This is a genomic window from Streptomyces sp. bgisy130, from assembly GCF_057708345.1.
The window spans coordinates 56,740-114,007 of sequence record NZ_JBYISA010000024.1; the positions used below are offsets into that span (position 1 = coordinate 56,740).

A 57,268-nucleotide genomic window follows, 5' to 3' on the forward strand; every position below is an offset into this window, starting at 1 on the left:
CCGAGGGGACGGCGCTGACGACCACCGGCGTGGTCCTCGGCACGCCCGCCTACATGTCCCCCGAGCAGGGAAACGGCGAACCGCTCTCCCCGGCGAGCGATATGTTCTCGCTCGGCGCCACCCTCGTCTTCGCCGCCTCCGGCGCGAGCCCGTTCGGCGAGGGCCGGGTCCCGGACGTCCTGAAACGGGTGGTGTTCGACGAACCCGACCTGTCCACGGTCCCGGACAGCCTGCGCCTGATGGTCGCAGCCTGCCTCGCAAAGAACGCCGCCGACCGCCCAACACCACGTCAGCTCATCGAATTCATCGAACGCGACGCGGAGTTGGCGACCCCCGGCGCCTGGCTGCCCCCGGCCCTGATCGCCGCGATCGAAGAAGCCTCTGCGGTCATGACCCCGACCCGGCCACCCGCGGTGGGCCCGACGCAGCGTATGCCCGCCTTGCCGGATGCTGCTGATGGTGGGGCGACGGCGGGCACTCAACTCCTGCCTCCTCTGGCCGCCTCGTCGGACGCTGCTGATGCCGGAGCGACAGCGGCCACTCAACTCCTGCCTCCTCTGCCTGCCCCACCCAACGCCGCTGACGCTGCTGACGCCGGACCGACAGCAGCCACCCAACTCCTGCCCGGCCCCGCCTCCCCGCTCGCCGGGCAGCCTCCCGCGCCAGGAACCCCGCAACCCCCGTACGGCCCGGTGCCGGACTTCCCGGACGCGCCCCCGGCCCCAACCCCCGGGCTCCCGGCCCCCACCCCCGGACCCTCCACCCCCTCCACCCCGTCCACCCCCCTCCTCGGCCGCCGCAAGCTCCTCCTCGGCCTGGCCGGCGGAACCGTCGCACTGGCCGGCGGCGGCACCACACTCGCCCTCTCCCTCTGGGACCGCACCGGCGGCAAGACCTCAACCTCCCCCTCCCTCAAGAACCCCGCCCGCCCGCTCGGCACCCGCCGCGTCGCCACCCCGCGGTGGACGGCCCCCCTCACCGAACCCCTGACGCACGTAACGGGCGCGGACGGGACGGTCGTCGCGGTCAGCGGCAAGCACCTCTGGGCCTTCGACCGCGCGGGCCGCCCCCGGTGGGGACCACAGTCCAACGCCTCGTCCCAGCCGGCCGTCGCCGGCATGGGCGGCAGCCCCGTCGTCGTCGGCCACGGCATGGCGTTCGCGATCGGCCAGACGAAGATGCCGGGCCGCACGCGCTGGCTGCCGGAACCGGCCACGGTGCTGCGGGCCGTGGACCTCGACACCGGCAAGGTCGCCTGGACCCTCGGCAGCCCGGAGACCGGCGTGGCCACCGCGTGGGTGCCGGGAATGCTCGACGACACCGTCTACGTCACCGGCACGATGTCGAAGAGCCGCCTGTCCGGCGACATGTCGAAGCTGCGCTCCGAACTCTCGAAGCTGGGCTCCGACCCGTCGAGGGGGTCGGCGCTGTTCGCCCAGCAGGGCTTCATCTGGGCCGTGGATCCGGCGACCGGAAAACTCCGCTGGGAGACCACCTTCAAGAACACGACCCTGGGCCAGGCCACGCTCAAGGTCCCGTCGTCCGGTACCCGCCTGCTGTGGATGACCAGCAACCCCGACCGGAGCGCCCCGAAACTCGCCGGACTGGACGTCCACGCCCGCGGCAGGGTCCAGTGGCAACAGCCCGCCCCCGGAGGCGGCCAGACCTCAGGCCACGAGAGCAACATCTTCACCGTCTCCTGGCACGACGGCCCCCACTGCTCCGCCGGCGGCCGCTTCCTCTACCTCTCCGACCGCCTCTACGCCGTCGACGCGACGAACGGCCAGGAGGCATGGCACTCTCCCGACCGTGTGACCATCCACGCCATGGCAGCCTCCCCGGACGGCTCCACCGTCTACGCCGCCGGCCCCGACTACCAGGGCCACGTCATTCTCCACGCCTTCGACGCCAAAACCGGCGCCATCCACTGGGCAGGCTCCCTCCCCATGCTCCGCACCGGAGTCCTGGCCCTCCAGCCCACCACCCACACCACCTACCTCTGGGCCCAATCCCAACTCTGGGCCCTCGACCCCGAAACCGGAAAAGCCCGCTGGACCTACGAATTCGCCGGCAGCACCGCCTCCTGGACCTCCCCCGTAGCCTTCTGGGCCGACAACAACCAGGTCTACGGACCTACGGAGAAGGGGCTGACGGCTATTGGGGCCGGGGGGACGTAAGCAGATCAGCCCGGTGGCCCCGCTCGGGCTTCCCGACGCCGAGCGGTTCCACATCATCTGGCGCATGCCCGAGCCGCCCGCGGCGTAGCCTGCTCGCCCGTTTGTGGTCCTCACGGCGAAGGCCGCCACCCCGGAGCGGGGTGGCGGCCTTCGCGCGGAATCCGCGGCTCAGATGTCGTAGTAGAGGTTGGAGACCCTTCTGACCTGTGCAAACGCCTTCCGGATGGGCGGGCGTGTGCACATCCGGTGCACATGCCGGAGGCGACACCGGGCAAGGGGAACTGTCTGCGGGGCGTGCTGGCGGGAAGCATGTGGTGAGCGTCATTTGCCGATCAGATCCGGCCGCTGTTTCCGAGGTGCCGGAGGACGGACTTAGCCCTCTGCCACACTCCACAGCTGACATGCAGTGCACTTAAATCGGGGGTGTTGGAACAGTGGCGCAGAGCAGGAAGGGTTACTACCGGGCGGGGCACTACGTGAGGCCGTCGAGTGCCTCCAGCCGAGCCAAGAAGCCGGCCCTCTGGATGTTCGCGGTCGGCGCGCTCGTACTGATCGCCGCTTGGAATACTCTCTTCGGCGGCGAAGACAGCAAGTCGACGCCTGGCCCGCAGCGAACGGCGCATTCAGAGACAGCGTCTCCGGCTCGTTAGCCCCGCAGAGTCCTGCGTGCCCGGCTCAAGCGTCGTGGCGACTTTTGCGGCGGCGGACGACTCTTGCCCACACGGATGCACCGCGGCTGCCGCGGGCTCGGTCGCGATCCGCCGCCGGGCCTGTGGACTCGCTGGTGAGCGCCTGCGCCCGAAGGCGCTCCCAGGCGTCTTTCCAGCCGTCGACCTGCTCGTCCGGTACACCGCAGGCGGTCAGATAGATCCCCGTCGTCTTCCACGTCTTGGGCAGGTCCTTGCGATTGAGGAGGCTGCTGACTGTTCCGGCGGCGATTTCTCCGCCGGAGTTGAGGCTGACGGCGGCGTGCGTCAGTCCACTCACTGCGCGCACATGCCCCAATGCGGAGAAGAAGCCTTCAACGGTCCGGACAGCTGCAGGGTCCGGCCGCAATCGGTGCTCAGCCTGGCTGCCTCTCGCCTCACGCGCGAGTGGAGTCCGGCTGAAGGCGGGGTTCCAGCCGAGTGCGAGTCGCCCATTGCTGTTGCGACCTCGTCCTTGTGGAACAGGACGGCCTTTCGCTGTCAGGGCTGTACGCAACTGCCGGAACACGGAGTCCAGATGCAGCTTCTCGGGGCCGCCTGCAATCCCGGTAGCCAAGATGCTGAGCAGCTCTCCCGTGAATGCTGTGTGGGTCTCCCCAGGTGGGGCGAGTGCCTGACGAGTCTCCGAAGCTGCGGCCAGCAGGTAGGTCCCTTCCACGTCGGCCTGGGCAGCCAGATCTGAGGGCCCCATCATTCCGAGGGCAAGGCCGCCGTAGCAGCAGTCGAGTACGACGACAGTGCGCTCCGCTTGCCCCTCTAGAAGCGCCCTACGGAGCCAGTTGTACGGAATCCCCGTCTCCACCCGCTGCTGTCTGGAGCGAGGAAGCCCCAGGTAGAGCTCGCCTTCGGGGTCGACCAGCCCGTGCCCCGCGTAGTACACGAGCAACGTGTCTCGGGCCGTCGCGGTGGCGTTCCGTAGGGCATCCATCGCGGCTTCAGCGCTGACCGGGTTGGCGAGGACGGTGCAATTGTCCTGACGAAGGTGCCAAGACTTGGGTCCGCAGAGCGCTTCCGCAAGGGAGTTGAGGTTGTTGGAAACAGCAGGGAGGTCCTCAAGGAAGTCGTACGTGCTCGTCCCGATCAGTACCGCCTTCGAGGCCCCAGGATCTGGTAGCACGCTCAACGCCCCGCGCCCTCCGTGCCCCCGCCTTGCTCTTCCTGAAGGAGGTGGACGAGGCGTGCGATCTGTTCCTCGCTGCAATCGGTAAGGGCGTCGACAAGGTCATCTCGCCGGACCGTGACACGTGAGGCTCGCGGACGAGTCCGCTTCCAGGCGGCAAGCGCCAGCACGAAGTTCGCAGCGTTCCATCCGTTCTCCGTGACCAGTTGCAAGACGTCGGCCACGGTCCCCATCTGGCCTTCCTGAGGGGGCTGCTCGCGCATCTCCAGTGCAGCTGAACGCCTGGTGTCAGGGTCGTTGCGAAGCCAGTTGAGCAACGAACGGAGTTCGTTGTCTGCTGACTCGACGCGAACCTCAACGCGCATGTCATACCCCTCGTCTCTGCACTCTTGATCACGGTCCCGACCCATCGTCGGGCATGTCCGGCCAGTAGGGGTTACTTTGTCCTAACCGTCTTGCTTGTGGAACGGAATCAGACGGAGAAGAAGCTATGCAGCGGCTCGATATCGCTGGCCGCTCGCCCTGCGTGCCTTCTCGACCGCTCCGTCGCTCGGTGCACATAGCGGCGCAGTGTGAAGGCGGGATCCTCGTGCCCGAGTAGATCGGAAAGGGCGTAGACGTCGACACCCTCGTTGATCGCCGGGGAGGCGAACAGGTGCCGTGTCTGGCCCGCCCTCACCACCACGCTCGCCCGGGCCGAGACCGCCGGCAACAATACCCGTCAACTCCTGAGCGAGGTTGCCGCCGAGCGTGCACTCGATCGCAGCCAACGCCAAGCGCGTGGCGGACCACGCCAAGGTCGCTGACATCGAGCCGTGAGCGGGCCTGCTTCAGCCCTGCCTGTGCCTGACCGAAGACAGCGACACCACGAGTGCGTCCAGGTCTCCGGTGTAGACGATGACCTCTTCATCGTTGGCCGGGAGGTCGAATCGGGCGAAGAAGTCGTCGAGGGCTTCGGGGGTGACGGTGAGAGCGTTGGCGTCCTCGCGCTGGTTGCGCTCGGCGAGGCGTCCAAGCAGCTCTTCCCTGCTGGCAGGGAGGTAGACCACGACCGGGTGGCCGCCCGCTTCGCGGGCGGCCTGCTGCCAGGCGTCGCGCTCGGCGCGCCGCCACAGCCCGTGGTCCAGGACGACGTCGTTCCCGGCCTCCAGCTCCTTGACGAACCGTGCCCGGACCGCCTCGACCACGGGCCGTTCGCGCTCGAAGTAGGTGTGCTCGGGATAGTCCACGCCGTATCGGCCGTGGAGGCGGTGCACCTCCTCGTCCACGGACCGTCGCGTGTAGCCGTGGTCGGTCAGGGCTTGGGCGACGGTGGTCTTCCCGGAGCCGGTAATGCCGGCCAGGAGAACGGCGAGCGGCACGCGGTCATCCCTTCCACGAGGAGCTGTGCGTGGGCGCCTTCATTGTCTCCAATTCTGGCTGGTGCGCGACGTGCGGTCGCCAGGCCGTGACGATGCTGCGGGCCTCGCTGGGCCAGTTGAACGGCATGCGGTCCAGGCTCACCCGCCGGAAGGCGAACCGCGGATCGCTGGTGTTGATCACGCCGCCGTGCCGGCCGACGTGCGACAGGAGGCGGCCGGCCTCGTCGCGCACGGCCGGGGTCTCTTCCTGCCATGTGCCGGTCGAGAAGTGCTTGACCCGGCGGCGGAGGTCGTCCAGGACGCCCGAGCGCCACTTGAAGTGGTGAACCGCGCAGATGCGGTCGGCATCCGGACGCTGCCCGGGGGCCCTGTGGTTGCCGCCCGCCACGGTGACATCGTGGCGGGCGAGCACGATCTTGCGCGGGTCTCCGTGAAGGAGTCGGTGGGTGAGGTGCCCGCCAAGGGGATAGGCGAGGTCCAGTCCGCCTTCGGGCCGCCAGCCGGTCAGGCGCCCGCTTACGGAGATCCGGTCGAGCATCAGGCCGCCCACCACGCGGTGCCCGGACTTCTCGGCCTGGGCGATCACCTCACCCAGTGGGGCGGGGTACTGCTGGAACTCGTCAGCGTCGGCGAGCAGGTGCCAGCCCGGGCCGGCCCGGTGCCGCAGGGCGTCTCTGAGCTGGGTGTTGGTGCGCTCGTGCCACGGGCCGGTGCTGGTGCCGGTGGGGATGATGCCCAGTTCGCGGCTGGCGGCCTGGAGTTCGTGCCGCTGCTGGTCGGGCACGTGCTCGGGGAAGTGGAAGGCGATCAGGTATCGCTCGACACCCAGCCACCGGTAGTGGCGGACCCAGGCGGCCAGCAGCGCGGGTTCTACGGGGCCGACGACGGCGATCAGCGCGGGAGAGGTGCTCAGCATCGGGACTCCTTCGTACACAGTGAGGCGAAGGTTCGGGTGAGGAAGCCGACCTGCTCGGCGGCCGACCGCATCCCCAGCAGGCCGGGAGCTTCGGGGCCGGGCAGCGGAGGTGGCTGGCGGATGACGGTATGCAGGGCTTCGGCGAGGGCGGCCGGGTCGCCGGCGGGGAACGTCAGGGCCCAGGGCCGGCTGCGAAGACGCGCGGTGAGGGCGGGGTCGTGGTCGGAGACGATGAGGGGAACCCCGAGGCGGGCGGCATCCATGACGAGCCCCGACTCCTTGCCGGTCCCGCGGTGGCGGGTGACCAGGGCGGCGTCGGCAGCCGCGTACACAAGCCGCAGTACGGCTTCGCTGACCGGGCCGGGCAGGGTGTGCACCCGCAGGCCGGGTTGGGCCCGCCACCGCTGGAGGAGTGCTTCGTCAAGGGGGAAACCGGTGACCACCAGGTGCAGGGGCTCCTTGAGCCGGGACAGGGCGGCGTCGATGACGGCGATGTCCTTGTAGGGCCACCACCCGCCCACCAGGCACACCACGGCCTCGGAGGAGGGGACGTCGAACGCGGCACGGCCGCCCTCGCGTTCGCCTGCGGTCAGGCGGTGGCCGTCGTCGACCGCGAAACCGCCGAGCACGGCGGGCAGGCGGGGGAAGGCCGCGGCGAACTGGTCAGCCACGGCCTGTGTCGGATACACCGCGATCACTCGCCCTTCGCCCCGGCGGGCGAGTCGGCCGAGCAGCCGCACGACGGCGTCCTCGTCGGTGACCGCCTCGTGGACGAACCGCAGGTGCGGCTGGTCGCCCAGGAGGGCGGCAGCTCCGTGCAGAGCCTCGCTGGCGGTCAGGATCACCACCGCGTCGGCCCGGGGCTCCAGACGACGCGCGGTCCGCAACGCTGCCCCTTCGGTGAGGCAGCGGGCGATGAGGGTGACCTGGTGCGGCAACCGCCGCATCCGGCGGGGCCAGCTGCGCGACCGGAGCAATCGCTGTCCGGCCGCGGAGATGCTGGCTGCCAGCCGGGAGGCGGCCAGCAGCACGCGCGCCTGGTGCCCGGACGGCCCGGTGACCAATCGGGCCCCCGCCTCACGCAGGGCGCCGACCGTCTCGGTGGCAATCCCGTGCGGGGCGATGACCAGGCTGCCGGGTCGGACCCTGGCGAGGGCCACCAGCGTGCGCTGATGATGCCCGCCCAGGCGGTTCGCGTACGGCTCGATGAGCACGAGCGGGCCGGTCATCCGGCCACCGCCTGGTCTCCGTGGGCGGTGGTGAACCTTGCCCGCAGCCAGGCAGGGTCGTTTAGATGGCCGAACCGCTGCGGGGCGCAGGCGGCTTCGCGGGCGAAAGCGACGCCATCTTGGGCTCCGGCGGCCGCGTAGGCGGCGAAGCCGCCACTGTGACTGGTCGTCCACGCCTCCACCCGCCGGCGGGCGTCGTCGTCGGCCATCCCGTACTCGCTGCCGCGGGCGAGCATCGCGCACTCGCGGAAACCGGCCTTCCACGCGTGGAAGGGGCTCTGGTTGAACCTCGTGATCCCCGCGGTCTGCTGGGCGAACTCGATCCGTCCGGGCAGGGCGGCGAGCACGTCCATGGCCTCGCCCATCGCGCGCAGGGCACTGCGGCGGATGAGCTTGAGCCCGCCGTAGCCGTAGGTCAGACCGTTGACCGGGTTGTCCGCCCGCCACACCCGCATCGACGCGCCCTCGTCCAGGGGCTCCACCGTCGCGGGGTCGAAGCCGGTGTCGATGGCGAAGTCTCCGTCGGCGAGGAAGAACTGCTCGCGGTCGACGACCTCGGCACACAGACGGTAGGCCCGGCGCATCCCGTGTACGCCATGCAGGCGCTTGACCGCGCCGCCGAGCGTGCGCTGGAGCCGGGAGTGCAGAGAGGTGGCCATCGGCTCGTCGTACGAGAGGAGAACCGCGTCGTAGCTGTTCACGAGACGGCCTCCAGGTAGCGGGCCGCGATCAGGGCGGGGGTGAAGTCGGCGGTGGAGGCGTGGGCCCGCTTGGCGTGCAGGGCATGGAATTCGGGGTCCGTGGCGAGCCGTTCGGCCAAGGCGACGGCGTCGGCCGTGGTGGTGAAGCACAGCTCGGGGTCGATGTGCTCGGCGAGCCAGCCAAGGCGGGGCGAGATGACCGGAAGGCCCATGCCCTGGCAATCGATCACGCTCATTGACCAGGGGCAGCCCGGCCGGAACGGGGCGATGCCGAAGTGCGCGCCGGCCAGGAGTTCCTTGTAGCGGACGCGATCGCCCCGGTCGGAGACGACCTGCACATGCGGCAGGGCGGCGAGTTGGTCACGCATCTTCTCGGGGCTGTCGTCCAGGCCCTTGCGTTCCGCCCGGCGCTGGCCGAACAGGTCCATGACCCGCAGCCTGACGGTGCCGGACGCGGCCAGGCCGCGGGCCAGGTCCACGAACTGCCCGGTGCCGTAGTGCGCGTACAGCCGGTGGTTGTAGACGCCGATCGCCTCGACGCCGGAAGTGGGCTGCGTGGTGGCGGGGTCGCGTACCAGACGCTCGTCACGCGGGGCGGGCACCACTCGCAGCTTCCCGCCGAGGTCCAGAGTGGTCCGGGCGGCTGCCGCCGACACCCAGGACGCGGCCGTGGAGGAGTGGACCAGCACCCGGTCACAGGCGGCCAGTCCGGCAGCGAACGCCAGCAGTACCGGCCGTCCGAGCGCCGCGTCGTTCAGGGACGGGTCGAGTTGGAGCTGGCCGCCGCCCGTGAAGGAGAACGGCAGGTAGTGGCAGTAGCCGGCCAGTAGGGCGTTGGATCCGGCCTCCAGTAAGGCCGTGCGGATCGCCGGGGCCTCCTCGATCTGGTTGGCCACGACCACGTCGGGCTTCTCCGCCCGGATCAGCGCCACCAGCTCGTCGATGTCCGCGGAGAAGCGGGCCCGGTACTTCGTCCCCGGCACCTTCGTCTGATGGAATCCGCAGCGTGCATCCCCGGCCGGAGCCGGGGCCGCGACCGTCACCTCCGCTCCGGCATCCGCCAGCGCTGGGGCGAGCAGGTCCGCGAAGATCCACCCTGAGTCGGCCGAAAGCCGGTCGGGGTTGGAGATGTTGAGCAAGTACAGCACGCGCATGGTGCTTCGCCTCCTTCATCCGCCCGGGGTCGATCCGGGCCAGTAAGGGAAGGAAAGCGGCGACGCAGACCGTGACGGGATGGTGAACTGGGATCACTCACGGTTCATTCATGCTCACCAACGATGACGTGGGGCTTCGATGGAAGCGCAGGGCGAGGAGATCACCGCCGAGCAGGCGGCCGAGGACTACGCGGCCGAGGTAGCGCGCTGGCGGGAAGTACGCGGCATGTCCAAGAGGGCGTTGGCGCTGGCCATGGGCTTCGACCCGTCCTACGTCAGCCACGTGGAGTCGGGCCGCCACAAGCCCAGCGAGGAGTTCTCACGTCTCGCCGACGAGGCACTGAACGCTGGGAAGGCGATCTGGAGACGCTGGTGCGACTACGAGCAGGCAAAAGCTCGTAACCGGCGGCCGGCGGCACCGCCCGCCCAGCGCGGGCCCGAACAGCCATATGCGACCGGATCGGCCCTCGTCGTCGAACACGACGCGGCACGGCTCCAGTACGACGGCACCTCGTACCGGCTGACCATGCGCCGACGGCTGCGTAACACAGGCGAGGAGCCGGTGACCCGCTACCTGATCCGAATCTCCGTGGACCGCTACCCCGGCGACCCTGAGCAATCGAACGCGCACTACCGAGCCCACCCGCTGACCTGGGAGGAACTCGACCTCACCGCCACCTGCCGCGGCGAGGCGATGCGGTGGCAGGCCAAACACGACCGCGACGCCTTCAAGGAGGTGTGGCTGCTGTTCGACAACGAACACGGCCGCTTCCCCCTCTACCCCGGCGAGTCCGTGTGGATCGAGTACGCCTACACAGTCGGTGACGACAAATGGGGCAACTGGTTCCAGCGAGCCGTCCGCCTGCCCACCGAACAACTCGAAGTCCAGCTCGCCTTCCCTGCCACCCTCGACCCCGTCGTGTGGGGCACCGAGACTTCCATGACCGCCGAAGCCTCCCCGCTGCGAACCCCTCCCGTCCGCAGCGACGACGGTGAAGTACGGCAATTCACGTGGATCACTACTACGCCCGCCCTGCACGCTCGGTACCGTCTGGAGTGGCGGTTTCGGGCACGGACCGAACGCGACTCAGATCAAGGGGAGTTCAGGTGATTGACGTGCGGCCCAGCCAGCAGATGCGAGACCTCGGCGTCGTCCAACACGGTGCCGGTATCCTCACCGAACCGGCCCGCGCCTTCGACCTGCCCGCCGAAGGCGACGAGGCAGAACGCATCACGGACGAGCTCTTCGCCGCGATGGAACGGGTCGGTCAGGTCCACCCCTTCGCCAAGGGCATGGGTATCGCGGCCCCGCAGATCGGTATCGGGCGCGCCGTGGCGGTAGTCCAGCCGCCCGGCGACGTACCTGCCATCACTCTGCTCAACCCCCGAATCACCACCTGCTCCGAGGAGATGGACGAGCAGCACGAGGGCTGTCTGAGCTTCTTCGATGTCCGCGGCCTCGTACCTCGCCCCCTGAAGATCACCGTGGAGACCACGGCCCTGACCGGCAAGGCTGTGACCACCGTGTACGACCGCGGTCTCGCCCGCCTCATCCACCATGAGATTGACCACCTGGCAGGGTTGCTGTACACCGCCCGCATGAGGGCCGGTGTCGAGCCGATCCCGGTGGAGGAGTACAGGCAGACCGGGCGGGCCTGGGCATACGAGCAGTGACTCCGCATCATTGGCCAGTTATCCCGCGAATTTGATCGATCTTTTGAAGTGCCTTTCTCCCGTAGCTGACACCTGCCGTCAGCAGTACGGAGCCGGACACGGCGATGCCCTCCAGGCTAGATGGCAATTTGAAGGCGTCAATCGTGTAAAGCGTAGTGGCGGCAACTGCAATTGCTGTCAGGGCCGTCAAAGTTAGTCGAGCGGATTCACGGTCCGGGACTGCTACGTCCGCAATGAGCTCCTCATTTACGAGGTTCCCGAAATCCCCATCAGCACATTTTTCGGCAACATGCAGGAGTGTTCGCCCAAGCTCCTTCAAATCGGAGTCGGTCATCTCTTCCGTTGACTCTTCAAGCTTTGCCAGATAACCCGAAACTCGAAGGGCATGCATTTTTACGGATTTCCGTCGCCCGCGTCGCGCAAAGCCCTTCGTGAAACGGTGAACCGTGCGTAGGTTGGTGTGGACATAGCGCAGTTCCGAGCCAACCTTCTGCAATGCTTCAATGCGCCTCTCTCCCCGCTTATTGATCGCGACCGCACATGCGACAAGCGCGTCCGAACAGTAGTACGTCAAGAGGGAGCGGCGATAAATCAGGACGTTTTTCCGTCCGGGGGTTGGAAAGCCAGCGAATCCTAATCCGACGCGAACGCCAAGGATTGTGGGGGCAAGGGAAATCGCTCCGTAGAATGCAGCGAGGAAAATTGCGCACAGTATGATTCGCAGGAGCTCAGATACGGTAACGCTCGGATCGGTGGTGTGCGTAATGGTGTGGACTGCCGCGCTTGTTAGTTTCCCCGCCAAGTCCCGCATTGATCCGGGCCTCGTGTCGAGCAAAAGAATGACAGGCATCGGCCACCACGCGCCAGCAACAAAGCCATGAAGCGTCGCTATCAGCGAGCCTCTCCTCTGAGTGCGCTCGTGTGCTCTCAGGGCGAGTCGGACGCGTAGGGGCACTGTGCAATTCAGATCAAGTCGTTGCACGCTTTCCACAAGTTTGTTGATCTCTTTGTCGGCGGCCTCGCGTCGCTTCCGCGCCAGTCTCCCTAGCGTCCCGTTGAGCATGAGGGTCATCCTTCCACGCTGTGCGAGGTGTGGCTGCCGATATCGGTGAAGGGTCCGCGCAGCACAACGCACCAGTAGGACTTGCCCTGTTGAGGTACTGATCGCGGGTGCCATGCCGTTACCTCGGCCTCAGGCTGTGACCCCCGATCCTCCAACGACAGGCTCCAGGGCCGGCCCCTACACACCGGATCTGCCCCCTCGCGCCGGAGAGCGGTGACCAGCTTGCGATCGCTGAAGCTACGCTTTCACGGGGGCGACCGATCATGAACGAGACCGGGGGAAATGTGAGCCGACCACTGCTGTTCCTCGACGTGGACGGGCCACTCAACCCCTATGCGGCCAAGCCGGAGAAGCGTCCCGCCGGCTACACGACACTCAGAGTCCCCCAGGACGGCGAAACCCGAGAGGAACACGGAGGACCCTCGACCCGGCGGCGCCCCTTGCGGGTCTGGCTCAACCCGGAGCACGGGCAGTCCCTGCTCCGGCTCGGCTACGAGCTGTGCTGGGCCACCACATGGATGGCCGATGCCAACCGGTGGATCGCCCCGGTGCTCGGCCTTCCCGAACTCCCTTTCATTGACTTCGGCGACGCCTTGTTCCAAGAACGCCCCGACGGGGTCCACTGGAAGTCCGGTCCCGTGGTGAACTACGCCAACGGCCGCCCTTTCGCCTGGGTGGACGACGAACAGAGCGATCTGGACCAGGCGTACGTGACCACCCACCACCGCGGGGCCGGGCTTCTGCACCACGTCAACCCGCGGATCGGTCTACGCGAGGACGACTTCCACACGCTCGCCGACTTCGCCCGATCCCTGCACACTCCATGAGCCACCGGCTGAGCATGTCGCCAGACCTTCAGACAGCTCCGTGCTCGGAGCCGCGGTCATCGCCGGACAGCGCTTAGGAAGCGAAGAAGGCTGCTGCCGTACAGAGAGCTGGACAAGCCAGCGAGGGCCGCTACCCCTTGTGGGGTAGCGGCCCTCGCTGTCGTTCCTGACATCAAGTCAGCGAATCGGCCGGTCCGGTGCACACTCGGTGCACAAGGGGGCGGAAAGCAAACGGTGACAGTGAGAACTACTGAGAATAGTTTTCACAGGTCACAGCATGTTTCCAGGGCTTCTGCCCAGGTCGGCCGACCATGCTCCTTAGATGTCGTAGTAAAGCTCAAACTCATGCGGGTGCGGACGCAGCTGGATCGGGGCGATTTCGTTGGTGCGCTTGTAGTCGATCCAGGTTTCGATCAGGTCGGAGGTGAAGACGCCGCCCTGCTGGAGGTACTCGTTGTCGGCCTCGAGGGCGTCGAGGACGGCCGGGAGGGAGGTCGGGACCTGGGGGACGCCCGCGTGCTCCTCGGGGGCGAGCTCGTAGAGGTCCTTGTCGATCGGCTCGGCCGGCTCGATCTTGTTCTTGACGCCGTCCAGGCCCGCGAGGAGGAGGGCGGAGAAGGCGAGGTACGGGTTCGAGGACGGGTCCGGGGCGCGGAACTCGACGCGCTTGGCCTTGGGGTTCGAGCCCGTGATCGGGATACGCATGGCCGCGGAGCGGTTGCGCTGGGAGTAGACCAGGTTGACCGGGGCCTCGAAGCCGGGGACCAGGCGGTGGTAGGAGTTCACCGTCGGGTTGGTGAAGGCCAGCAGCGACGGGGCGTGCTTGAGGATGCCGCCGATGTAGTAGCGGGCGGTGTCCGAGAGGCCCGCGTAGCCCTGCTCGTCGTAGAAGAGGGGCGCGCCACCCTGCCACAGGGACTGGTGGACGTGCATGCCGGAGCCGTTGTCACCGAAGATCGGCTTGGGCATGAAGGTCGCGGTCTTGCCGTTGCGCCAGGCGACGTTCTTCACGATGTACTTGAAGAGCATCAGGTCGTCGGCGGCGGCGAGCAGCGTGTTGAACTTGTAGTTGATCTCCGCCTGGCCGGCCGTGCCGACCTCGTGGTGCTGGCGCTCGACCTCCAGGCCGGCCGCCTCCAGCTCCAGGGAGATCTCGGCACGCAGGTCGGCGAAGTGGTCGACCGGCGGGGCCGGGAAGTAGCCGCCCTTGTACCGGACCTTGTAGCCGCGGTTGTTCTCCACCGAGCCGGTGTTCCAGGCACCCGCCTCGGAGTCGATGTGGTAGAAGGACTCGTTCGACTTCGTCTCGAAACGGACGTTGTCGAAGACGTAGAACTCCGCCTCGGGGCCGAAGAAGGCGGTGTCCGCGATGCCGGTGGAGGCGAGGTAGGCCTCGGCCTTCTTGGCGATGTTGCGCGGGTCACGGCTGTACTGCTCGCCCGTGATCGGGTCGTGGATGAAGAAGTTGATGTTGACGGTCTTGTCGCGGCGGAACGGGTCCACACGGGCCGTCGACAGGTCCGCGCGCAGCGCCATGTCCGACTCGTGGATGGCCTGGAAGCCGCGGATCGAGGAGCCGTCGAAGGCGAGTTCCTCGGCCGGGTCGAACGCCTTCGCCGGGATCGTGAAGTGCTGCATCACACCGGGCAGGTCGCAGAACCTGACGTCGATGAACTTCACGTCTTCGTCCGCGATGTACTTCTTGGCCTCGTCGCCGTTCTGGAACATCCAACTCCTCCTAGCCCGGTCACCGGTCGGCGGACGCGGGATTGCTACTCGGAACGCGACCCTGTTGCGGTGGCGCGATGCCCGACCATAGGCAGGCGGGATTTCCCAAGCATGACCCATTTGTTTCGCCGAGGTTAACCGGCGGCGGCCGCACTTACCTCCCAGTGTGCGCCAAAGAGGGATGTTCCGGGCGGCCGCTGCGGCCGCCCCGGCCGGGGGCCCGCCTGGCCGCCCTGCCCCCTTCCCGGCCGCCCGTCGCGCCCGGCCCGTGCGGACCGCGGTCCCCGCGTCCTGGCCGGACCTCCGCGAAGCGAACGTATGCGGTCGCAGTACCGTGGTCGGGTGGACAACAGGCGAGCAATCGGATCGTGGATCTCCGGGCCCCGCTCGGCAGCCGAGGACATGGGTGTCGAGTTCGGATACCGCGGGCAGCAACTGGGGCTGCCGGAGGAGGGGCCGGGCTCGATCGCCCGCCCCGGGCGGCGCTTCGCCGCGCTCTTCATCGACTGGGCGCTGTGCCTGCTCATCGCGTACGGCCTGCTCAGCGGCGGAAAAGCGCAGGCGGCGAGCAACTGGGCGCTGGTGGTCTTCGCGGTGCTCAGCGTGCTGACCGTCGGCACGGTCGGCTTCACGCCGGGCAAGCGGCTGCTGGGCCTGCGGGTGATCTCCGAGGACGGTGGCCGGATCTCGCTGCCGCGGGTCGTGCTGCGCACGGTGCTGCTGGTGGTGGTCATTCCGGCGGTGGTGTGGGACCGGGACGGCCGGGGGCTGCACGATCGCCTCACACGTGCCGTACAGGTCCGTCTGTGACGGTCCGGGAGTCGCGGGTCGGCTGACGACCGCCGGCGCCCCAGGCGCCCCCACCGCATACGAAACGCCCCGGAGCTCAAGGCTCCGGGGCGTCGTCGTGCGGTCTGATGTCGGTCCGGCGGGCGGTCAGCGCATCTTGCCGCCGCCCTTGGGCATCCGCATGCCCTTCGGCATGGGGCCCTTCGGGACCGGCATGTTGCTCATCAGGTCGCCCAGCGCCTTGAGCCGGTCGTTGACGGCCGTCACCTGGGCGCCGGGGAGCACGCGCGGCAGCTTCAGCAGCGTCGTACGGAGCTTCTTCAGCGGCACCTGGCCCTCGTCGTCGCCCACGATGATGTCGTGGACCGGGGCGTCGGCGACGGTGCGCGCCATCCGCTTCTTCTCGGCGGCCAGCAGGCCGCGGAGCCGGTTCGGGTTGCCCTCGCCGACCAGCACGATGCCGGCCTTGCCGACGGCGCGGTGGACCACGTCCTGGCTGCGGTTCATGGCCACCGCGGGGGTGACCGTCCAGCCGCGGCCGACGTTGTCCAGCACGGCGGCCGCCGCACCGGGCTGGCCCTCCATCTGCCCGAAGGCGGCTCGCTCGGCGCGGCGTCCGAAGACGATCGCCATCGCGAGGAAGGCCAGGACGAAGCCCAGGATCCCCGCGTAGATGGGGTGGCCGATCGCGAAGCCGATGGCAAGGAGAACGCCGAATACGACGATGCCTACACCAGCGACGACTAGACCGACCTTGGAGTCGACCCGACGGGTCATCTTGTAGGTCAGGGCGATCTGCTTCAGCCGCCCGGTGTTCTCAGCGCCGGCAGCGCCGTCTGAGTTTGCCTTCCTCGCCATACAGCGAAGTTTACGTGGCGTGCGGACGGCTGGTCGCCGCGGCCTCCAGTACGTACTCGGCCTCGTGGCGGTCCTTGGCGCGGCGGCGGTCCTCCAGGACCGACGTCCAGGCGTTACGACGGGCGGTGCGCTGGCCGCCACGCATCAGCACGGCCTCGACGGCACGCAGGGCGCCGGTGACCGAGGGGAGCGGGAGGGCGGGGGCGGTGGCGGTGGTGGCGCGGAGCGGCGCGGCCTGCATGGTGGTGACTCCCTCTGATCTGTTCGGAGAAGCAGGGGTAGGTGCGGGAGCGGTGCGTGCATCCATCGTCACCGAAAGGTGTTACCAACGGATGACCTGCCGGTCAAACACCAATGAAACGTTGACGCGGCCCCCACGCCCCCCGTCCTGGGGGAGTGCGGGCCGCGTCCTCAGCATGTGCCACGTTTCACAAGAAGGCGCGCCGGGAGCGTCAAACCGCCTGACTGGGCGTCTCGGCCTCGCGCCGGTCCATGGCCTGCTGGTAAAGGCGGCCGGCGCGGTAGGAGGAGCGGACCAGCGGGCCGGACATGACACCCGCGTAGCCGATCTCCTCGGCCTCTTCCTGAAGCTCCACGAACTCGGCCGGCTTGACCCAGCGGTCGATGGGGTGGTGGCGCACGGTCGGGCGCAGGTACTGGGTGATCGTGATCAGCTCGCAGCCCGCGTCGTACAGGTCCTGAAGCGCCTGGCTGATCTCCTCGCGCTCCTCGCCCATGCCCAGGATGAGGTTCGACTTGGTGACCAGACCGGCCTCGCGGGACTTGGAGATGACCTCCAGCGAGCGCTCGTAGCGGAAGCCGGGACGGATCCGCTTGAAGATCCGCGGGACCGTCTCGACGTTGTGGGCCAGCACCTCCGGGCGGGAGGAGAAGACCTCGGCGAGCTGCTCGGGGACCGCGTTGAAGTCGGGGATCAGCAGCTCGACGCCGGTGTCGGGCATCGCGGCGTGGATCTGCCGGACCGTCTCGGCGTAGAGCCAGGCGCCGCCGTCCTCCAGGTCGTCGCGCGCGACGCCGGTGATCGTGGCGTACTTCAGGCCCATGGTCTGCACGGACTCGGCGACCCGGCGGGGCTCGTCGCGGTCCAGCTCCTGCGGCTTGCCGGTGTCGATCTGGCAGAAGTCACAGCGGCGGGTGCACTGGTCACCACCGATGAGGAAGGTCGCCTCGCGGTCCTCCCAGCATTCGAAGATGTTGGGACAGCCCGCCTCCTGGCAGACCGTGTGCAGGCCCTCGCTCTTGACCAGGCCCTGGAGGTGGTTGTACTCGGGACCCATCTTCGCCCGGGTCTTGATCCACTCGGGCTTGCGCTCGATGGGGGTCTGGCTGTTCCGGACCTCCAGGCGCAACATCTTGCGTCCGTCGGGTGCGACTGCGGACACGACCGGCTCCCTACGACTTCGTTTCTTCGGCGTACACCAGGGTACGCCCGTTGATTCGCACGTCTTTACGCGCGGTGCAACCCCGTATGGCGGGGGTGCATTCCCTGCGGTCTCCGGGGTGCATGACCGGTGTCCTGCCGTTCAGACCGCGCGGGGGAGCAGTTCGGCGCCTTCGAGGACGTCCCGCAGATGCTTCTCGGCCACGGGCAGCACATCGGCGATGGTGATCTCGCGGCCGAGCTCGTTGGCCAGCGAGGCGACGCCGGCGTCCCGGATGCCGCAGGGCACGATCTTGTCGAACGAGGTGTTGTCCGGGTTCACGTTCAGCGCGAAACCGTGCATCGTGACGCCCTTGGCGACGCGGATGCCGATCGCGGCGAGCTTGCGGTCCTCACGGCGCTGGCCGGCGTTGGACGGCGCGTACTCCGGGCCGTTCAGCCGCGGGTCGAACAGCTCGTCCGTGACCCGCGGGTCGAAGTCGAGGTTCAGCCCGCCCAGGGCCGCCCGCTCCTCGACCGGGTCGCCCAGCACCCACACCCCGCTGCGGCCCTCGACCCGGGTGCCCTCGACGCCGAACTCGGCGCAGACCCGGATCAGGGCGTCTTCGAGGCGGCGGACATGGGCCACGACGTCAACCGGACGCGGCAATTTCTGGATGGGGTAGCCGACCAGCTGGCCGGGCCCGTGCCAGGTGATCTTCCCGCCGCGGTCCACGTCGACGACCGGGGTCCCGTCCAGCGGCCGCTCGTCGTCGGACGTCCGCCGCCCCGCGGTGTAGACGGCCTGGTGTTCCAGCAGCAGGCAGGTGTCGGGGACCTCGTCGGCGAACCGGGCGGCGTGCACCCGGCGCTGCTCCTGCCAGGCGGATTCGTAGTCCACGGCGTCGGCGCCGAAGCCCAGATGCACAAAGCGCAGCCCCTCGGGTACGGGGGTCTCCCCCCGAGAGATCGCAGTCACGGCAGCTCCTCTTCGAACCTTCGTTGCACTTCGCTGCAACGTTGATGCCACTTCGCGCCCATGCCACTGTACGGCCGCCGGCTCCGGTCCCCGCAGGCGGCCGGGGGTCCCGGCCGGTACGTCCCTGCTCACACGATCGGATGAACGCGGGTCACAGGCCAGGATCGGGCCGCCGAAGGCCGTTACATTCACGCCGTTCCACAAGGGCGATGAGCATGCCGGACAGGGTCCGCCGAACCCGGCAGTGCGGCCCGGAAGGCAGGAGACCGGTAAAGCTGATGACGGAACGACCCCCGCACCACACGCCCAACCGCCAGCTGGCCGCGCTCATCGCCGAGGCCGGATTCTCCAATGCCGGGCTGGCCAGACGCGTCGATCAGCTGGGCATCGAGCACGGCCTCGACCTCCGTTACGACAAGACGTCGGTGACCCGCTGGCTGCGCGGCCAGCAGCCCAGAGGCACCACCCCGGCGCTGATCGCGGAGGTGTTCACCCGCCGGCTGGGGCGCCGGCTGTCCGCCCAGGACCTCGGCCTGGACGCCTGTGCGCCGGTCTACGCCGGGCTGGAGTTCGCCGCGACCCCCAGCGAGGCGGTGGACATCGTCAGCGGCCTGTGGCGCAAGGACTCCGGCAGCCACGCCGAGCTCCGCAAGATCGCGTTCACCCCGGCCGGGCTCGTGGTGCCCAGCCGGGACTGGCTGATCGGCCGGGCCGACGAGCGCGTGGCCCGCGGCGAGAGCGCCCCCGAGGGCGTCGGCCGGGTGCCCGCACAGGGCGGCCGGCCCGCCGGGGTGCCGCGCCAGCGCCGCACCGACCGGGTCGACCGCACCCAGGGCTCCCGGGTCACCTCCGGCGACATCGCGGCGCTGCGCTCGGTGGGCGAACTGTTCCGGGCGCTGGACCACGCCTACGGCGGCGGCCACGCCCGGCAGGCCCTGGTGCGCTATCTGGAGCACGAGGCCGAGCCGATGCTGCGCGGCACCTACGGCGAGGCCACCGGCCGCCGGCTGTTCGCCGCCGCCGCCGATCTGACCCGGCTGGCGGGCTGGACCTCGTACGACATCGCGGCCCACGGGCTGGCGCAGCGGTACTTCGTCCAGGCCCTGCGGCTGGCCCAGGCCGCCGGCGACCGGGCGTACGGGTCCTACGTCCTGGTGACGATGAGCCGGCAGGCCGTCTATCTGGGACACGGCAGGGAGGCCGTCCAGCTGGCGCGCGTCGCCCAGCAGGGCATCGGCAGCAGCGCACCGCCCACGGTGCAGGCGCTGCTGCACTCCGCGGAGGCCCGCGGCCACGGGGTGCTGGGCGAGGTCCGGGCCTGCACCGCGGCGCTGGCCCGTGCCGAGCGGGCGCTGGAGACCGTGCGCCCCGGCGACGACACCCCGTACTGGGCGCGCTTCTTCGACGAAGCACAGCTCGCCGACGAACTGGCGCACTGCCACCGCGATCTCCAGCAGTACCGCGCGGCCTCCCAGCACGCCGAACGCTCCCTCCAGCTGCGGGCGGCCGGCTTCGCCCGCAGCCGGCTCTTCTGCCGGGTGGTGCTGGCGACCGCGCGGCTGGGCCTGGGCGAGCTGGAGCAGGCCTGCACGCTGGGTGCCGAGGCGGCGCTCCAGGCGTCCGAGATGCGGTCCGTACGGGCCCATGAGTACGTCCGGGAATTCGAGCGCCGCCTGGAGCCGTACCGGGACGCGGCGGCGGTCCGGGGGTACCAGGAGCGGGTGGCGGCGCTGGGGTGACCCGGACCCGGCCTCCCGGGGGTCAGGCCGCCGTGGGCAGGGTGTCCGGTTCCGTCGTGAGGCCGGGCAGGCCGAAGTCCTGGAGGACGGCGCGGGCCGCGCGCCGTCCCGAGTTCAGGGCGCCCTGGAGCGTGCTGGTGTCGCGGTGGTCGCCGCACACATAGAGCCCGGCGAGCACCCGCACCGTGCGCTCCGGGTCGTACGGGGCGGGCATCGCGGGCACCGCGTACGGGGTGTGATGGGCGGTCAGCAGCTGCCGGTCCTCGGTGTGCGCACCGTAGATCCGGTCGAGCTGGGGCCGGACCGTCCGGTCCAGGACGGACAGCGGCAGCGCCGCCGCGGCCCCGAGCACGGCCGTGGTGATCAGGGACCGGCCCGGCGGCGTACGGGACGGGTCGATCGCACCGGCCGCGTAGGTGTACGCGACCGGGCCGTCCGTCGGCAGGATCAGCGTCGTGTCGCGGGCCGCCGCGCCGCGGCCCCCGGGGGCCACCGCCACGGAGTGGTGCAGGACGGTCACCGGGTGGAAGGCGGGCACCCGCAGTCCCGGCAGCAGTTCGGCCGCCTCCCGCGCGCCGGTCGCCACCAGCACCGCCCGGCACGGGATATGGCCGTGCTCCGCGGTGCTGACGCCGGTGGTGGAGACGGCGGTGACCTGCACGGACGTACGGACCGTGCCGGGTGGCAGGGCGGCGGCGAGCAGTTCGGGGACGGCCGCGGCGCCGCCGGCCGGCAGCCACAACCGGCCCTCCGCGTAGGCGCGCAGCGCCGCCGCGGCACCCCGGCTGGAGCCGCGCAGCTGCGGATCGCACAGCAGCGCGCCCAGCAGGGGCCGCAGCAGCGCGTCATGGGTGCGGGGCGGGAAGGCGGGGCGGCCCGCCAGGACGTCGCGGATCGGCCGGTCGGCGGGTGGGGCGTGGGGGGCGGAGGCGGGGGGAGCGACGGGGGTGACGGCGGTGCGGTCGGTGCTCCGGTCCGTACGGCGGTCCGTGTCCTGGACGGCCCGCCGGTCGGCGAGACGGCCCGCCTGACGGCCTGTCTGGCGGCCCGCCTGACGGTCCGTCCGGCGCTCCGTACGGCGGTCGGCGCGGGAGAGGGCGCGGGCCGCGGCAAGGGCGCCTCTCGTGCTCCGGGAGGCGCTGATGCGCTGCGTCCGCTGGCCGTTGTGGAGGCTCAGACCGGCGGCGAACGGACGCAGGGTCAGCTCGCCGAGTCCCGGCGTACGGCGCAGCTCGGCGGCGGAGACGGCCAGCGGCCGGCCGCAGCGGTCCAGCCGGAAGCCGTCGAGATGGTCGGTGACGGACCGGCCGCCGATCCGTGGCGCGGCCTCCAGGACGGTGACCGACACCCCTACGCCGGTCAGATGGCGGGCGGCGGCGAGACCGGCCGGGCCGGCTCCCACGATGACGACGTCCACGGCCGATGCGGTGCGCAGCACTTGCCCCTCCCGAGGTCGGTCCCAAATGGCGGCACCGAGTGTCATGCCCGGTACAGCTGCGAGAGATGCCGAGTCGTGGGTGTGAGGTGGCACCAGGGAGGCCCAGGGAGGCTGCTGCCCGGGTGTCAGGGGCGGCCGGGGGCGCACCGGAACGCCCCTGGCCGGGCCCGCCGGGGCGGCCGGGAGGGGCCTGGCCAGGACCGGAAGACGGGCGCCCTACGCGGCGGCCCGGACCGCGTCCATGATGCCGGGATGGCGGAAAGTGAACCCGGAGTCCAGCAGCCGCTTCGGGACGACCCGCTGGCTGCCCAGCACATCACCGGCGAACTCGCCGAGGGCGATCCGCAGCACCGGCGCCGGGACGGGGAACAGCGTCGGCCGGTTCAGCACCTTGCCCATCACGGCGGTGACCTCGCGGTTGGTGACCGGCTCCGGGGCCGTGAGGTTGACCGGCCCGGCCAGGTCCGCGGTGTCGAGGAGATGGCGCAGCGCCGCGATGTGGTCGTCCAGGGAGATGAAGCTCCAGTACTGGCTGCCGTCGCCGAGCCGCCCGCCCAGACCGAGCCGGAAGACCGGGAAGAGCCGGCCCCAGGCGCCGCCGGAGTGCGCCACGACCAGCCCGGTGCGCGCGAAGACGGTCCGGATACCCGCGTCCTGGGCCGACTTCGCGGCGTCCTCCCAGGCCACACAGACCTCCGGCAGGAATCCGTGGCCGGCCGGCGCGCTCTCGTCCGTGCGCCGGTCGCCGGTGTCGCCGTAGTAGCCGATCGCGCTGCCGCACACGAGGACCCGCGGCGGGGTGTCCATGGCGGCCAGGGCCGTGGCGAGCGTGCGGGTGCCCAGCACCCGGCTGTCCCGGATCTCCTGCTTGTAGGCGGCCGTCCAGCGGTGGTCGCCGACCCCGGCGCCGGCCAGATGGACCACCGCCTCGCAGCCGGCCAGCCCGGCCGTGTCGACCTCCTGGCGCCCGGGGTCCCAGCGCACCTCGTCGGCGGCCTTGGGCGCCCGCCGTACGAGCCGGACGACGTCATGGCCGTCCGTGCGCAGGGACCGTACGAGCGCCGTGCCGATGAGTCCGGTCGAGCCGGTGATCGCGATCCGCATGGGCCCATACTGCCCGCAGTGGCGGACCGGTGCCGGCATCCGGGCCCGGATGCCGTGCCCCCCGGCCCGCGCGCCCTATGGCTTGAAGCGGTCCCAGAGGGTGGGGAAGCGCTCCGCCATGGTCCGCTCGTCGTCGAAGTCGAGGTAGGCGCCGAGCGGTTCGCGGGGCGGCGGGGGCAGCTCCAGGTCCGGCATCACCCCGCCGGTCAGCTGCTCGTACGCCTCGTCGGCCGCGTAGCCCAGCTCCTCGGCGTCCCCGTCCACCGACTCGTCGAAGTCGTCCACCAGCTCGGCGAGCTGGTCCGGGTCGTGCAGCGCACCCTCGAAGACCTCCCGGCCCTGGCCGATCAGCCAGCAGCGGAAGTAGTCGAAGGCATCGTCGCTGGCGCCGCCCAGCATCACCGAGGCGGCGGCCCACAGATCCCAGGAGTACGCCCGGTTGTAGCGGGCCTCGAAGTGGCGGGCGAAGTCCACGACGGCGTCCGGGTCGAGCGCGAGCAGCCGCTCGACCAGTGCGTCGGCCTGCTCCTCGGGATCGCCCTCAGCGGCCTCGCGGGAGGCGTCGATCAGCTCCCAGAACTCCGTCTCGTCCATCACCGCTCCAGCATCTGCCCTGCCGGCGCCCGTCGCATGCGGAGTCCCCCGGATGCGACGGGGTCGTTATCCGGAATGATGACGCGCCGACCGGAAGGGTGACGGGGTGTTCGGACCGCGGCTCGCTCACCCCGGTCGGTGATCCGTCTTGTGACCGTCCCAAGAATCACTCGTTGGAAGGCGTGCAACGGACAACGACCGCATATCCCTCATTTCGCGAAGGGCTGTTCCAGGCCATGCCCATGGACGAACGCACCCGGGCCGATGTCGAACGGGCCGAGGCGGCCATCGTCGAGCACTATCCACGGCTCGTCCGCCTCACCTACCTCGTACTGCCCCCGTCGATGGGCCGCCACCGCCGGGTCCTGACCGCACACGGTCTGGTCCAGCGCGCACTGCCCCGGACCCGGCTGCGCCGCCCGGACGGCGGGCTGCCGGCGCAGCGCGGCCCGGCCCCCGAGTCCGGCTACGACCTGGTCCGCCAACGGGCCCTGCGGCTGGCGCTGGCCTACGAGGGACAGCCGGGCCGGGTACTGCCGGCGCTGCCCCTGGTCTGGGGGCTGCGGCTGTTCCCGCGGGCCGGCGGCGCCGATGAACTCGCCCTGGACCAGGCGCTGTCCGCCGTCCCGGCAGCGGTCCGGGCCGCCCTCGGGCTGTGGCATCTGGAAGGTCTCGACGAGGACGCCGCACGCGCGGTGCTGGCGCGGGCCGGGGCCGGGGAACCGGACGCGGCGCAGCGGGCGGCCGCGCAGCTGGACCTGGAGACCGGGGCCGGTGCGGCGGCCCTGCTGGGCTCGGGGGAGTTCGACCCGTGCATGGTGCAGACCCGGCCGACGGATCTGCTGCGCCGCCGGCAGCGGGTGCGGGTGGTGGCCGCGGTGGCGGCCGTCCTCGCGATCGGTGCGGCGGTGGCCGGGTCCTGGCCCGAGCCGGCGGACCGACCGGCCCTGACCGCCGCGCAGCAGGCGCTGGACCCGGACCGGCTGCTGCGCACCCCCAACGAGCAGTGGGCGGACACCTCCCGGGTCGACTTCACCGCCTGGCCCGTCCGCGGCCGGCAGGCCGGCGACCGCAAGCTGCTGGCACGGGCGCTGCGGGTCTGGGCGGCGCAGCCCCCCGACACCCGGATCAGGGCGGCCGCGGGCACCTCCACCCGGCCGCCCGACCACCCGCCGCAGCTGCTGTACGCGGGCCTGATCGACAACGTCATGGTGGTGGTCCTGCACGACGGGGAGCGCCTGGTCCGCTACGCCGAGCCCGAAGACGCCACGCCCACCCTGCACTTCGCCCGGGTCGACGCCGCGGATCTGACGACCGGCGCCGCGCTGGTGATCGGGCGCGGCAACGGCTGGATGCGCTATCTGCTCGCGCCGTGGATCTCCGAGATCACCACCCGGGATCTGCTGACCCCGGCCGCCCCGCCGCACGGGCTGCATGTCGCCCCCGACGGCGTCACCGACCGGATCCCGCTCCCGCCCGCGACCGGCGCCGGCTGCGGGCGCTGGCCGGTGGCCCAGTTGCGGCCCTCGACGCGGATCGTGGCGGCCGGCCCGGACACCGCCTTCCTCGTCGCCGACCTCGACGATCTCGTCCCCGCCCACCTCACCTCCGGGCCCCCGCCGGCCGCCGGCGCCCCGGCCGGGGGGCCGACCGGGGCGACCGGTGCGCCCGCGCTGCGGAACTGGGCCCGTACGGCCTGCTCGCTCGGGTCGCTGCGGGGCGCCGGCGTACGGTCCGTCAACACCTGGGAGTTCGCCCGGCAGCAGCTTCCGGAGGACGGCGGCAGCGCGGCCTGGGTGTGCACCCGCGCCGACACCTGGCGCGGGCCCGGCAGCGTGACCCTGCGGTTCCTGCCGCCCGCCGCGCGCCCGGCCGACCCCGGGCGGATCGCCGGACGGGCCGCGAACACCGCCGCCTGTAGCCGCTTCGGGCCCCAGGTGGTGGCGGACCTCCACTGGCAGGCGAAGTCCGGGAAGTGGTACCTGCTCGCGGCCGGCAGCCCGGGGGTCGGCGGACTCGACGCCACCGGCGGCGTCCGCGCCACCGCCGAGGAGAACACCCTCGCCACACCGGCCGGGCCGGCCGCACCGGCGGAGGTCACCGGGCGGCTGCGGGCCGGAGGGAGCGTACGGGCGCCGCATCCGTAACCCGTGGACGGATTGCCGGGCAGTGCGCGCGGAATCCGGACAGAAGGTGTCGGGTATCGCTGTCAGGGTCGCCATGCAGAACGACAGGGCACCTGACAGCGAGGAGTGGCGGACGTGACCGGACAGAAGGAACTGGCGGAACGGGTGGCGCTGGTCGCCGGGGCGACCCGGGGCGCGGGCCGGGCCATGGCGGTGGAGCTGGGCCGGGCCGGCGCCCTGGTCTATGTCACGGGGCGGACCACCCGGGAACGGACCAGTGAGGTCGGCCGGCCCACGGAGACGATCGAGCAGACCGCGGAGCTGGTGACCGCGGCGGGCGGCACCGGTATCGCCGTACCCACCGACCATCTGGATCCCGCGCAGGTCAAGGCCCTGACCGAGCGCATCGACCGGGAACAAGGCCGGCTGGACGTGCTGGTCAACAGCCTCTGGGGCGGCGACCGGCTGATCGAGTTCGACACCAGGCTGTGGGACCTCGACCTGGAAAACGGGCTGCGGATGTTCCGGCTCGGCATCGACACCCACATCATCACCGGCCATTACGCCCTGCCGCTGCTGATCCGGCGGCCCGGCGGCCTGGTCGTCGAAGTCACCGACGGCACCGCCGCCTTCAACCGCCGGTACCGCGAAAACCTCTGCTTCGACCTCACCAAGAACGCCCCGCACCGCATCGCCTTCGGCCTCGCGGCCGAACTCAAGGAACACGGCGGCACGGCCGTCTCGCTCACCCCCGGCTTTCTGCGGTCCGAGGAGATGCTGGACCACTTCGGGGTGACGGAGGAGACCTGGCGCGACGCGGTCGCCCAGGAACCGCACTTCGCCATCGCCGAGTCTCCCGCCCTGATCGCCCGCGGGCTGCGGGCGCTGGCCGCCGACCCGGACAAGGCGCGCTGGAGCGGGCAGTCGCTCTCCAGCGGCCAGTTGGCGAAGGAGTACGACTTCACGGATACGGATGGGTCCCGGCCGGATGGGTTCCGGTACTTCGAGGAGGTGGTCTTCGGGGGCGGGGAGGGGAGTGCGGCGGACTATCGCTAGGTTCTCGACGGGGCGCGCGGTTTTCACTGGTGCGGTCATGCGGTTGCGGCTGTGTCGTGGCTGGTCGGGTAGTTCCCGGCGTGCCTTTGGGGCGTGCGGTCATGCGTACAGCGCGGCTGTCCGGTGGGCGGCCGTGGTGAAGCGGGTGCGGAGCTCGGGGGGCGCGAGTATTTCGCCCTCCGGGCCCAGTGCCAGCAGCTGGGCGTAGGCGACGTCGGCGGACTCCACGGCGAGGGTGACCGTCAGCCGGCCCTGTTCGTCGGGGCCGTCCTCGGACTGCGCCCGGGCGATCGCCTCGCGGGCCGCCGCGCGTTCGGTGACGTACGGCAGCTGGCGGACGCCGTTCGCGGAGAGGCGCAGCACGACCTGCTCCCGCAGGATCGACCGGGCGAACTGGGCCGCCCGCTCCGCCCAGAACGCCGGGAGGTCGAAGGTCGCGTCGCGGGTGAACCGTTCGTTGGCGGCCTCGGGCCCGGCGGCCTCGGGCCCGGCGGCCTCGGACCCGGTGGGCTGGGCTCCGGAGGCGCTGGCGCGTTCCGCGGCTGCCACGGCGGTGAACCTGTCGACCCGGTAGACGCGGTAGTCCCCCTCCGTACGCGCCGCCAGATACCAGACCCCCGCCTTCAGCACCAGGCCGTACGGCTCCAACTCCCGCTCCACCTCGGTGTCCTTGCGGAGGTAGCGGGCGGTGATCCTGCGGTCGTCCCAGACCGCGTCGGCGATCTCGGGCAGCAGGGCGGGGGTCTCGGGCTCCTGATACCAGGCGGGGGCGTCGAGATGGAAGCGCTGGGCGACGCCCGTCGCGGCGTCCCGCAGCTCGGGCAGCAGGGCGGCGGAGACCTTCAGCCGGGCCGCGGACGCGGCGTCCGCGAGCCCCATCTCGCGGAGGGCGGACGGCACTCCGGACAGGAAGAGCGCCTCCGCCTCGCTGCGGCCGAGGCCGGTGAGGCGGGTGCGGTAGCCGCCTATGAGGCGGTAGCCGCCCGCTCGGCCGCGGTCCGCGTAGACGGGCACGCCCGCCTCGGACAGCGAGAGGACGTCTCGGGCGACCGTGCGCTCCGAGACCTCCAGCTCCCGTGCGAGCTCGGCCGCCGTCATGGACGGTCGTGACTGGAGTAGCAACACCATCTTGATCAGTCGGGCTGCGCGCATGGGTCCATGATGTGGGGGGCCACTGACAGTGGCCGTTGGTCGTGCTTTTTGTCTGCGGGTGCGGGTGCGGGTGCGGGTGCGGGTGCGGGTGCGGGTGCGGTTGTGGCTGGGCGCGCAGTTCCCCGCGCCCCTGTTTTGGCGCCGTACGTTGTTTGGTGCGGGGCCGTTGTGGCTTGCGCCGTTGCGGGGGTGCGTGGTTGCCGCGGGGGTCGGAGGGGACGCACCGGGGCCCGTCCTCGGCGCGGGCGACGCGGCTACGTGCGATTGATTGCCCCGGCGTTTGCTCCGGTCCTGCGGGCGGGCCCCGGTACATCCCCTCCGACCGTCCCCCGTTGCCGACTGCCGGCCGGTGGCACCGCGCCTTACGGCCCGGCTCGGCCCGCGCCCAAGCTACGGGGCCGGGGTACCGGACGTCCCCTCCGACCCGCCACCCACAAACAGAAGGCGCACGACGCCCAGCCCACGGCAAACCGGCAAGCGGCCACAAGGAAAGCCCGGCCCGGCCGTAGTCAGGGCGTGACGGGCCGGGCCGGTGGTGGGTTCCCGTGCGGAGGCCCCGGGCGCGGGAAGGGTGGCCTCCGCACGGGAGATCGGGGTGCCCCTAGGGGGCGTGGGGCGGCGGGCCGCCGCCCCTACACGGCCGCGGCGCGGCCCGTGGTTCAGAGGCCGTAGCGCTCCTTGGCCTCCTTGACGGCCTCCGGCTTGACCTCGCCGCGGCGGGCGAGGGCGGCCAGGGCCTGGACGACGACCGACTGGGGGTCGACACCGAAGTGGCGGCGGGCCGCCTCGCGGGTGTCGGAGAGGCCGAAGCCGTCGGTGCCGATGGAGGTCCAGTCCTGCTCGACCCAGGGGGCGATCTGGTCGGGGACCGCGCGCATCCAGTCGCTGACCGCGATGACCGGGCCGGGGGCGCCGGCCAGGGCACGGGTGACGTACGGGATGCGGTCCTCGCCGTCCAGACGGGCGGCATCGCACTCCAGGGCGTCCCGGCGCAGCTCCGTCCAGGACGGGGCCGACCAGACGTCCGCCGCGACACCCCAGTCGGCGGCCAGCAGCTGCTGCGCCTCCAGGGCCCAGTGGATGGCGGTGCCGGACGCCAGCAGCTGGAGCTGCGGGCTGTCGGCCTCGGGCCGGGGGCCCTCGTTGAAGCGGTACAGGCCCTTGAGGATGCCCTCCTCGACGCCCTCCGGCATGGCCGGCTGGACCTTGGTCTCGTTGTAGACCGTGAGGTAGTAGAAGACGTCCTCGGCGTCCGGGCCGTACATCCGGCGCAGACCCTCCTTGACGATGACCGCGACCTCGTAGGCGAAGGCCGGGTCGTAGGAGAGCGCCGCCGGGTTGGTGGAGGCGATCAGGTGCGAGTGGCCGTCGGCGTGCTGGAGGCCCTCGCCGGTCATCGTGGTGCGGCCGGCGGTCGCACCGATGACGAAGCCGCGGCCCAACTGGTCGGCCAGCGCCCAGAACTGGTCGGCGGTGCGCTGCCAGCCGAACATCGAGTAGAAGATGTAGAAGGGGATCATCGGCTCGCCGTGCGTCGCGTACGAGGTCGCAGCGGCGGTGAAGTCGGCGAGTGAACCGGCCTCGGTGATGCCCTCGTTGAGGATCTGGCCGTCCTTGGCTTCCTTGTACCAGAGGAGCTGGTCACGGTCGACGGGGTCGTACGTGGCGCCCTTGGGGGAGTAGAGGCCGGCCGTCGGGAAGAGCGACTCCATGCCGAAGGTACGGGCCTCGTCGGGGACGATGGGGACCCAGCGCTTGCCGGTCTCCTTGTCCCGCATCAGGTCCTTGATCAGCCGGACGAACGCCATGGTGGTGGCGATCTCCTGGCTGCCGGAGCCCTTCTTCAGCGCGTCGAAGGCCTTGTCGGCGGGCATCGGCAGCGGCTTGGCGACGACCTTGCGGGCGGGGGCCGGGCCGTCGAGGGCGGCGCGCCGCTCGCGCAGGTAGACCATCTCGGGGGAGTCGTCGGCGGGGCGCCAATACGGCACCTGGTCGCCCTCCAGCGCGCTGTCCGGGATGGGGAGTTCGAGCACGTCACGCATGGTGCGGAACTCCGCCATGGTGAGCTTCTTCATCTGGTGGTTGGCGTTGCGGGACTCGAAGCCCGCGCCGAGGGTGTAGCCCTTGACGGTCTGCGCCAGGATGACGGTCGGCGCGCCCTTGTGCTCGACGGCGGCCTTGTAGGCGGCGTACACCTTGCGCGGCTCGTGGCCGGCCCGGGAGGTCTGGAACAGCTCCAGCAGCTTGGCGTCGGACAGCGTGCGGGCGATCGCCTGAAGCGACTCGTTCGCACCGAAGAAGTGCTCGCGCAGGTAGGCGGCGTCGCGGGTGGCGTAGGTCTGGAACTGCGCGTCGGGGGTCTCGCCCAGGCGCCGGATCAGGGCGCCGTCGGTGTCGAGGGCGAAGACCTCGTCCCAGGCGCGGCCCCACAGCGACTTGACGACGTTCCAGCCGGCCGCGCGGAACTGGGCCTCCAGCTCCTGCACGATCTTGAAGTTGGGGCGGACCGGCCCGTCGAGGCGCTGGAGGTTGCAGTTGATGACGAAGGTCAGGTTGTCCAGGCCCTCGCGGCCGGCCAGCGCCAGGGCGGCGGTCGACTCGGGCTCGTCCATCTCGCCGTCGCCGAGGAAGGCCCAGACGTGGGAGTTGGCGGTGTCCTTGATGCCGCGGTGCTCCAGGTAGCGGTTGAAGCGCGCCTGGTAGATCGCGGAGAGCGGGCCCAGCCCCATGGAGACGGTGGGGAACTCCCACAGCCAGGGCAGCCGCCGCGGGTGCGGGTAGGACGGCAGGCCCTCGCCGCCGGTCTCCTGGCGGAAGCGGTCGAGGTGGTCCTCGGTGAGGCGGCCTTCGAGGAAGGCGCGGGCGTAGACGCCGGGGGAGGCGTGGCCCTGGATGTAGAGCTGGTCGCCGCTGCCGTCGCCTTCCTTGCCGCGGAAGAAGTGCTGGAAGCCGGTCTCGTAGAGCCAGGCGGCGGAGGCGAAGGTGGCGATGTGGCCGCCGAGGCCCAGCGCGGAGCCGCGGGTGACCATCGCGGCGGCGTTCCAGCGGTTCCAGGCGGTGATCCTGGCCTCCATCGCCTCGTCGCCGGGGAAGGCGGGCTCGGCGGAGGTCGGGATGGTGTTGACGTAGTCCGTCTCCAGGAGGGACGGCAGGGCGGTGCCCTCGGTGCGCGCGGTGTGCTCAAGGGCACGGCGCATGAGGTACGCGGCGCGATGCGGGCCCGCTGCCTTGGTGACGGCGTCGAGCGACTCGCGCCACTCGGTCGTCTCCTCGGGGTCGCGATCCGGGAGCTGGTCGAGCTGGCTGTACGGCAGGCGCACGGGATCGGGCATGGGTGGCCCCTTTCCGGACGGGAGATAGCTCGGGGGTGCCGTCGTGATCGGGCCGCGTCCTCAGGGTGGACGGCGGCCTCGACGACACCCCCTACGAGTTCGGCAGGCAGGGTTGTCGCGCCCCGAAGGAGGACGATACGCCTCTGATCGATGATCGATCAACGCTCAACGAAGGAAAACCCGCAGGTCGGCACGGGGTGCCGCGATTTCGGGCACCGCGTGCCAGTCCCGCAGAGGGTCCGCCGGCTCCTCCCGGACCCGTCTCAGACCCGGGGTGCGCAGCTCAGGACATGCGACTTGAGCAGGGCGCCGATCTTCGGATCGCGCCGCCGGAACGCGTCCACGATCTCCTGGTGGTCCTGGGCGTGCGAGCGCGGCTCCGGGCTGAACCAGCGGATCGACAGCGTCGTCCAGACCTCGATGCCCAGCGACTCCCAGGTGTGCAGCAGCACGGCGTTCCCGGCCGCCCGCACGATCTCCCGGTGGAAGGCGACCGTGTGCCGCACCTGCGCCTCCCCGTCACCGGCCAGATCCGCCTCCCGCAGCGCTGCCACCTCCCGCTCCAGCGCCGCGGTGTTCTCGGCCAGCCGCCCCGCGGCCAGCTCGGCGGCCACCTGCTCCAGCCCGGCCCGCACCGGGTAGCTCTCCTTGAGGTCGTCGGCGGTCAGGTTCCGTACCCGTACGCCCTTGTTCGGCGCCGACTCGATCAGCTGGAGCGACTCCAGCTCCCGCAGCGCCTCCCGTACGGGAGTCTGGCTGACCTCCAGCTCCACCGCGATCCGCCGCTCCACGATCCGCTCGCCCGGCTGCCAGCGGCCGCTGACGATCCCCTCGAGGATGTGCTCGCGGATCTGCTCGCGCAGCGAATGGACGACGGGCGGGGTCATGAGGTGCTCCTTCAGAGCGGGCGGTGACAGAGGGCCATTATCCGGGAGGCGCGCGGGGGGCCGGTCAAAAGCCGCGAGGTGGACGCGCACCCCGGCACGCGGCCGGGGGACGCAAAAGGGCCGGCCCCGGCTCATACGAACCGGGGCCGGCCCCTAGGACACGCCTGCTGCGCGACTGCCGGGACTCAGAGACCGATCTCGGTCTCGAACTCGGCGGCCTCCAGGATCTGCTTGACCGTGGTCAGGTAGCGGGCGGCGTCGGCGCCGTCCACCAGACGGTGGTCGTAGGAGAGCGCGAGGTAGGTCATGTCGCGCACCGCGATGGTCTCGCCGAGGTCCGGGTGGTTGATGACCACCGGGCGCTTGACGGTGGCACCGATGCCCAGGATGCCGACCTGGTTCGGGGGCACGATGACGGTGTCGAACAGGGCGCCGCGCGAACCGGTGTTGCTGATGGTGAAGGTCGCACCGGACAGCTCGTCCGGCGTGATCTTGTTCGCGCGGACCTTGCCCGCCAGGTCCGCCGTCTTGCGGGCGATACCGGCGATGTTGAGGTCACCGGCGTCCTTGATGACCGGGGTCATCAGGCCCTTCTCCGCGTCCACCGCGATACCGACGTTCTCGGTGTCGAAGTAGGAGATGGTGCCCTCGTCCTCGTTGATCCGGGCGTTGATGACCGGGTGGGCCTTCAGCGCCTGGACCGCGGCCTTGACGAAGAACGGCATCGGGGAGAGCTTGACGCCCTCACGCTGCGCGAACCCGTCCTTGGCCTGGTTGCGCATCCGCATGATCTTGGTGATGTCCACCTCGACCACGGAGGTCAGCTGCGCCTGGCTGTGCAGGGCCTTCATCATGTTGTCGCCGATGACCTTGCGCATCCGCGGCATCTTGACGGTCTGACCGCGCAGCGGCGACGCCTCGATGGCCGGAGCCTTCGACACGGCCGGGGCGGCGGCGGCCGGCGCGGCGGCCTTGGCGGCCTCGGCGGCGGCGATGACGTCCTGCTTGCGGATACGGCCACCGACGCCGGTGCCCTTGACCGTGGCGAGGTCGACACCGTTCTCGGCGGCGAGCTTGCGCACCAGCGGGGTGACGTACGCGCCCTCACCGGCGGCCGGGGCCGGGGCGGCGGGGGCGGCGGGCGCCGGGGCGGCAGCAGCCGGAGCCGGAGCCGGGGCAGCGGCCGGAGCCGGCGCGGGGGCCGGAGCCGGAGCGGCCGGGGCGGCGGGCGCCGGGGCGGCAGCAGCCGGAGCCGGAGCCGGGGCGGGCGCCGGAGCCGGCGCGGCGGCGGGGGCCGGGGCGGCCGGAGCCGGCGCGGCGGCCGGGGCCGCACCCGCGGCACCGATGACGGCGAGCTTGGCGCCGACCTCGGCGGTCTCGTCCTCACCGACCACGATCTCCAGCAGGGTGCCGGAGGCCGGGGCGGGGATCTCGGTGTCGACCTTGTCGGTGGAGACCTCCAGCAGCGGCTCGTCGGCCGTGACCTCCTCGCCGACCTCCTTCAGCCAGCGGGTGACGGTGCCCTCGGTGACGCTCTCGCCGAGCGCGGGGAGGACGACGTCGGTGCCCTCGGCGCCGCCCGCGGGGGCAGCGGCGGGGGCGGGGGCCTCGGCAGCGGGGGCCGGGGCCGGCTCGGGCTGCGGCTCGGCCGCGGGGGCCTCGGCAGCGGCCGGGGCCGGGGCAGCGGCAGGCGCGCCGGTGCCGTCGTCGATGACGGCCAGCTCGGCGCCGACCTCCACGGTCTCGTCCTCGGCCACCTTGATGGCGGTCAGGACGCCGGCGGCCGGGGCCGGGATCTCGGTGTCGACCTTGTCGGTCGACACCTCGAGCAGCGGCTCGTCGGCCTCGACGCGCTCACCCTCGGCCTTGAGCCAGCGAGTGACGGTGCCCTCGGTGACGCTCTCGCCGAGCGCCGGCAGGGTTACGGAAACCGCCATGGTTTCAGTTGCTCCTTACAAGTGTGGTGCGGATGTGGTCGCGCCCGGGACTGGGGTCAGTCGTGGGAGTGGAGAGGCTTGCCGGCCAGGGCCAGGTGGGCCTCGCCGAGCGCCTCGTTCTGCGTCGGGTGCGCGTGCACGAGCTGCGCAACTTCGGCCGGCAGGGCCTCCCAGTTGTAGACCAGCTGGGCCTCACCGACCTGCTCGCCCATACGGTCACCGACCATGTGGACGCCGACCACGGCACCGTCCTTGACCTGGACGAGCTTGATCTCGCCCGTGGTCTTCAGGATCTTGCTCTTGCCGTTGCCCGCGAGGTTGTACTTGAGAGCGACGACCTTGTCGGCGCCGTACAGCTCCTTGGCCTTGGCCTCGGTGATACCCACCGAAGCGACCTCGGGGTGGCAGTACGTCACGCGCGGCACGCCGTCGTAGTCGATCGGCACGGTCTTCTGACCGGCCAGCCGCTCCGCCACCAGCATGCCCTCGGCGAAGCCGACGTGCGCGAGCTGGAGGGTGGGAACGAGGTCACCGACGGCCGAGATGGTCGGCACGTTGGTCTGCATGTACTCGTCGACCAGGACATAGCCGCGGTCCATCGCGACGCCCTGCTCCTCGTAGCCCAGGCCCGCCGAGACCGGCCCGCGGCCGATCGCGACCAGCAGCACCTCGGCCTCGAAGGTCTTGCCGTCGGCGAGGGTGACCTTGACGCCGTCGGCGGTGTACTCGGCCTTGTCGAAGAAGGTGCCGAGGTTGAACTTGATGCCGCGCTTGCGGAAGGCCCGCTCCAGTAGCTTGGAGCTGTTCTCGTCCTCGACCGGGACGAGGTGCTTGAGGCCCTCGATGATGGTCACGTCGGTGCCGAAGGACTTCCACGCGGAGGCGAACTCGACGCCGATGACGCCGCCGCCCAGCACGATCGCGGACTTCGGCACGCGGTCCAGCGTGAGCGCGTGGTCCGAGGAGATGATGCGGTTGCCGTCGATGTCCAGGCCCGGCAGCGACTTCGGCACCGAGCCGGTCGCCAGCAGGACGTGGCGGCCCTGGACACGCTGGCCGTTCACATCGACAGAGGTCGGGGAGGACAGCCGGCCCTCGCCCTCGATGTAGGTCACCTTGCGGGAGGCGACCAGCCCCTGGAGGCCCTTGTACAGGCCCGAGATGACCTCGTCCTTGTACTTGTGGACGCCCGCGATGTCGATGCCCTCGTACGAGGTCTTGACACCGAACTGGGCGGCCTCACGAGCCTGATCCGCGATCTCACCGGCGTGCAGCAGCGCCTTGGTGGGGATGCAGCCGTTGTGCAGGCAGGTGCCGCCGAGCTTGTTCTTCTCGATCAGGGCGACGTCCAGGCCCAGCTGCGCCCCGCGCAGGGCAGCGGCGTAACCACCGCTACCGCCTCCGAGGATCACTAGGTCGAAAACGGTGCTGGCGTCGTTCGCCACGTCACGTCCTCCATGCATGGGTACGCCGGAGCCGGTCTCCAATGACCGGACGGCGGCTGTGGTTCGGCCGCTTTTACTTCGGCCCTGGGTAAGGGGGGCCCTGTCCTGCCGAGAACCCATCTTCGCACTTGTTCCGTGAAGCCGGGACGGCGGGCCGGGCTGTGGGACGGCGATCGGCCGCCCCGTACGGGTTACTGAGGCGTACGGAATATGCGGTACCGCGCGGCATTACCGGGGAGGGGCGGTGGCCGGAAACGCGTGGACGTACGGATTTCGTCGAGGGCGAACGCGGGACGGCCGCGCGGCGCACCCGTGCCGACGGCCCCGGGCGGGCTGCCCGGGGCCGTGGCGGATATCACGGGATCGGCGGGGAAGGCCCCGGCGCGGTCCGTCAGCCCAGGTCGCCCGCGGCGGTGCGCTCGGCGAGCCGGACCAGGGTGCGCACCGCGGAGCCGGTGCCGCCCTTGGGGGTGTAGCCCCAGGGCGCGCCCTCGTGGAAGGCCGGGCCCGCGATGTCCAGGTGGGCCCAGGTGATGCCCTCGCCGACGAACTCCTTCAGGAACAGGCCGGCGACCAGGCCGCCGCCCATCCGCTCGCCCATGTTGGCGAGGTCGGCGACCGGGGTGTCCATGCCCTTGCGCAGCTCGGACGGCATCGGCATCGGCCAGGACTGCTCGCCCGCCTCCTCGGCGATCTCGTGGACCGAGGTACGGAAAGCGTCGTCGTTGGCCATGATCCCGAAGGTGCGGTGGCCCAGCGCCAGCACCATCGCGCCGGTCAGGGTGGCGACGTCCACGATCGCGTCCGGCGACTCCTCCGACGCGCGGGTCAGCGCGTCGGCCAGCACCAGCCGGCCCTCGGCGTCGGTGTTGAGCACCTCGACGGTCTTGCCGCTGTACATGGTCAGGACGTCACCGGGACGGGTGGCGGAGCCGGACGGCATGTTCTCGGCGAGCGCCAGCCAGCCGGTGAGGTTCACCGCCAGGCCCAGCCGGGCGGCGGCCACGACCGCGGCGAACACCGCGGCCGCACCGCTCATGTCGCACTTCATGGTCTCGTTGTGGCCGGCCGGCTTGAGCGAGATGCCGCCCGAGTCGTAGGTGATGCCCTTGCCGACCAGCGCCAGGGTCTTCTCGGCCTTGGGGTGGGTGTACGCGATCCGCACCAGCCGCGGCGGGGCCTGCGAGCCCTGGCCGACGCCCATCAGACCGCCGTAGCCGCCCTTCTTGAGCGCCTTCTCGTCGAGCACCTCGACCTTGAGGCCGAACTCCTTGGCCGCCGCCTGCGCCTCGGCCGCGAAGGTCTTCGGGTCGAGGTCGTTGGGCGGCATGTTGATCAGGTCACGGGCGCGGTTGACCTCCGCGGCCAGCGCCTCGGAGCGGGCGGCGGCGGCCTTGAAGTCCTTGTCGCGCGGCTTGGTGCCGAGGAGCGCGACCTCCCCGAGCGGCGCCGACTTGGCGTCGTTCTTCTTGCCGTCCTTGCCGTTCGCGGCGCCGTTGCCCCGGTTCGCGGCGTAGGAGTACGCGCCGAGCAGCGCGCCCTCGCCCACCGCGGCGGCCGCCTCGGCGTCCTCGACGGGCAGCGCGAAACCGGCCTTCTTGCTGCCGGTCAGCGCGCGGGCGGCGCTGCCCGCGGCGCGCCGCAGCGCCTCGTGGCCGAAGCCGTCGCCCTTGGCCGGCGCGTCACCGAGGCCGACCGCCAGTACGACCGGTGCCTTGAGGCCGTCTGCGGCGGGCAGCTTGGTCACCTCGCCCTCGGCACCACTCGCGCCGAGGGTCTCCAGCACGGCGGCGAGCTTGCCGCCGAAGGCCTTGTCCACGGCTTCCGCGCCGGGGGCGACAACGACGCCCTTGGCGCCCTTGGCCACGCCGACGACGACGGCATCCGCGCGCAGCGTCGCGGCGGATGAAGTACTGAGGGTCAGTGCAGTCACGGTGATGAGGGTCCTGTTCCGTCCGGGGAATCCGTCTGCGCGCAGCGCGCTGCTCCGGCTGAGCCTACGCTCGGCGGCGCCCCAAGGCCCGTCCGATAGCACACCGGCACATAACGGTGCCCCGGCGGTTGTCGGCGTACCGGCTGAACTGCCCTTCCGTACACGCCAGTTGGGTACCCGGAAGGGGCCGCCGGGGCAGGCTAACCGAGCGTCAGCACGACCAGTGCCGCGAGCCCCGCGCTCTCCGCGAGCGCCCCGAACACATCACCGGTCACCCCGCCGAACCGGCGCCGGCAGTGCCGCAGCAGCAACTCGCCCAGCCCGAGGCCGCACAGCGCCGCGAGCCCGGTGTGCAGCGCGCCGTACGGGCCGAACCCGGCGCCGGCGGCCGCGCATCCGGCGGCCACCAGCACCGCACACAGCAGCGCCGCGCGCGCCGGGACGGTGCCCGCGACCGCCGCGCCGAGTCCCTCCGGACGGGCGGCCGGCACTCCCGTGCGGGAGGCAAGGGTCAGCGCGCAGCGGGCGGTGACCGCCGCGACGGCCGCGGCCACGGCGCCGTGCGCCCAGCCCTCCGCGTACCGCTCGGACAGCGCGGCCACCTGCGCCAGCAGGGTGAACAGCAGCGTGATCACCCCGAACGGGCCGATGTCGGACTGCTTCATGATGCGCAGCGCGTCCTCGGCGGGCTTGCCGCTGCCCAGGCCGTCGGCGGTGTCGGCGAGCCCGTCCAGATGCAGCCCGCGGGTGAGCACGGCGGGCACCGCGGCGCTGCCGACCGCGGCGAGCAGCGGCCCGCCGCCGAGCACCAGCAGCGCCCCGCCGACCGCGGCCGCGCACAGCCCGACGACCAGCCCGGCCAGCGGCGCGCAGAGCATCCCGCCGCGCGCCGCCGCCCGGTCCCAGCGGGTGACGCGGACCGGCAGCACGGTCAGGGTGCCGAACGCGAAGCGCAGGGCGTCGGACGGGGCCAGGGGAGCGGGGGTCTCGGTCACCGCGGCAGGCTATCCGGGCGCCCGCCGCGTTTGACTGCCGGTTCCGGCCGCCCGGACAGGGCCTAATGGTGGCTATGTGTCCTTACGTGACAAAGGGGAGCGGGTGGGATGGGCCACTGGTGGTACCGCAACATCGTCGAGCCGGGGAAGCTGCCGCTGCTGCTCGCGCTCGCCTCGTTCGTGCTGACCTTCCTGGTGACCCGGGCCGTCACCCGTCTCATCCGCGCGGGCAAGGGACCGTTCCGCAACATCGCCCCGGGCGGGGTCCATATCCACCATGTCGTCCCCGGGGTGATGCTGATGGTCCTCGGCGGCTTCATCGCGCTGGCCGGCGGCCGGCGCGGCTTCGGCACCGGGGTCGCGGCGGTGCTCTTCGGGATGGGGGTGGGCCTCGTCCTGGACGAGTTCGCGCTGATCCTGCACCTCGACGACGTGTACTGGACCGAGGAGGGCACCAAGAGCGTCGAGATCGTCATCCTCACCGTCGCCCTGGTCGCCCTGATCCTCGCCGGATTCCTGCCGTTCGGGGTCAATGAACTCGGTCCGGACGAGGAGACCGACCGCTTCACGGTCGTGCGGACGGTGGCCGTCAACTTCCTCTTCGCGGTGATCGCCCTCATCAAGGGCAAGGGCCGGATCGCGGTCGTCGGGGTGTTCGTGCCGTTCGTCGCGCTCTTCGGCGCGATCCGGCTGGCCCGGCCGAACTCGCCCTGGGCCCGGCGCTTCTACCGCAGCCGCCCGAAGGCGCGGGCCCGCGCCCGGGTCCGCGCCTACCGTCACGACCGCCGCTGGTCGGCGCTGCGCCGCAGGGTCGAGGACTTCATCGGGGGCGCGCCGAGCCGCTGACCCGCCGGCCGTCGCCGGGCTTGTGCGGCGACCACAGCTCCAGCAGCCCGCAGAGCACCAGCACCGCCAGCACCGCCGCGACATGCTCCTTGCCCGCGAGGTTGTTCTTGATGGACACCACCTCGACGACCATCGCCACCGCCACCGCGGCACAGGTGAACCAGGCGCGGTAGCGCCAGCACACGAACACCGCCAGCCCCACCACCGCCGCCGACGGCCCGGTGTCGGTGACGTACTTGTCCGAGTCGGGCAGCCCGAGCGGGCTCACCGGGCCGATCCAGATGCCGATCCGGGCGTACATCGTCCCGGCGAGCGTGGCGAGGTAGGCGACGGCCAGCAGCTGCCGCCGGCCCACACAGATCTCGGCGATCCCGAAGACCACCAGGATCTGCGCCAGGGCACCCCACACCGGCAGGTCCAGCGCGGGCACGAACAGCGACAGCGGGGTGCGCAGCAGCGCCAGCCACAGATGCTCATCGGCCTGTACGGAGCCGATGTTCTGGATCGTCCGGTAGCCCCAGGCCTGGTTCTGCACGAACTGGAAGACCAGGGTCAGGCCCACCGCGGTGAGCGTCACCGGGATCGCCCGCAGCCGCGAGGCGGCCAGCGCGGCCCGTACGGTCCGCAGCAGCGGGCCCCACTCGGCGCGCGCGGCGCGACGCAGGACGGGCATCCCTCCCCGGCCCGGCGCGGGTCCTTGCCGCCGCCCCGCCCCAGCGGAGGTCATCTCACATTCTCCAGGTGCTTGCGGTTCAGCCACTTGGGCAGACCGGGTGCTTCCAGAAAGCCTTCCGCGCGGCCGGCGGCGATTCCGATCCGCAGCAAATCGGTGCTCTTTTCGAAGAGCATGTACCGCGGTTCCCAGATCGGCCGGTATTTCGCATTGGCGCGATAGAGCGATTCGATCTGCCACCACCGGGAGAAGAAGCTGAGCAGCGAGCGCCACAGGCGCAGCACCGGGCCCGCGCCGAGTCGCGATCCACGTTCGAAGACGGAACGGAACATCGCGAAGTTGAGCGAGAGTTGCGTGACCTCCACCTCTTTCGCCCGCTGGATCAACTCCAGCACCATGAACTCCATCAGCCCGTTCTCGGAGTTCCGGTCCCGGCGCATCAGATCCAGCGAAAGGCCCTTCTCACCCCACGGCACAAAGCTGAGCAGCGCCCGCAGTTCGCCGGCCTCGTCCCCGGTGCCGCCGCTCCGGCATTCGAGCATCACGCAGCGCCCGTCCCCGGGGTCGCCGAGCCGGCCCAGCGCCATCGAGAAACCGCGCTCGGTCTCCCCGTCGCGCCAGTCGTCGGCCAGCTCCAGCAGCCGGTCCATCTCCGCGGCGGGGATGTCCTCGTGGCGCCGGATACGGACGGTGTAGCCGGCCCGCTCGATCCGGTTGTAGGCCTGCCGTACGGTGCGCATCGCGCGACCGCCGAGGGTGAACTCCCCGGTGTCCACGATCGCTTCGTCGCCCAGCTCCAGCGCGTCCAGACCGTGCCGGGCGTAGATCGTGCCGCCCTCCTCGCTCGCCCCCATCACCGCCGGCGCCCAGCCGTGCTCGCGTGCCTCGGCCAGCCACACCTCGATCGCCCCCGGCCAGGCCTCGGGGTCGCCCAGCGGATCGCCGGAGGCCAGCGAGACCCCGCCCACCACGCGGTAGGTGACCGCGGCCTTGCCGCTGGGGGAGAACAGCACGCTCTTGTCGCGGCGCAGCGCGAAGTAGCCCAGCGAGTCGCGGTCGCCGTGCCGCGCCAGCAGGGCCCGCAGCCGCTCCTCGTCGTCCGCGGTGATCGCCTCGGTGCTCCGTACCGACCGGAAGGCCGCCCACAGGACCGCGACCAGCAGCAGCGTGCTCAGCACATTGATCGCGACATTGACCCAGTTCGGGGTGGCGATCTCCGGGAACGCGCGGTCGTCGGCGGCCAGCGACACCAGCCGCATCAGGCCGTAGCGCCAGCGCTGCACGAAGGTCGAGGGACCGGCCGCGGTGTTGGTGACGGTCACCAGCAGCGCCGCGAGCAGCGAGGCGGCCAGCAGACCGCCGGCCGCGACCGCCGCCGCCAGTTTCGGGTTCGCCCGGTCGCCCTTCGCCGAGAACTCCCGGCGCCCGGCCACCAAGGCGACGGCGAACAGCGCGGTGAATACCAGCGACACCCAGTTCTGCACATGGCCACGGAACTCCGGGGCCACCACCATCCCGAAGGCGAACAGCAGCGTCAGCAGCCCGGACAGCACCAGATTCAGAATCCATGCCGCCCGCTTGCGCCGCCGCAGGGTGACCGACAGGAACAGCGAGAAGGCGGCGGAGGCGAAGCCCGCCGTCAGCAGATACGGAGTGAAGAATTCCGCGCTGTTGTGCCGGCGGATGTCATTGCCGAAGGACACCCACACCGCACTCAGGAAATTGAGGAAGGTGACGGCGCGCAGATACCAGATGCCGAACGCGGCACCACGCTGTGACCATGAGCCGCGCGGGCGGCCTTCGTCCGGACTCAAGCGATGTCTCCCATAAACCGTGAAAGCGCGATCTTATGGGGCGCCGCCGTCGGTCCGGCACGGGCGTGAAGTGGAGCGCCCGGGTCCGGGCCCCGCCCGGGCGCTTCCGGTGGAGCCGGCCGCGGTGGGCCGGCTCCGGGTCAGTCGCGTACGGGCAGTTCTGCCGCCAGGGCCGCGGCCGCCTGCACCAATGGCAGGGCCAGCAGCGCCCCCGTCCCCTCACCCGCAGTGACGCCGTGGTCGAGCAGAGGGTTGAGTGCGATCCGGTCAAGAGCCTTCGCCTGCGCCGGCTCCCCGCTCGCCTGCCCGGCCAGCCACCAGTCCGGCGCCCGGAACGCCACCCGCTGCGCCACCAGCGCACAGGCCGCCGAGACCACCCCGTCGAGGATCACCGGAGTACGGCGCACCGCGCTCTGGAGCAGAAATCCGGTGATCGCGGTCAGATCCGCGCCGCCGACCGTGGCCAGCAGCTCCAGCTGGTCGCCGAGCACCGGACGGGCCCGCCGCAGGGCGTCGCGGATCGCCGCGCACTTGCGCATCCACGCCAGATCGTCGATCCCCGCGCCGCCCCGGCCGGTGACCACCGAGGCGTCCGTCCCGCACAGCGCGGCGATCAGCGTGCTCGCCACCGTCGTCCCGCCGACGCTCAGATCGCCCAGCACCACCAGATCGGTGCCCGCGTCCGCCTCCTCGTCCGCGATCGCCATCCCGGCCCGGAACGCCGCCTCGGCCTCCTCGGCCGTCAGCGCGTCCTCGACATCGATCCGTCCCGAACCCCGCCGCACCCGGTGCCGGGTGACCTCCTCGGGCAGCTCCTCCGGGGCGCAGTCCACCGCCAGGTCCACCACCCGCAGCGGCACCCCGGTGTTCCGCGCCAGCACCGCGGCCGGGCTCGCCCCGTCCAGCACGGCCCGTACGAGATCCCGGGTGCCGCCGGCCGGCCGGGCCGACACCCCCAGCTCCGCCACCCCGTGATCGCCGGCGAACAGCAGCACCCGCGGCTGCCCGACCGGCCGCACCGGCACCTGCTGCTGTGCGGCGGCCAGCCATTCACCCAGTTCGTCAAGGCGGCCGAGGGCTCCCGGCGGCACGGCCAGCCGCGCCCGCCGCTCCTCGGCGTCACGGCGCACACCGCCGTCGGGGCGCTCGATCAGATGGGCGAAGTCATCGAGGTTCAGGGCGCTCATTGGGCGCAGATTACCGTCAACGCACCGCTGACGAGGCCCGCCGGGGGGAACCGGCCGCCGCGAACCGCACCTCGCACACCAGGGGCGTCAGCGCACCCAGCACCGGCATCCGGCGCAGCCACCCCGCCGGGCCGACCTCGCGCACCGCGACGATGCCGGGGTGCGCGCCGGCCACCCGCGGCAGCTCGGCCCGGTCCAACCCCCAGCGCACCGGACCCGGCCACCGGCCGCCGCCCGGCCCGGCGGCCCGCCGGGCCAGCGCCGTCGTTGTCCGTGGCAGGGCGTCAAAGACCAGCGCACCACCGGGAAAACGCTCCGCACACACCGCCAGCAGCGCCCGCACCGCGGGCGGCGGCAGCCGCATCAGCACTCCCGGCGCGGTGACGACGACCCCGAGATCCGGCTCCCGCACCGCGTCCAGCCAGCGGTGATCGGTCACCGCGCGGGCGACCGTACGCCGCCGGGGACCGTCCGGCAGCAGCATCCGGCGCACCGCGGCGGTCTCCGGCGCCAGCACCGTCAGCCAGTTCAGCCGCCCGTTGTCCAGCCGCCAGAAACCGGTACCCAGCCCCTCCCCGAGCGCGACCACCGTCGCCTCCGGATACCGCGCCAGGTAGCCGCGTACGGCCGCGTCGAAACGCCGCCCGCGCGCCCGCGGCGCACGGAGGGCTCGCGCTCCCCACCCGTCCGGCGCCGCCGTCTCGGTCCGCTCGGATTCGGTCACGGGTCAAGAGCACCCGGCGCCGCGCCCCCGGGCAAGCGGACACGGTGCCCACCGGGCCTCCGTCATCCACGCAGCGCAAGCGGATACCGGCCCCCGATCCCCGACCCCCGTCATCCCCGCAGCGCCAGCGCCTGGCCCGCGACGACCAGCAGCACCTGCTCGCACTCCGCGCCGAACGCCGCGTTCAGCCGCCCCAGTTCGTCCCGGAACCGCCGGCCCGCCGGGGTCGCCGGGACGACGCCGGAGCCGACCTCGTTGCTGACCGCCACCACCCGGCGGCGCGTCGCGCGCAGCGCCGCCACCAGTGCGTCGGTCCGCTCCCGCAGCGCCCGCCGGCCACCGGCCTCCCAAGTCGCGTCGTCCCACGCCCCGACCTCGTCCATCACATGTGTCAGCCACAGCGCCAGACAGTCGATGAGCAGCGGTGCCGCCTCGTCCGGCCAATGGGCGCCGGGGTCCGCGCCGGGCCCGGCCGCGGTCAGCAGCGGCACCAGATCGCAGGTCTCGACGGTGCGCCAGCTGTTGGGGCGCCGCTCGCGGTGCAGCGAGATCCGCTCTGCCCAGTCCTCGTCGCCGTCCCGGGTGCCCCCGGTGGCCACGTAGACCACGTCGGGGAAGGCCACGAGCCGCCGCTCCGCCTCCACCGATTTCCCGCTGCGCGCGCCGCCCAGCACCAGCGTGCGCCGCGGCAGATCCGGCACCGCGTGGAACTCGCCGACCCGCAGCGTGCTGCCGTCCGCCACCGCGCGGGCCCCCACCGCCGCCAGCCGCCGGTGCAGCTCGGGCCCCGGCGGCACCTCGTGGTCCAGGTGCACCGCGAGCACATCCGTCGCCGCGTCGACCGCCCCGCTCGCCCGCAGCCTGGCCAGCGCCTCGGGCCGCCCCAGCACATCGAGCAGCACCAGGTCGTACGGGCCGTTGCCGCCCGGGTCCTGGTCAGCGCCGCCCGCCGCCCGGCCGTTGCCGTCCAGCCCGGACGGGGCCGCGCCCGGCGGCAGATACAGCAGCCGCTGGCCCTCGGCGCCGGAGATCTCGTAGCCGGTCCCCGGGATGTCCACCGCGACGGCCCGCACCCGGTGCCCGTCGAGCAGCGCCAGCTCCCGCCCGTCCGCGACCCGGCCCGGCTGCGGCAGCCCGGCCGGCACCTCCAGCACCGGACCGTGGTGCGGATGCGAGAGCAGCACCTGCCGCACGCCCGCCAGCGACTGCCCGGCGCGGGCCGCCGCGAAGGCCGGGCCCGGCGTCAGATCGATCAGCAGCGCACCGTCGACGAGCAGCGCGGTGGCCGCCCGCGCCTCGTCGCCGACGGCGGTCGCACAGGCGGCACACGGGCAGCCGGGGCGCGGCAGCCCCTGCGGGGCCCCGGTGCCGAGGAGAGTCACATCCACACCGCCGAGTTTCTCGCGTCCCCGCCCGGCGGGCGCGGCGGGGGCGGACTCGACACGGCCGTTAGGCTGCCGATCAGCACGGAAGCACGGCCCGGCGGAGGGCACTTCGACGCGCTCCGCGGTGGCACAGACTCGTACTCGGTGGGATCCAGGAGGCGCAGATGGCGTGGACGTGGCGGTTCGAGAAGGCCGACGGCTCGGAGACGGCGCCGGCCGTGCAACCCGAGGAGTTCACCACGCAGGGTGACGCGGAGTCCTGGATCGGCGAGGAGTGGAAGGCCCTCCTGGAGGGCGGCGCCGACCAGGTCAGGCTCTTCGAGGACGGCACCGAGATCTACGCGGGCCCGATGAGCCTGCACGCGGACGCGGAGGCCTGAGAGCCGAAGACGCCGGGCCGGGCCCCTGAGGGGTCCGGCCCGGCGTCAAGGATTCGGTCGCGCCGGCCCTACGGCTTCTCGCCCCGCTTGACCTGCGGCTTCGGCAGTCGCAGCCGCCGCATCTGAAGCGTGCGCATCACCGCGTACGCCTTCACGCCCTTGAGGTTCTCGTTCGGGAAGCGCTCCTGGAGCAGCTTGCCGAGCCGGAACCAGATCAGCACCGAGTCGAGCACGATCAGCACGATGATCACGAGCCACAGCAGCAGCGCGATGCTCTGGATCGACGGCACCCGGATCATGGTGAGCACCAGGATCACCACGGCCATCGGCAGGAAGAACTCGGCGACCGCCCAGCGGGAGTCGACATAGTCCCGCGCGAACCGGCGCACCGGTCCCTTGTCGCGCACCGGCAGATACCGCTCGTCGCCGCTGGCCATCGCCTCACGCTGGCGGGCCATGTCGGCACGGCGCGCCTCACGCTGGGCCTTGGCCGCATCCTTGCGGTTGGCCGGCGTATGCGCACGCGAGCGGCGCTGCGACTGGGAGTCACTGCGCTTGGGCGTCGGGCGGCCCTTGGGGGCCTGCGGGTCGCGGGGCTGCTGGGGCTGGTCCGCGGTCACCTTGGCGGTCGCGGCCTGCTCATCCTTCGAACGGCTTCGGAACACAAAACCCAAGGGTACGTGCTCGCCGCGGGTGAGCCACGGTCCGACGGGGAACGATCCGGCAACGGCGCGTCCCGGGACGGGGGCCTTACCGGGACAGAAGCCCCTTCCTACCAGGACAGACCGGACATCGCGCCGGTTGTCCGGACTCTCCCTACTCCTTGCGCGGGAGAAGCCGCGCCCCCGATCGTCCTGGAGGAGGAGCGCATCCGGGCGCGAACAGTGCGGTAATGGAACCAGGGCCCGTACTGTGGGGTCTGTAGATGTGCTGGAGCCGAAGCCCGAGGTGACTCGGTCAGAAGGGGGCGCGCGAGGCCCATGAGCGATGGTGTCATGAAGCGGATGGGGATGATCTTCCGCGCGAAGGCCAACAAGGCCCTGGACCGGGCCGAAGACCCGCGCGAAACCCTCGACTACTCGTACCAGAAGCAGCTGGAGCTGCTTCAGAAGGTACGCCGCGGCGTCGCCGACGTGGCGACCTCCCGCAAGCGCCTGGAGCTACAGCTCAACCAGCTCCAGGGCCAGTCCGCCAAGCTGGAGGACCAGGGCCGCAAGGCACTGGCGCTCGGCCGTGAGGACCTGGCCCGCGAGGCGCTGACCCGGCGCAGCGCGCTGCAACAGCAGGTCACGGACCTGGAGACGCAGCACCAGACGCTTCAGGGTGAGGAGGAGAAGCTCACGCTCGCGTCGCAGCGGCTCCAGGCCAAGGTCGACGCCTTCCGTACGAAGAAGGAGACGATCAAGGCCACCTACACGGCCGCCCAGGCGCAGACCCGGATCGGCGAGGCGTTCTCCGGCATCTCCGAGGAGATGGGCGACGTCGGCATGGCCATCCAGCGCGCGGAGGACAAGACCGCGCAGCTCCAGGCCCGGGCCGGGGCCATCGACGAGCTGATGGCGTCCGGTGCGCTGGACGACCCGTCCGGTATGGCGAAGGACGACATCACCGCCGAACTGGACCGGCTCTCCGGCGGCAGCGACGTCGAACTGGAGCTCCAGCGGATGAAGGCCGAGCTCTCGGGAGGCTCGTCGGCCGGCCAGCAGGCCATCGAGAGCGGACAGAACGGTGCGGCGCAGTCGCAGCCGCAGCAGGACCGGCCGCGTTTCGACAAGCAGTGAGGGACGGCGGCGGTTAGCCTCGCAGAGATCGTCGGACCGGACCAAGGGAGACCGTCGTGATCGTACGGATCATGGGGGAGGGCCAGGTGAAGCTGGACGACGCCCACTTCACCGAGCTCAACAAACTGGACGATGAGCTGCTCGACGAGATGGAGAGCGGCGACGAGGCGGGCTTCCGGCGCACCCTCGGGGCCCTTCTGGAGGCGGTGCGCCGTATGGGCACACCGCTTCCCGACGACGCCCTGGAACCGTCCGAACTCATCCTCCCCGCCCCGGACGCGACCCTTGGCGAGGTCCGGGAAATGCTCGGCGACGACGGCCTCATCCCGGGCTGAAACCTGGCCGGTCCCGGCCTGCACACTCCACTCCAGCGCACCGCGCCCCGGCCCCGCGAGGGACCGGGGCGCTACCGTTTGCTCTTGTGAGCCTCCTCGACCCCCGCCCCGACGCGCCCCGCGCCGGCCCCTTCCGGTGGTACCGGAAGCATCCGCTCGCCTTCGACGCCGTCGTGGCCGGGGCCGTCTTCGCCTGCATCCTGTTCGGCGCGGTGGCCGATCCGCACGGCCCGCACGGCCCGCGGTTCGTCGGGCACGAGCCGTCCGCCACGACCGTGGTGCTGGCCGCACTGGCCTGTGCCGCCCTGGTCCTGCGCCGCCGGCTGCCCCGTACGGTCCTGGCGGTCACCGGCTCGCTCACCGTCATCGAGCTGGTCGCCCGCTCCAGCGACCCCCGCGCCCCGGTGGCCGCCGCCGCCGTGGTCGCCCTCTTCACCCTCGCCTCGCGCACCGACCGGCCCACCACCTGGCGGGTCGGCGCGCTGACCGTCGTGGGGCTGACCGCCGCCGCCATGCTCTACGGGCCCCGTCCCTGGTACGCCCAGGAGAACCTCGGCATCTTCGCCTGGACGGGCATGGCCGCGGCGGCCGGTGACGCGGTCCGCAGCCGCCGGGCCTTCGTGACCGCCATCCGGGAGCGCGCCGAACGGGCCGAGCGCACCCGTGAGGAGGAGGCCCGCCGCCGGGTCGCCGAGGAGCGCATGCGGATCGCCCGTGAGCTGCACGATGTCGTCGCCCACCACATCGCGCTGGTCAACGTCCAGGCCGGGGTCGCCTCGCACGTCATGGACAACCGGCCCGACCAGGCCAAGCAGGCGCTGGCACACGTCCGGGAGGCCTCCCGTTCGGCGCTGGAGGAACTCCGTGCCACCGTCGGCCTGTTGCGGCAGTCAGACGACCCCAAGGCGCCGACCGAGCCGGCCCCGGGCCTCGGGGTGCTCGATCAGCTCGTCGACGGGTTCGTCCGGGCCGGCATCCCGGTCGACCTGGACATCCCGCCGGAGCCGCGGCCGCTGCCCGCCTCCGTCGACCTCACCGCCTACCGCGTGGTCCAGGAAGCGCTGACCAACGTCCACAAGCACGCCGGTGCGGGCGCCCGTGCCACGGTGCGGATCAGCCACTCCGACACCAGGCTGACCGTGACCGTCCTGGACGACGGCGCGGGCCGGGCCGGCATCCCGCGGCAGAAGGGCGGCGACCGGCCGCCCGTGGAGGCGGGCGGGCCCGGCGAGCCGGAGGACAGCGGCGGCGGCCACGGCCTGATCGGGATGCGGGAGCGGGTCTTCGCGCTGCGCGGCACGGTCGTGACCGGCCCGCGCGCGGCCGGCGGCTTCCAGGTGCGGGTGACCCTTCCGCTCCAGACTGTCCGTACGGGGGAGACATTGTGACGATCAAGGTGCTGCTCGTCGACGACCAGGCGCTGCTGCGCAGTGCGTTCCGGGTGCTGGTCGACTCCGAGCCGGACATGCGGGTGGTGGGGGAGGCATCCGACGGGGCCCAGGCGTACGAGCTGACCCGGGCCGAGCGGCCCGACGTCGTGCTGATGGACATCCGGATGCCCGGTGTGGACGGCCTGGCGGGCACCCGCCTGATCAGCGAGGACCCGGAACTGACCGACGTCCGGGTGGTCATACTGACCACCTTCGAGGTCGACGACTACGTGGTGCAGTCGCTGCGGGCCGGCGCCAGCGGCTTCCTCGGCAAGGGCGCGGAACCGGACGAGATGCTGAACGCGATCCGGATCGCGGCCGCCGGTGAGGCGCTGCTCTCGCCCGTCGCCACCAAGGGCCTGATCGCCAAGTTCCTCGCGCAGGGCGGCAGTTCCGCCGACGGCGGGCCCGGCGGCCGGGGCAGCGAGCGGCTGGCGACGCTCACCGGCCGGGAGCGGGAGGTGCTGATCCTGGTGGCCGGCGGGCTGTCCAACGACGGCATCGCCGAGCAGCTGGAGGTCAGCCCGCTCACCGTCAAGACGCATGTGAACCGCGCGATGGCCAAGCTGGGCGCCCGGGACCGCTCCCAGCTCGTCGTCATCGCCTACGAGTCCGGACTCGTACGCCCACGGGTGCAGTGAGGGCGGGGCACCCCCTACTCCGAACGCGGTACGGCTTACGGCCGGAAACCGACTTGCGAGCGAGGAAAACCAGTCACGCCATGGCGGAGGGTGTAGGTGGGCCCGAGAACGGTCCCGCCGACTTCGTAGACCAGAAGAGAGACCCCACCCATGACCTGGCTGTCCCGACTCAGCCTCGTACAACGGGGCCTGATAGCGCTGATGTCGATCGTGGCGATCGCCTTCGGCGCCATCGCGATCCCCCAGCTGAAGCAGCAGCTCCTGCCGTCCATCGAACTCCCGATGGTGTCCGTCCTGACGCCGTACCAGGGCGCCTCGCCCGAGGTCGTCGAGAAGCAGGTGATCGAGCCGCTCGAGGACGGTATCCAGGCGGTCGACGGCATCAAGTCCGTCACCTCGACGTCCAGCGAGGGCTCGGGCGTCATCATGGCGCAGTTCGACTACGGCAATGACTCCAAGCGTCTGGTCGCCGATGTCCAGCAGGCCGTGAACCGCGCCCGCGCGAAGCTGCCCAAGGACGTCGACCCGCAGGTGGTGGCCGGCTCGACGGACGACATCCCCACCGTCGTCCTCGCCGTCTCTTCCTCGGACCGGGACCAGCAGAGCCTCGCCGACCAGCTCGACCGCAGCGTCGTACCGGACCTGAAGAACATCGAGGGCGTCAGCCAGGTCAAGGTGGACGGCGTCCAGGACCGGATCGTCGCGGTCACCCCCGACGACCGGAAGCTCGCCGCGGCCGGGCTGACCTCCCAGGCGCTCGGCCAGGCACTGGAGGCCGGCGGCACCTCGGTTCCCGCCGGTTCGTTCGCCGAGGACGGCCGGAGCAAGACCGTCCAGGTCGGCGCGGGCTTCAGCTCCGTACGGCAGATCCAGGACCTGCGGATCGCGCCGGCCGCGGGCGGCGACGGTGCCGGTCCGGGCGCGGGCGCCGGCCGGCCGGCCGAAGCGGTCCGGCTCGGTGATGTCGCCACGGTCAAGGAGGAGTCGGCCACCCCGACCTCCCTCACCCGCACCAACGGCAAGCCCAGCCTGGCCGTCAGCGTGACGATGGACCAGGACGGCAGCGCGGTCGACATATCCGACGCGGTCAAGGACCAGCTCCCCGAGATCCGTCAGGACCTGGGCAAGGGCACCGATGTCACGGTCGTCTCCGACCAGGGCCCGGCGGTCTCCAAGTCGATCGAATCGCTGACCACCGAGGGCCTGCTGGGTCTGGTCATGGCCGTCATCGTCATCCTGGTCTTCCTGCTCAGCCTCCGCTCGACCCTCGTCACCGCGGTCTCCATCCCCCTCTCGGTCGTCATCACCCTGATCGTGCTGTGGACCGGTGACCTCTCCCTCAACATGCTCACCCTCGGCGCGCTGACCATCGCGATCGGCCGCGTCGTCGACGACTCCATCGTCGTCCTGGAGAACATCAAGCGGCACCTGGGCTACGGCGAGGAGCGCCGCGAGGCCATCCTCTCCGCGGTCAAGGAGGTCTCCGGCGCGATCACCTCCTCCACCCTCACCACGGTCGCGGTCTTCCTCCCGATCGGTGTGGTCGGCGGCATGGTCGGCGCCCTCTTCGGCTCCTTCTCGCTGACGGTGACCGTCGCCCTGCTGGCCTCCCTGATCGTCTCCCTGACGGTCGTCCCCGTGCTGTCGTACTGGTTCCTGCGCGCCCCCGAGATCCCCGAGGGCAGCGACCCGGAGGAGCTGCGGCGCCGGGCCGAGGAGAAGGAGACCCGGAGCCCCCTCCAGCGCCTCTACGTCCCGGTCCTGCGCTTCGCGACCCGCCGCCGGGTCACCAGCGTGGTCATCGCCGTCGTCATCCTCCTCGGCACCTTCGGCATGGGCCCGCTCCTGAAGACCAACTTCCTCGACCAGGGCGACCAGGACACCCTCACCGTCAAGCAGGAGCTCAAGCCCGGCACCAGCCTCGGCACGTCCGACAAGCAGGCCAAGAAGGTCGAGAAGCTGCTCGCGGACACCGACGGCGTCACGGACTACCAGGTCACCATCGGCTCCTCCGGCTTCATGGCGGCCTTCGGCGGCGGCACCGGCACCAACCAGGCCACCTACCAGCTCAAGCTGGCCGACGCCGAGGACGCCGACAAGGTCACCGGCGACCTGCGGGACGGCCTCGACAAGCTCGGCACGTCCATCGGCGAGACCACCGTGACCGCGGGCGGCGGCGGCTTCGGCAACCAGGACCTGAGCGTGGTCGTCAAGGCCGCCGACGGTGAGGTGCTGGAGAAGGCGAGCGAGCAGGTCCGCAAGGCCGTCGCCGGGCTCGACGACGTCACCGACGTCCAGAGCGACCTCTCCCAGAGCGTCCCGCGGATCTCCGTGAAGCCCAACGCCAAGGCGGCCGCGGCCGGTTACAACCAGACCACCCTCGGCGGCGTGGTCACCCAGGCGGTCCGCGGCACCACCAGCGGTACGGCCGTGCTGGACGACACCGAGCGCGACATCGTGATCAAGTCGGCCCACCCGGCCACCACCGAGGCCGAGTTGAAGAACCTGGCCGTCCCGACCCCGGCGGGCCCGGCGAAGCTCGGCACCCTCGCCACCGTGCGGACCGTGCCCGGCCCGGTCCAGATGACCCGGATCGACGGGGCCCGCTCGGCGACCATCACCGCCAAGCCGACCGGCGACAACACCGGAGCGGTCAGCGCCACCCTCCAGAGCAAGATCAACGGTCTGAAGCTGCCGGACGGTGCCACCGCGGAAATCGGCGGCGTCTCCCAGGACCAGTCCGACGCGTTCTCCTCGCTCGGCCTGGCGATGCTGGCGGCCATCGCCATCGTCTTCATGCTCCTGGTGGGCACCTTCCGCTCGCTGGTCCAGCCGCTGATCCTGCTCGTCTCGATCCCCTTCGCGGCGACCGGCGCGATCGGCCTGCTGGTCGCCACCGGCACCCCGCTGGGCGTCCCGGCGATGATCGGCATGCTGATGCTGATCGGCATCGTGGTCACCAACGCGATCGTGCTGATCGACCTGATCAACCAGTACCGGTCGCAGGGTTACGGCGTCGTCGAGGCGGTCATCGAGGGCGGCCGCCACCGTCTCCGCCCGATCCTCATGACGGCGCTGGCCACGATCATGGCGCTGCTGCCGATGGCCCTGTCCCTCACCGGTGACAGCGGCTTCATCTCCCAGCCGCTCGCCGTGGTCGTGATCGGCGGTCTGATCACCTCCACCCTCCTCACCCTCCTCCTGGTCCCGACGCTCTACGCGATGATCGAGCTCCGCAAGGAGCGCCGGGCGGCGAAGAAGGCCGCGAAGCGGTCCGGCCCGGCCGGCCCGCAGACCGAGGAGTCCGACCGCACCCCGGAGCCGGCGGGCGTCTGACGACGGCCTGGCCGGCGGGGCCCGGTGTGACGCTCCCAGTGAAGAAACGATGCCCCCGCAAGCCGGCGCTTGCGGGGGCATCGTGCCGGGCATCCCGTCACGGGGCGGCCCCACCGCTCCGCCACCGACGAAGGGGGACCGCAATGGGGAAGCACGGCGACGGCAAGGGCGGCGAGAAAGGCGACCGGCAGCAGAGCCCGAAGGAATCCGACGGCCAGTGGACCAAGCCGGTAACCGATCCGCCGAAGAAGTAAGGGGCGTGTGATGTCCTCGCCGGGCCGCCTGCTGGAAATCCTCCGCAACAAGGGCGCGTTGACGCCGGAATGGGAGCCGGCCGTCGCCGCGGTCGACCGCGCGCATTTCGTACCGGACGCCTTCGAAGTGGGCGACCGTACCGTCTCCCGATCCACGGACGAGACGGAGTGGCGGCGCATGGTCTACGCCGACTTACCGCTGATCACCCAGCACAACGACGGCCGGTCCGTGGCGGACCAGGTCGCCTTTCCCACGTGCTCGACGTCCATGCCCTCCCTGATGCTGGACATGGCCGCGATCGTCCGGGACGGCGACACCGTATTGGAGATCGGCACCGGCACCGGCTACCACGCCGCCTGGCTCGCCCACCGGCTCGGCGAGGACCGCACGACCAGCATCGAGACCGACAAGGCCCTCCACGACATCGCCCGGGACAATCTCGCGCGAGCCGGCCTGCACCCGCATCTGGTGTGCGGCGACGGCCTGGCCGGGGTGCCGGAGCGGGCGCCCTTCGACCGGACCATCGCCACCTGCACGGTCCGCGACATCCCGTACGCCTGGGTGGAGCAGACCGCCCCCGGCGGCACGATCCTCACCCCGTGGGGCTCCTCGTTCCACTCCTACTCGTTCGCCACCCTCACCGTCCGCGACGGCCGGGCCACCGGCGGCTTCTCCGGCCGCCCCGCCTTCATGTGGGCCCGCCAGCAGCGCCGCTCCTACGGCCGCATCCGCGACTGGTACCACGGCGAGGACGGCGACCGCGCGACGACCACCCTCGATCCCCGCGTACTGGACGAGAATCCGCGCGCCCGCTTCGCCGTCGGCCTCCGGGTACGCGACGCCTGGCCCCTGCTCTGCCCCGCCGACGACGGCAGCGACGAGGCCACCTACTGGCTCTTCGACGACGCCCGCAGCTCCTGGGCCACCGTCGAATACACCCCCGGCCAAGACACCTACGAGACCGAGCAACACGGCCCGCGCCGTCTGTGGGACGAGGTCGAGTCCGCCTACCGCGACTGGACCGCCGACGGCAGCCCACCGCGGGACCGCTACCGCCTCACGATCACCGCCGAAGGACAGACCGTGTCGCTGTGACGGCCCGGCGGGCGGCACACACGCATTCGGCGGAGCACCTCTCGCCGATCACCAGGAGCGATGGTTTTGTGGCGGATGCTGCCGAACCGACGAAAGGTGAGCGAGCGTGCCGTCCGTCCTGGCCCGCGGGGCCGCCCCCGCAACCGCCGCCGGTCTAGCCCTGGCCCTGACCCTCACGGCCGCCCCGCCCACCACCGCGGCCCCCGGCGACATCCGCGTCCGCGTCGGCATCACCGGCGGCCCCTACACCGCCGGCGTGGGCCTCGTGATCACGTCCCCGCGCACCGTCTTCGGTGGCTTCTACTGCGCAGCCGACGGCCTCGCGGCCACGCCCCTCACCGCCCTGGTCGACGCCGACGAGCAGTACGGCCTCGGCGGGGTGCGGGCGCGCTGGGACGCCACCACCCAGGACTTCGTGGTCACCGCAATCCATGGCGACTCCGCGGACGCCACCAAGAAGTGGAACGCGTACGTCAACGAAAAAAAGATCACAACCGCCCCCTGCCACACTGCAATCAAGGGCGGCGACAAGATCCGCTGGACTCTGGAAGCCGCAACCTGACCGGACAACGCCCCATCCGGCGCCCGCCCCCACTCACCAAATCCAACCCACCCACGGGAGGGGACGGGCCGGAGGGGCCTGGTGTGTGGACGTAAAGCGAAGCAGTCCACACACCAGGCCCCTCCGGCCCGTCACCGCACCCACAGCCCCGCGCAGCGGACCCGCCCGCCGCAGGCGGAACGGCGGGGGCACCGCGCAAGCGGGCAACAAACGGTGAGAAACCCCCACGGCGGGTCAGCCGAAAACGTACGGCTACGGCAGCGCCAGCATCCGCTCGAGCGCCAACTTCGCAAAGCTCTCCGTCTCCTCGTCGACCTCGATGCGGTTGACGACCTTGCCGGCGGCCAGCGACTCCAGCGCCCACACCAGGTGGGGAAGGTCGATCCGGTTCATCGTCGAGCAGAAGCAGACCGTCTTGTCGAGGAAGACGATCTCCTTGTCCTCCGCGGCGAAGCGATTCGCCAGCCGCCGGACCAGGTTCAGTTCGGTGCCGATGGCCCACTTCGAGCCGCGCGGGGCGGCCTCCAGGGCCTTGATGATGTACTCCGTCGAGCCGACGTAATCCGCCGCCGCCACGACCTCGTGCTTGCACTCGGGGTGGACGAGCACATTGACATCCGGGATACGGGCGCGCACGTCGTTCACCGAGTCCAGCGAGAACCGGCCGTGCACCGAGCAGTGCCCGCGCCACAGGATCATCTTGGCGGCCCGCAGCTCCTCGGCGGTCAGCCCGCCGTTCGGCTTGTGCGGGTTGTAGACCACGCAGTCGTCCAGCGACATGCCCATGTCGCGGACGGCGGTGTTGCGGCCCAGGTGCTGGTCGGGCAGGAAGAGGACCTTCTCGCCCTGCTCGAAGGCCCAGTCCAGCGCCCGCTTGGCGTTGGAGGAGGTACAGATCGTGCCGCCGTGCTTGCCGGTGAACGCCTTGATGTCGGCCGAGGAGTTCATGTACGAGACGGGCACGACCTGCTCGGCTATGCCCGCCCCCGTCAGGACGTCCCAGCACTCGGCGACCTGCTCGGCGGTGGCCATGTCGGCCATCGAGCAGCCGGCGGCCAGGTCGGGGAGGATGACCTGCTGGTCGTCGCCGGTGAGGATGTCGGCGGACTCCGCCATGAAGTGCACACCGCAGAAGACGATGTACTCGGCGTCCGGCCGGGCCGCGGCGTCCCGCGCGAGCTTGAAGGAGTCGCCGGTCACATCGGCGAACTCGATGACCTCGTCGCGCTGGTAGTGGTGCCCGAGGACGAAGACCTTGTCCCCGAGCTTCGCCTTGGCCGCGCGGGCGCGCTCGACGAGGTCGGGGTCCGACGGAGCCGGCAGATCGCCGGGGCACTCCACACCGCGCTCGCTCTTCGGGTCGGCCTCGCGGCCGAGGAGGAGCAGGGCCAGCGGGGTCGGCTGGACGTCCAGGGGCTGGGCGGTGGTCACAACACGCACCCTCTCTTCTCTACGTGCCTTCTCGTCTATTTGACGTTATCTATCATAGCTGCTTCACGTCACTTTGACGATGGCCATAGTGTCGATGTGACGCATCAGCACCCCGCCGTGTGTGGTCGGCCACCTGTTCCCGGCGGCCGGTGTGCGAGCATGGGAAAGAACGACAGGAGAGGCTGCCCCCGGCGGTGTCCGGAAGGCTTCTCGACGAATTGCGCCCAGCCGGAATTAATCCGGGACGTCCCCGGTTGCAGCTGGTTGCAACCGATGACAAGCGGTCCGTACAACCCGGGAGAGATCTAGATGAGCGTTCAGGACGAGACCACCGTCAGCGACGGCATCATCCTGTCCGACGCGGCCGCGTCGAAGGTCAAGAGCCTTCTGGAGCAGGAAGGCCGGGACGACCTCGCGCTGCGGGTTGCCGTGCAGCCCGGCGGCTGCTCCGGACTGCGCTACCAGCTCTTCTTCGACGAGCGCTCGCTCGACGGCGATGTCGTCAAGGACTTCGACGGTGTCAAGGTCGTCACCGACCGGATGAGCGCCCCCTACCTGGGCGGTGCCTCCATCGACTTCGTCGACACCATCGAGAAGCAGGGCTTCACGATCGACAACCCGAACGCCACCGGCTCCTGCGCCTGCGGCGACTCCTTCAGCTAGGGAGTACGGGCCGGTACACACGAAAGCGGCGCCCCCCCCAGAGGGAGCGCCGCTTTCGCCGTATGCGTCTCTGGCGAATCCGTCTCCGCCGGGTCCGGCCCGGCGGCTTCCGCGGGGCCCGTTACCGCTTCGGCACGGAGTCGCCGCTCGACTCATCGATCACCTTCCGGCCGTCCAGCGGCTTCTCCAGCGTCACGGTCTTGGTGAACTCCTTGGCGATCTTCACGCAGACCTGGCCGGGCTTCTTGTCCTTGCCGACGACCTTGGTCTTCACCGTCGTCGCCGACTCCTGTGCGCTCACCGAGTAGACGCTGCACACCCCGCCCCA

The 57,268-nt window shown here is 71.3% G+C and carries 50 protein-coding genes and 1 pseudogene (2 of these 51 running past the window's edge); 18 read left to right on the plus strand and 33 right to left on the minus strand.

Annotated features, from left to right (window positions below; all coding sequences use genetic code 11):
* Window positions 1-2,177: the 3' portion of a protein kinase domain-containing protein gene (locus AC3EUV_RS26620; protein ID WP_435604044.1), read on the plus strand. The gene continues 481 nt to the left of window position 1, outside the view; only the last 2,177 of its 2,658 coding nucleotides appear in the window; the start codon falls outside the window, past its left edge; the stop codon is at window positions 2,175-2,177.
* Between the two features lie 675 nt (window positions 2,178-2,852).
* On the opposite strand, the gene AC3EUV_RS26625 is transcribed toward AC3EUV_RS26620, so the two are convergent.
* From AC3EUV_RS26625 to AC3EUV_RS26660, 8 genes are all read right to left on the minus strand, one after another.
* Window positions 2,853-4,001: a caspase family protein gene (locus tag AC3EUV_RS26625; protein ID WP_435604074.1), complete on the minus strand. Its 1,149-nt coding sequence runs from the start codon at window positions 3,999-4,001 to the stop codon at window positions 2,853-2,855.
* Between the two features lie 2 nt (window positions 4,002-4,003).
* Window positions 4,004-4,369 carry an effector-associated constant component EACC1 gene (locus tag AC3EUV_RS26630; RefSeq protein WP_435604045.1) on the minus strand — a complete coding sequence of 122 codons (366 nt, stop codon included), beginning with the start codon at window positions 4,367-4,369 and terminating at the stop codon, window positions 4,004-4,006.
* Between the two features lie 107 nt (window positions 4,370-4,476).
* Window positions 4,477-4,689, minus strand: coding sequence for a tyrosine-type recombinase/integrase (locus AC3EUV_RS26635; RefSeq protein ID WP_435604075.1), 213 nt, complete (start codon window positions 4,687-4,689; stop codon window positions 4,477-4,479).
* A gap of 145 nt (window positions 4,690-4,834) precedes the next feature.
* Window positions 4,835-5,365 (minus strand): P-loop nucleotide/nucleoside kinase family protein, encoded by a 531-nt coding sequence (locus AC3EUV_RS26640; RefSeq protein WP_435604046.1) that lies wholly within the window; start codon window positions 5,363-5,365, stop codon window positions 4,835-4,837.
* A gap of 4 nt (window positions 5,366-5,369) precedes the next feature.
* Window positions 5,370-6,281 carry a glycosyltransferase family protein gene (locus AC3EUV_RS26645; protein WP_435604047.1) on the minus strand — a complete coding sequence of 304 codons (912 nt, stop codon included), beginning with the start codon at window positions 6,279-6,281 and terminating at the stop codon, window positions 5,370-5,372.
* Window positions 6,275-7,510: a glycosyltransferase gene (locus AC3EUV_RS26650; RefSeq protein ID WP_435604048.1), complete on the minus strand. Its 1,236-nt coding sequence runs from the start codon at window positions 7,508-7,510 to the stop codon at window positions 6,275-6,277. Before AC3EUV_RS26650 ends, AC3EUV_RS26645 begins: the two co-directional genes overlap by 7 nt.
* Window positions 7,507-8,211, minus strand: coding sequence for a hypothetical protein (locus AC3EUV_RS26655; RefSeq protein WP_435604049.1), 705 nt, complete (start codon window positions 8,209-8,211; stop codon window positions 7,507-7,509). Before AC3EUV_RS26655 ends, AC3EUV_RS26650 begins: the two co-directional genes overlap by 4 nt.
* Window positions 8,208-9,365, minus strand: a complete 1,158-nt coding sequence (locus AC3EUV_RS26660) for a glycosyltransferase (RefSeq protein WP_435604050.1) — start codon at window positions 9,363-9,365, stop codon at window positions 8,208-8,210. The genes AC3EUV_RS26655 and AC3EUV_RS26660 overlap by 4 nt, the downstream gene beginning before the upstream one ends.
* A gap of 139 nt (window positions 9,366-9,504) precedes the next feature.
* Here AC3EUV_RS26660 and AC3EUV_RS26665 point away from each other — a divergent pair, with 139 nt between their 5' ends.
* Both AC3EUV_RS26665 and AC3EUV_RS26670 read left to right on the plus strand, forming a co-directional pair.
* Window positions 9,505-10,476, plus strand: coding sequence for a helix-turn-helix domain-containing protein (locus AC3EUV_RS26665; protein ID WP_435604051.1), 972 nt, complete (start codon window positions 9,505-9,507; stop codon window positions 10,474-10,476).
* Window positions 10,473-11,039 (plus strand): peptide deformylase, encoded by a 567-nt coding sequence (locus tag AC3EUV_RS26670; protein WP_435604052.1) that lies wholly within the window; start codon window positions 10,473-10,475, stop codon window positions 11,037-11,039. The genes AC3EUV_RS26665 and AC3EUV_RS26670 overlap by 4 nt, the downstream gene beginning before the upstream one ends.
* 7 nt (window positions 11,040-11,046) lie before the next feature.
* Here AC3EUV_RS26670 and AC3EUV_RS26675 read toward each other — a convergent pair whose 3' ends face one another.
* Window positions 11,047-12,111, minus strand: a complete 1,065-nt coding sequence (locus AC3EUV_RS26675; RefSeq protein ID WP_435604053.1) for a hypothetical protein — start codon at window positions 12,109-12,111, stop codon at window positions 11,047-11,049.
* Between the two features lie 134 nt (window positions 12,112-12,245).
* Window positions 12,246-12,326, minus strand: a pseudogene (locus AC3EUV_RS26680) (IS5/IS1182 family transposase); the annotation flags it as partial.
* Between the two features lie 60 nt (window positions 12,327-12,386).
* Here AC3EUV_RS26680 and AC3EUV_RS26685 point away from each other — a divergent pair.
* Complete coding sequence (locus AC3EUV_RS26685) at window positions 12,387-12,929, plus strand: hypothetical protein (RefSeq protein ID WP_435604076.1); 543 nt, start codon at window positions 12,387-12,389, stop codon at window positions 12,927-12,929.
* Window positions 12,930-13,247: 318 nt separating this feature from the next.
* On the opposite strand, the gene glnA is transcribed toward AC3EUV_RS26685, so the two are convergent.
* Entirely contained in the window at window positions 13,248-14,657 is a 1,410-nt protein-coding gene (gene glnA / locus AC3EUV_RS26690) for a type I glutamate--ammonia ligase (protein ID WP_435604054.1), read from the minus strand.
* 342 nt (window positions 14,658-14,999) lie between these two features.
* Between glnA and AC3EUV_RS26695 the strand changes: the two genes are divergently transcribed.
* Entirely contained in the window at window positions 15,000-15,467 is a 468-nt protein-coding gene (locus tag AC3EUV_RS26695; RefSeq protein WP_432146516.1) for an RDD family protein, read from the plus strand.
* 126 nt (window positions 15,468-15,593) lie between these two features.
* Here AC3EUV_RS26695 and AC3EUV_RS26700 read toward each other — a convergent pair whose 3' ends face one another.
* The 4 genes from AC3EUV_RS26700 to lipB all read right to left on the minus strand — a co-directional run bounded on the left by AC3EUV_RS26700 (window position 15,594) and on the right by lipB (window position 18,664).
* The gene (locus tag AC3EUV_RS26700; RefSeq protein WP_432146515.1) at window positions 15,594-16,304 is read right to left on the minus strand and encodes a DUF4191 domain-containing protein; all 711 of its coding nucleotides are present in this window, start codon (window positions 16,302-16,304) and stop codon (window positions 15,594-15,596) included.
* 10 nt (window positions 16,305-16,314) lie between these two features.
* Entirely contained in the window at window positions 16,315-16,545 is a 231-nt protein-coding gene (locus tag AC3EUV_RS26705) for an SCO2195 family GlnR-regulated protein (RefSeq protein ID WP_432146514.1), read from the minus strand.
* Window positions 16,546-16,756: 211 nt separating this feature from the next.
* Window positions 16,757-17,707, minus strand: a complete 951-nt coding sequence (gene lipA / locus AC3EUV_RS26710; protein ID WP_432146513.1) for a lipoyl synthase — start codon at window positions 17,705-17,707, stop codon at window positions 16,757-16,759.
* A 141-nt stretch (window positions 17,708-17,848) separates the two neighbouring features.
* Complete coding sequence (gene lipB / locus AC3EUV_RS26715) at window positions 17,849-18,664, minus strand: lipoyl(octanoyl) transferase LipB (protein ID WP_432146512.1); 816 nt, start codon at window positions 18,662-18,664, stop codon at window positions 17,849-17,851.
* A gap of 278 nt (window positions 18,665-18,942) precedes the next feature.
* On the opposite strand from lipB, the gene AC3EUV_RS26720 reads away from it, so the two are divergent.
* Window positions 18,943-20,403 carry an NsdA family TPR-like regulatory protein gene (locus AC3EUV_RS26720; protein WP_432146511.1) on the plus strand — a complete coding sequence of 487 codons (1,461 nt, stop codon included), beginning with the start codon at window positions 18,943-18,945 and terminating at the stop codon, window positions 20,401-20,403.
* Window positions 20,404-20,425: 22 nt separating this feature from the next.
* Here AC3EUV_RS26720 and AC3EUV_RS26725 read toward each other — a convergent pair whose 3' ends face one another.
* The 3 genes from AC3EUV_RS26725 to AC3EUV_RS26735 form a co-directional block, all read right to left on the minus strand.
* Entirely contained in the window at window positions 20,426-21,841 is a 1,416-nt protein-coding gene (locus AC3EUV_RS26725; RefSeq protein ID WP_435604055.1) for an FAD-dependent oxidoreductase, read from the minus strand.
* Between the two features lie 216 nt (window positions 21,842-22,057).
* Window positions 22,058-22,945, minus strand: coding sequence for a TIGR01777 family oxidoreductase (locus tag AC3EUV_RS26730; RefSeq protein WP_432146509.1), 888 nt, complete (start codon window positions 22,943-22,945; stop codon window positions 22,058-22,060).
* Window positions 22,946-23,020: 75 nt separating this feature from the next.
* Window positions 23,021-23,539 (minus strand): DUF4240 domain-containing protein, encoded by a 519-nt coding sequence (locus AC3EUV_RS26735; RefSeq protein WP_432146508.1) that lies wholly within the window; start codon window positions 23,537-23,539, stop codon window positions 23,021-23,023.
* Between the two features lie 242 nt (window positions 23,540-23,781).
* Between AC3EUV_RS26735 and AC3EUV_RS26740 the strand changes: the two genes are divergently transcribed.
* Complete coding sequence (locus tag AC3EUV_RS26740) at window positions 23,782-25,686, plus strand: hypothetical protein (protein WP_435604056.1); 1,905 nt, start codon at window positions 23,782-23,784, stop codon at window positions 25,684-25,686.
* 114 nt (window positions 25,687-25,800) lie between these two features.
* Entirely contained in the window at window positions 25,801-26,721 is a 921-nt protein-coding gene (locus AC3EUV_RS26745; protein WP_432146506.1) for an SDR family oxidoreductase, read from the plus strand.
* A 99-nt stretch (window positions 26,722-26,820) separates the two neighbouring features.
* On the opposite strand, the gene AC3EUV_RS26750 is transcribed toward AC3EUV_RS26745, so the two are convergent.
* The 7 genes from AC3EUV_RS26750 to AC3EUV_RS26780 form a co-directional block, all read right to left on the minus strand.
* Window positions 26,821-27,873, minus strand: coding sequence for a helix-turn-helix transcriptional regulator (locus tag AC3EUV_RS26750; protein WP_435604057.1), 1,053 nt, complete (start codon window positions 27,871-27,873; stop codon window positions 26,821-26,823).
* Between the two features lie 659 nt (window positions 27,874-28,532).
* Complete coding sequence (aceE, locus tag AC3EUV_RS26755) at window positions 28,533-31,205, minus strand: pyruvate dehydrogenase (acetyl-transferring), homodimeric type (RefSeq protein WP_435604058.1); 2,673 nt, start codon at window positions 31,203-31,205, stop codon at window positions 28,533-28,535.
* Window positions 31,206-31,468: 263 nt separating this feature from the next.
* The gene (locus AC3EUV_RS26760) at window positions 31,469-32,092 is read right to left on the minus strand and encodes a GntR family transcriptional regulator (protein ID WP_387249856.1); all 624 of its coding nucleotides are present in this window, start codon (window positions 32,090-32,092) and stop codon (window positions 31,469-31,471) included.
* Between the two features lie 185 nt (window positions 32,093-32,277).
* The gene (gene sucB / locus AC3EUV_RS26765; RefSeq protein WP_435604059.1) at window positions 32,278-34,029 is read right to left on the minus strand and encodes a 2-oxoglutarate dehydrogenase, E2 component, dihydrolipoamide succinyltransferase; all 1,752 of its coding nucleotides are present in this window, start codon (window positions 34,027-34,029) and stop codon (window positions 32,278-32,280) included.
* Window positions 34,030-34,085: 56 nt separating this feature from the next.
* Window positions 34,086-35,474: a dihydrolipoyl dehydrogenase gene (gene lpdA / locus AC3EUV_RS26770; RefSeq protein WP_042161876.1), complete on the minus strand. Its 1,389-nt coding sequence runs from the start codon at window positions 35,472-35,474 to the stop codon at window positions 34,086-34,088.
* 391 nt (window positions 35,475-35,865) lie between these two features.
* A complete protein-coding gene (locus tag AC3EUV_RS26775) occupies window positions 35,866-37,407 on the minus strand; it encodes a leucyl aminopeptidase (protein WP_432146703.1) in 1,542 nt (513 codons plus the stop codon).
* Window positions 37,408-37,607: 200 nt separating this feature from the next.
* A complete protein-coding gene (locus AC3EUV_RS26780) occupies window positions 37,608-38,402 on the minus strand; it encodes an adenosylcobinamide-GDP ribazoletransferase (RefSeq protein WP_435604060.1) in 795 nt (264 codons plus the stop codon).
* Window positions 38,403-38,510: 108 nt separating this feature from the next.
* On the opposite strand from AC3EUV_RS26780, the gene AC3EUV_RS26785 reads away from it, so the two are divergent.
* Window positions 38,511-39,248, plus strand: coding sequence for a hypothetical protein (locus tag AC3EUV_RS26785; protein WP_432146701.1), 738 nt, complete (start codon window positions 38,511-38,513; stop codon window positions 39,246-39,248).
* On the opposite strand, the gene AC3EUV_RS26790 is transcribed toward AC3EUV_RS26785, so the two are convergent.
* From AC3EUV_RS26790 to AC3EUV_RS26810, 5 genes are all read right to left on the minus strand, one after another.
* Window positions 39,223-39,921, minus strand: coding sequence for a hypothetical protein (locus tag AC3EUV_RS26790; RefSeq protein ID WP_432146700.1), 699 nt, complete (start codon window positions 39,919-39,921; stop codon window positions 39,223-39,225). The two genes, AC3EUV_RS26785 and AC3EUV_RS26790, sit on opposite strands and share 26 nt — an antisense overlap.
* Window positions 39,922-39,971: 50 nt before the next feature.
* Entirely contained in the window at window positions 39,972-41,735 is a 1,764-nt protein-coding gene (locus AC3EUV_RS26795) for a phosphatidylglycerol lysyltransferase domain-containing protein (RefSeq protein ID WP_435604061.1), read from the minus strand.
* A 140-nt stretch (window positions 41,736-41,875) separates the two neighbouring features.
* Window positions 41,876-42,922, minus strand: a complete 1,047-nt coding sequence (cobT, locus tag AC3EUV_RS26800; protein ID WP_435604062.1) for a nicotinate-nucleotide--dimethylbenzimidazole phosphoribosyltransferase — start codon at window positions 42,920-42,922, stop codon at window positions 41,876-41,878.
* A gap of 16 nt (window positions 42,923-42,938) precedes the next feature.
* Window positions 42,939-43,646 (minus strand): class I SAM-dependent methyltransferase, encoded by a 708-nt coding sequence (locus tag AC3EUV_RS26805; protein WP_432146697.1) that lies wholly within the window; start codon window positions 43,644-43,646, stop codon window positions 42,939-42,941.
* Between the two features lie 110 nt (window positions 43,647-43,756).
* Window positions 43,757-45,034, minus strand: a complete 1,278-nt coding sequence (locus tag AC3EUV_RS26810) for a bifunctional adenosylcobinamide kinase/adenosylcobinamide-phosphate guanylyltransferase (RefSeq protein WP_435604063.1) — start codon at window positions 45,032-45,034, stop codon at window positions 43,757-43,759.
* 161 nt (window positions 45,035-45,195) lie between these two features.
* Here AC3EUV_RS26810 and AC3EUV_RS26815 point away from each other — a divergent pair, with 161 nt between their 5' ends.
* Window positions 45,196-45,411, plus strand: a complete 216-nt coding sequence (locus AC3EUV_RS26815) for a hypothetical protein (RefSeq protein WP_432146695.1) — start codon at window positions 45,196-45,198, stop codon at window positions 45,409-45,411.
* Between the two features lie 68 nt (window positions 45,412-45,479).
* Here AC3EUV_RS26815 and AC3EUV_RS26820 read toward each other — a convergent pair whose 3' ends face one another.
* Window positions 45,480-46,076 (minus strand): DUF3043 domain-containing protein, encoded by a 597-nt coding sequence (locus AC3EUV_RS26820; protein ID WP_362833950.1) that lies wholly within the window; start codon window positions 46,074-46,076, stop codon window positions 45,480-45,482.
* Between the two features lie 330 nt (window positions 46,077-46,406).
* Here AC3EUV_RS26820 and AC3EUV_RS26825 point away from each other — a divergent pair, with 330 nt between their 5' ends.
* The 7 genes from AC3EUV_RS26825 to AC3EUV_RS26855 all read left to right on the plus strand — a co-directional run bounded on the left by AC3EUV_RS26825 (window position 46,407) and on the right by AC3EUV_RS26855 (window position 54,846).
* Window positions 46,407-47,192: a PspA/IM30 family protein gene (locus AC3EUV_RS26825; protein WP_432146705.1), complete on the plus strand. Its 786-nt coding sequence runs from the start codon at window positions 46,407-46,409 to the stop codon at window positions 47,190-47,192.
* A gap of 56 nt (window positions 47,193-47,248) precedes the next feature.
* A complete protein-coding gene (gene pspAA / locus AC3EUV_RS26830) occupies window positions 47,249-47,527 on the plus strand; it encodes a PspA-associated protein PspAA (RefSeq protein WP_085925381.1) in 279 nt (92 codons plus the stop codon).
* Window positions 47,528-47,613: 86 nt separating this feature from the next.
* Window positions 47,614-48,915 carry a sensor histidine kinase gene (locus AC3EUV_RS26835; protein ID WP_435604064.1) on the plus strand — a complete coding sequence of 434 codons (1,302 nt, stop codon included), beginning with the start codon at window positions 47,614-47,616 and terminating at the stop codon, window positions 48,913-48,915.
* The gene (locus tag AC3EUV_RS26840; protein ID WP_432146693.1) at window positions 48,912-49,598 is read left to right on the plus strand and encodes a response regulator; all 687 of its coding nucleotides are present in this window, start codon (window positions 48,912-48,914) and stop codon (window positions 49,596-49,598) included. Before AC3EUV_RS26835 ends, AC3EUV_RS26840 begins: the two co-directional genes overlap by 4 nt.
* A gap of 150 nt (window positions 49,599-49,748) precedes the next feature.
* Window positions 49,749-52,934 (plus strand): efflux RND transporter permease subunit, encoded by a 3,186-nt coding sequence (locus tag AC3EUV_RS26845; protein WP_435604065.1) that lies wholly within the window; start codon window positions 49,749-49,751, stop codon window positions 52,932-52,934.
* A 264-nt stretch (window positions 52,935-53,198) separates the two neighbouring features.
* The gene (locus AC3EUV_RS26850; protein WP_435604066.1) at window positions 53,199-54,284 is read left to right on the plus strand and encodes a methyltransferase domain-containing protein; all 1,086 of its coding nucleotides are present in this window, start codon (window positions 53,199-53,201) and stop codon (window positions 54,282-54,284) included.
* Window positions 54,285-54,390: 106 nt separating this feature from the next.
* Window positions 54,391-54,846 carry a DUF4430 domain-containing protein gene (locus AC3EUV_RS26855; protein WP_435604067.1) on the plus strand — a complete coding sequence of 152 codons (456 nt, stop codon included), beginning with the start codon at window positions 54,391-54,393 and terminating at the stop codon, window positions 54,844-54,846.
* Window positions 54,847-55,098: 252 nt separating this feature from the next.
* Here the strand turns inward: AC3EUV_RS26855 and nadA are convergent, their stop codons facing one another.
* Complete coding sequence (gene nadA / locus AC3EUV_RS26860; protein WP_435604068.1) at window positions 55,099-56,286, minus strand: quinolinate synthase NadA; 1,188 nt, start codon at window positions 56,284-56,286, stop codon at window positions 55,099-55,101.
* Window positions 56,287-56,586: 300 nt separating this feature from the next.
* Between nadA and erpA the strand changes: the two genes are divergently transcribed.
* Window positions 56,587-56,940, plus strand: coding sequence for an iron-sulfur cluster insertion protein ErpA (erpA, locus tag AC3EUV_RS26865; protein ID WP_006606077.1), 354 nt, complete (start codon window positions 56,587-56,589; stop codon window positions 56,938-56,940).
* 121 nt (window positions 56,941-57,061) lie between these two features.
* On the opposite strand, the gene AC3EUV_RS26870 is transcribed toward erpA, so the two are convergent.
* Window positions 57,062-57,268, minus strand: partial view of a hypothetical protein gene (locus tag AC3EUV_RS26870; protein WP_435604069.1) — the 3' end only. The gene runs 1,329 nt beyond the window's last position; 207 of the gene's 1,536 nt are visible here — the last part of the coding sequence; its start codon lies beyond the right edge, outside the window; it ends in the stop codon at window positions 57,062-57,064.

What these genes read in the sequence shown, in the direction of transcription:
- AC3EUV_RS26660 (WP_435604050.1), bottom strand. Translation starts at nt 9,365, where the DNA reads ATGCGCGTGCTGTACTTGCTCAACATCTCCAACCCCGACCGGCTTTCG.
- cobT (WP_435604062.1), bottom strand. Translation starts at nt 42,922, where the DNA reads ATGAGCGCCCTGAACCTCGATGACTTCGCCCATCTGATCGAGCGCCCC.
- aceE (WP_435604058.1), bottom strand. Translation starts at nt 31,205, where the DNA reads ATGCCCGATCCCGTGCGCCTGCCGTACAGCCAGCTCGACCAGCTCCCG.
- AC3EUV_RS26645 (WP_435604047.1), bottom strand. Translation starts at nt 6,281, where the DNA reads ATGCTGAGCACCTCTCCCGCGCTGATCGCCGTCGTCGGCCCCGTAGAA.
- erpA (WP_006606077.1), top strand. Translation starts at nt 56,587, where the DNA reads ATGAGCGTTCAGGACGAGACCACCGTCAGCGACGGCATCATCCTGTCC.
- AC3EUV_RS26785 (WP_432146701.1), top strand. Translation starts at nt 38,511, where the DNA reads ATGGGCCACTGGTGGTACCGCAACATCGTCGAGCCGGGGAAGCTGCCG.
- AC3EUV_RS26650 (WP_435604048.1), bottom strand. Translation starts at nt 7,510, where the DNA reads ATGACCGGCCCGCTCGTGCTCATCGAGCCGTACGCGAACCGCCTGGGC.
- AC3EUV_RS26740 (WP_435604056.1), top strand. Translation starts at nt 23,782, where the DNA reads ATGGACGAACGCACCCGGGCCGATGTCGAACGGGCCGAGGCGGCCATC.
- AC3EUV_RS26815 (WP_432146695.1), top strand. Translation starts at nt 45,196, where the DNA reads ATGGCGTGGACGTGGCGGTTCGAGAAGGCCGACGGCTCGGAGACGGCG.
- AC3EUV_RS26845 (WP_435604065.1), top strand. Translation starts at nt 49,749, where the DNA reads ATGACCTGGCTGTCCCGACTCAGCCTCGTACAACGGGGCCTGATAGCG.
- AC3EUV_RS26735 (WP_432146508.1), bottom strand. Translation starts at nt 23,539, where the DNA reads ATGGACGAGACGGAGTTCTGGGAGCTGATCGACGCCTCCCGCGAGGCC.
- glnA (WP_435604054.1), bottom strand. Translation starts at nt 14,657, where the DNA reads ATGTTCCAGAACGGCGACGAGGCCAAGAAGTACATCGCGGACGAAGAC.
- AC3EUV_RS26720 (WP_432146511.1), top strand. Translation starts at nt 18,943, where the DNA reads ATGACGGAACGACCCCCGCACCACACGCCCAACCGCCAGCTGGCCGCG.
- AC3EUV_RS26665 (WP_435604051.1), top strand. Translation starts at nt 9,505, where the DNA reads ATGGAAGCGCAGGGCGAGGAGATCACCGCCGAGCAGGCGGCCGAGGAC.
- AC3EUV_RS26850 (WP_435604066.1), top strand. Translation starts at nt 53,199, where the DNA reads ATGTCCTCGCCGGGCCGCCTGCTGGAAATCCTCCGCAACAAGGGCGCG.
- AC3EUV_RS26705 (WP_432146514.1), bottom strand. Translation starts at nt 16,545, where the DNA reads ATGCAGGCCGCGCCGCTCCGCGCCACCACCGCCACCGCCCCCGCCCTC.
- AC3EUV_RS26630 (WP_435604045.1), bottom strand. Translation starts at nt 4,369, where the DNA reads ATGCGCGTTGAGGTTCGCGTCGAGTCAGCAGACAACGAACTCCGTTCG.
- AC3EUV_RS26675 (WP_435604053.1), bottom strand. Translation starts at nt 12,111, where the DNA reads ATGACCCTCATGCTCAACGGGACGCTAGGGAGACTGGCGCGGAAGCGA.
- AC3EUV_RS26790 (WP_432146700.1), bottom strand. Translation starts at nt 39,921, where the DNA reads ATGCCCGTCCTGCGTCGCGCCGCGCGCGCCGAGTGGGGCCCGCTGCTG.
- sucB (WP_435604059.1), bottom strand. Translation starts at nt 34,029, where the DNA reads ATGGCGGTTTCCGTAACCCTGCCGGCGCTCGGCGAGAGCGTCACCGAG.
- AC3EUV_RS26730 (WP_432146509.1), bottom strand. Translation starts at nt 22,945, where the DNA reads ATGCGGATCGCGATCACCGGCTCGACCGGACTCATCGGCACGGCGCTC.
- AC3EUV_RS26700 (WP_432146515.1), bottom strand. Translation starts at nt 16,304, where the DNA reads ATGGCGAGGAAGGCAAACTCAGACGGCGCTGCCGGCGCTGAGAACACC.
- AC3EUV_RS26750 (WP_435604057.1), bottom strand. Translation starts at nt 27,873, where the DNA reads ATGCGCGCAGCCCGACTGATCAAGATGGTGTTGCTACTCCAGTCACGA.
- AC3EUV_RS26760 (WP_387249856.1), bottom strand. Translation starts at nt 32,092, where the DNA reads ATGACCCCGCCCGTCGTCCATTCGCTGCGCGAGCAGATCCGCGAGCAC.
- AC3EUV_RS26825 (WP_432146705.1), top strand. Translation starts at nt 46,407, where the DNA reads ATGAAGCGGATGGGGATGATCTTCCGCGCGAAGGCCAACAAGGCCCTG.